Source organism: Pyxidicoccus fallax, from assembly GCF_012933655.1.
Lineage (GTDB): Bacteria > Myxococcota > Myxococcia > Myxococcales > Myxococcaceae > Myxococcus > Myxococcus fallax.
Map to the genome: position 1 here is coordinate 1 of NZ_JABBJJ010000018.1, position 57,015 is coordinate 57,015.

The window sequence follows — 57,015 nt, forward strand, 5'->3', positions numbered from 1 at the left end:
CTTCGGCTGCGACAGATGTCTATAAGAGACAGACCCGGTACAACACCGCGCCCCCACCGAGCGCGAGCACGCTCATGAGGAGCGGAGGAGAGAATCCGTGCCAGAGCTTGAGGCTGTAGGGCGGAATCTGCCCGCTCACCACAGGCAGGGACGCGGCCTCGAGGATGGGCCCGATGGATGCCGCGGGCACGATGCCCACCACCAGGCACACGAGGACCAGCACCTCGACGGGCACGCGCATCCACTTGGGTGGCTCCTCCGGGACACGCGGGGTGTTCAGCGCGCTGGCGGGCCCGAAGAACACCTTCGCCGAGAACCGCAGCGAATAGGCCACGCTCCCCATGCCCGCCAGGGTCGCCGCGATGGGCAGGCCCCACTGGACGGCGGGGCTGGCGTTGTCGAGGAAGACGGTCTCCGCGAAGAACATCTCCTTCGACAGGAAGCCATTGAGCAGGGGGACTCCCGCCATCGCCGCGGTGGCGACGAGCGCGAGCGTGCCGGTGATGGGCATCAGGCGGAAGAGCCCCGACAGCCGCCGGATGTCCCGCGTCCCCGTCTCGTGGTCGATGATTCCCACCGCCATGAACAGCGACGCCTTGAAGGCCGCGTGGTTCATGAGGTGGAACACCGCCGCCACCGCCGCGAGCGGGCTGTTGAGCCCGAGCAGCAGCACCACCAGCCCGAGATGCGAGATGGTGGAGTAGGCGAGCAGCCCCTTCAGGTCGCGCTGGAACAGCGCCGCCCACGCGCCGAGCAGCAGCGTGACGAGACCCGCGGAGCCGGTGAGCCAGAACCAGAGCTCCGTCCCCGACAGCACCGGCCACAGCCGCGCCAGCAGGAACACGCCCAGCTTCACCATGGTCGCCGAGTGCAGATACGCCGACACCGGCGTCGGGGCCGCCATCGCGTTGGGGAGCCAGAAGTGGAAGGGGAACTGGGCGCTCTTGGTGAACGCGCCGACGAGGATGAGGCAGAGCGCCACCGGGTAGAGCGGGTGGGCCTTGATGGCTTGCGCGCGCCCGAGGACGGCGTCCAGCTCGTAGCTGCCGGCCACGTGGCCGAGCACCAGCAGCCCCGCGAGGAGGCACAGGCCACCCATGCCGGTGACCGTGAGCGCCATCCGGGCCCCGCGCTGTGCGTCCTTCCGCTGGTTCCAGTAGCCGATGAGCAGGAACGAGAAGAGGGACGTCAGCTCCCAGAAGAAGGCCAGCTGCAGCAGGTTTCCCGAGAGGACCACGCCCAGCATCGCCCCCATGAAGGCCAGCAGGAAGGCGAAGAACCTCGCCACGGGGTCCGACGGCGAGAGGTAGTACCGCGCATACAGCACCACCAGCGCGCCGATGCCCAGGACGAGCACGCAGAACGTCCAGGAGAAGCCGTCGAGCCGCAGCACCACGTCGAGCCCGAGCGAGGGGACCCACGCGAAGCGCTCGGTCCACACGCCTCCGCCCCGGACGGCCGGGAAGTGGAGCGCCACGCCCACCAGGCCCCCCAGCGCGGTGAGGCCCGCGAGCCACGCCGCGCGGTTCCGGGCACTCGTGGGCAGCAGTGCCGCGACGACACTGGAGACCCAGGGAATGACCAGGAGGACGAGGAGCGACATCAGGAGCCGGGAGTGTGGCGGGACGAGCGCCTGGCCGGGCTCCTCCCGTCATGGGAATCCGCCGGAGCGTCGGGCATTCATCGCTTGCAGGCCCGGCGCCGGCCTTTCAGTCCCAGACGAACAGCCACTTCACCGCTTTGCCCAGCCCATAGAACACCCAGCCCACGGGGCCGGGGCGCACGGGCCGCTGGAACTCCAGGCTCACCGTGGCCAGGGCCACCTGATTCTCCAGCGCCTCCAGCCGGGCCTTGAGGGACTCGTACTCCGCGGTGACGCGCTCCAGCTCCTTCTCCACGCGGAGGGTGTCCTCCACCGTGACGGCCCGCTGCAGCAGCTCCAGGTAGCGCTCCCGGACGCGCTCCAGGTTCGCCAGCCGCACCTTCAGGTCCAGGTGCGACTCCGTCACGTCATCCGCGCTCACCGTCTGCCGGGCCACCTTGCCCAGCCCGGGGACGGCGCCCAGGAACCCGTCCAGCCGCTCCGCCGGCACGCGCACCGTGGCGGACTCGGACGTGACGCGCTGCGCGTACCCACCGTGGGCCTTGGCCAGGGACACGGCCTGGGCGGGGCCCCGGTCCGGGTCCTCGCGCTCCACTTCCACCCGGGCGGTGCGGATGATGGACCGGTTCGTCTCGAGCGCCCCCGGAGCCTCCCCGGGGACGGACATCATCCCATCCGGGGAACGCATCAACGGCCGACTGCGGGAGCAAGCGGCCAGGACGAACAGCGAGACGAGCAGGAAGCAGCGCACGGAGGTCCTTTCGAAGGGAGGGCGGTGTGGGATGCCCTCCAGGACGCTCGCGCGAGGCCCGCGGTTCCGTACTTCGCACGCGGGCGGGGTGAATCAGGAACGACGGGGGAGGGGAGCCCCTCAGGAAGGCCGGGCCGTGGCCACGGGCCCGGGAGGTGCGCCGTCGCCCTCGTAGTAGATGCTGGCGCTGCCCTTCCCGTAGACGACGAGTACCCGATCACTCTGCTCCAGCAGGTCGGAAGCCTTCTCCGTGGCCTTGCGGACCAGGGTGTCCAACTCTCCCGAGCGCTGTTTGCTACCCGCCCGGACTGTCACGACTGGCATGCGGTGTCCCGCTCCTTGTGTCCCGCGGCGGGTGGCTCCGGTTGGGGGACCCGGCCCCGTGCCCATCCGCAGGTAACGGGCCGTGTCATAGCCAACGGAACACTTCGTTGACAAGCGCCCCGCACCATGGCGGGAAGGGACTCCCATGAACCGCAAGCTCCCTGTTTTGCTGGTTTTTGCGCTGGGTCTCTCCTCTGTCGCCAGCGCGCAGTCGACGCGTCCGCCCGAGCACCGCTCGCCCACACCGTTCTGGCTGCCCCGGGGCGTCTTCCTGGGCGCCTCGGCGCGCGAGGGGGTCATCACGCCCCGGCTGAAGGTGCAGTGGCAGTTCACCTTTCTTCAAGAGCGCAAGGACGCCTTCGCCCTGCTCCTGGAAGGGGGGCTCGGGTGGGCCGCCGCGTTCCCGGACCCGGACGTGACGAGGCCCTACACCCTCGTCGGCTCCTACTACGAGCACACCGCCCAGGTGGGCATCGGCTACCGCAACCACCTGCCGGACCAGCTCCACTGGGGCTTCCAGGTGACGGGCGGCCCCGTCTTCTACGGCGCCCACTTCGACGGGGGCACCCCGGCCGACCACCGCTCCGCCGGCATCATCGAGGGCCGCATCCACGTGGGCTACCAGTGGGGCGCCACGGCCGTGGGCGCCGCGGTGGGCTACGCTGAGCCCTTCGGCCTCAAGCGCCGCAGCCTCGGGCGCTACTTCGTGGGCGGCCCGATGTTCGGGTTGTTCATGGATTGGCGCTAGGCATCCGCGTAGAGTGCGCGCGGCCACCCCTGGTTCCGCACTCTCCGTATGCCCGAGCTGCTCAGCGCCCATGTCTCGCGGTTCCTGCGCAACCGCGGCGAGTTCGAGCGCGGCCTGCCGCCCGCGCTGCTCGTCTTCACGCCGTCTCCGCTCGCCGGGAATTTCCGGGAAGAAGCGGAGTACCGGCTGAAGACGGTGACGAACGCGGGGGCGCCCACGCTGGGGGTGAGCGAGGCGGTGGTGTTCCCCGTGGTGAAGTCCCGGACGAATGCCTTCGGCCGGGGCATCACCGTGGGGCGCACGGGCAACAACGACGTGGTGCTGGACGACGGCAGTGTGTCCCGCTTTCACGCGTGGTTCGCCTGGGTGGAGGGGGAGGAGGGCTTTTCGCTGACGGACGCCGGCTCCAAGAATGGCTCCTGGGTGGGCGGGGCGCGGCTTACCCCTCGCCGGGCGGTGGCGGTGGAGGATGGCGCCCGCCTGCGCTTCGGTCAGGTGGAGGTCGCCTTCTACACCGCGAGCAGCTTTCTCCGGATGCTGACCGTGAGGATGGCTCCCTGAGCCTTGCCACGTCTTCGGCGGCCTGCGTAACGTGCGGAGTCGCCCTCTGTCACACACGGGAGTGTTCGCGGTGCCCTTGACCACAGAAGCCTTCGGACTGACCGACGTTGGCCGCAAGCGGCAGCACAACGAAGACTCGATGCTGGTGGACATACCGCTCGGCCTCTATGTCGTCGCCGACGGCATGGGCGGCCACGCGGCGGGCGAGGTCGCCAGCGCCCGGGCCACGGAGGTCGTCAAGCAGCACATCTCCGCCAACCGGCATCTCTTGAAGGATTTGGGGAACAACCCCACGGCGGACAGCCGCTCGGCGGCGGCGGCCCTGGTGGAGGTGGCCGTCCAGCGCGCGTGCGCGGACATCTACCGCATGGCCATGCAGGATGCGTCCAAGCGCGGCATGGGGACGACGTTCGTCTGCCTCGCGGTGGGCGGCAACAAGGGCGTCATCGGCCACGTGGGCGACAGCCGCGTGTACCTCGTGCGCCACGGCCAGTGCCACCGCCTCACCGAGGACCACACGCTGGTGGCCGCGCAGCTCAAGGCCGGCACGATTACGAAGGAGCAGGCCGCCGCGTCGCAGTACCGCAACGTGATTACGCGCGCGGTGGGCATCCAGGAGTCCGTCCAGGTCGACACGCTCATCGTGGACCTGGTGCCGGGCGACATGTTCATCCTCTGCTCGGACGGCCTGCACGGCTACATCGAGGACGAGGAAATCCTCCCGCTGGTGTCGGGCATGGCGCCGGCGGACCTGCCCAAGCGGCTCATCGACATCGCCAACGAGCGCGGCGGCAAGGACAACATCACCGCGGTGGTGGTGAAGGTGGCCGGCGAGGGCGCCACCATCAGCGAGGAGACGAGCGAGGCGCAGTCGCGCATGGAGGCGCTGCGCAAGATTCCGCTCTTCCGTCACCTCACCTACAAGGAGCAGACGGCGGTGCTGTCCATCGCCACGACGCGCACGTACCCGGCGGGCCGGGAAATCGTCGTGGAGGGCCAGCCGGGCGAGGAGCTCTTCGTCGTCATCCGCGGCCGGGTGGCCATCGAGAAGAACGGGGTGGAGATCGCCGAGCTGCGCGCCGGTGGCCACTTCGGAGAGATGGGCCTCATCGACAACGCGCCGCGCTCCGCGACGGTGCGGGCCACCGAGCCCACGCGCACCATGGTCATCTCCCGTCCGGACCTGATGGGGCTGATGAAGCGCGAGTCCATCCTCGCGGTGAAGATGCTCTGGAGCTTCGTGCAGGTGCTGAGCGACCGGCTGCGCGCCACCAACTCGGAGCTGAGCGAGGCCCGTCAGGAGCTGGCCGTCGCGCAGGCCATCCAGCCCTTCGCCGAGGAGTGAGGACCGCCCCATGAGCCCGCGCCCGCCGAAGTCACCTCGCGCATCGTCCAGTCCTCGTCAGACCGCCCGGGTACGCTCGCGGCGGACTGTTTCTGGAGGGCGCATGGCGAGGGCGGTGGGCGGGGATGTCATCGTGCGGCTGCTGGGCGAGGTGGCGGAGCTGAGGGAGGAGCTGCGCGGGACGCAGGAGGACGTGAGGGGCCTGTCATCCGAGATGTCGGCCATGAAGGCCGACATCGGAGCCATGAAGGCCGGCATGGTCGTCATGAAGGCCAACATGGAGGCCATGATCGTCACCATGGACTCCGTGTTGGACACCATGGACTCGATGACGACCACCATGGAGTCCATGACGACGCGGCTGCGCACCACGGAAGAGCGCTTCCAGCGGATGGACGCCAGCGCGGGACGCATGGCGCGGCTGTTGGGCACCCTCAAGGGCAAGCACTAGCGCCACCGGCCCGGCCGGGGAGCGTCCGGGACACGACTGGCCCGGAATTTCCATGGGGAATCGTCCGTTCCCGGCCCGGCCGCGGGCTAATGTCCGCGGTTCGTGCGCATGCGCAACTGGCTCATCATAGGGATGGTGGCGGCCCTGCTGGTGGCCGGAGCGGCCTGGCTCTGGCCGGGCTCGGCTTCTCGGACGCCGGCCGCCCCGACCGGGAAGCCCGCGGCCACGTCGCTGCCGGCGTTCTCCGCCGTGGAGGTGTCGTCCGGGACGAATGAGGGCCTCACCCTCACCGGACGGGTGCTGGACTCCGCGGGACGCCCGGTGGCGAACGCCGAGGTGTTCCTCGCCTCCAGCGCGGAGAAGACGCTCGCGGACGTGCGCTGCGACGAGTGCGGCCAGGCGCTGCTGTCCTGCCAGGCGCGCGAGACGGCGCTGCAGACGCTGGCCTACTTCGAGCACCAGCACGGCTTCCTCACCCCGCGCGCCACCGCGAGCACGGACGCGCAGGGAAACTTCCGCTTCGAGCACCTGGCGGGCGTCTCCTTCTCCATCTGGGCGAAGGCGCCCGGCCTGGGCGTGGCGCTGCGCGAGCGGGCCGCGCCCGGGGACCCGGTGGAGCTGTACCTGCCGCCGCTGCGCACCATCGGCGGGCAGGTGGTGGACGACGCCGGCCAGCCGCTCAAGGGCGCGCGCGTGCATGCCGTCTCGCGCCGCGTGCCGCTGCCCTTCGAGGCGGTGGCGGGCCCCGACGGCGTCTTCTCGCTGGAGGGCCTGGGCGAGGGCCCCTTCTACGTGGTGGCCACGGCGGAGGGCTACCTGCCCTCGGTGGAGGCCCAGGTGGAGGCGGGCCCGCAGCCGGTGCGCCTGAAGCTGACGCCCGCGCGCACGCTGGAGGTCCGCGTCACCCGCAACGGCGCTCCCGCGGCGGCCACGGTGCGGCTGCGCGCCGACCACCTGTCTCGCGAGCAGCGCACGGAAGGCGAGCCGCTGCGCTTCACCGGCCTGTACCCGGACGAGCTGGTGGTGACGGCGGAGGCGCCCGGGCTGGGCGCCGCGCCGCGCACGCTGACGCTGGACGCGCGCGTCACCCAGGTGACGCTGGAGCTGGAGGTGGCGGGCAAGCTGCTCGTCACGGTGGTGGACGAGGCGGGAGAGCCGGTGCCCAACCCGGAGCTGCTGCTGCGCACCACCGCGGGCGACCTCATCACCCGCGTGCGCGGGGCCACCGGCGCCATGGTGGAGCTGGGCCCGCTGGCCGCCGGCGACTACGTGCTGCACGGCCAGGCGGAGGGCTTCCGCGAAGCACAGCTCCCGGCGCGCATCGTGGCGGGCGAGACGACACTGGAGCTGGAGATGGAGCGTGCCACGCTCATCACCGGCCAGGTGCTGGACGAGTACGGCCGGCCCGCGCCGCGCGTGTCCGTGCTGGTGCAGCCCACGGGCGAGACGGTGCTGGCGGACGAGGACGGGCGCTTCGCGGCGCCGGTGCCCACGCCGGGCCTGTACGAGCTGCACGCGCACCACTCGGAGTGGGGTGGCGGGCAGGTGAAGGTGACGGCGCCGGCCAGCGGGGTGCAGCTGTCCCTGGAGCCCCGCGCCGCGCTGGAGGTGACGGTGTCGTCCGCCGGCCGCCGCGTGGAGGGCGCGGACGTGGTGCTGTGGGTGGAGCAGGAAGGCATCTTCCGGAGCGACCGCACGTCGGGCTCGGACGGTGTGGTGCCCATGCGCGGCATGCCCGCGGGCACGTACTGGATGGTGGCGTCGCACCCGGACTACCTGCCGTCGGACCGCAAGCAGGTGACGCTGGAGGACGGACAGACGCTGAAGCTGGAGGCGGAGCTGAAGCCCGGCGCGCCGCTGAGCGGCGAGGTGGTGGACGGGCAGGGCGCTCCGGTGGCCGGGGCCACGCTGGTGGTGGTGCCGCGCGGCGCGGAGCCGGTGCAGAGCGACGCGCGCGGCCACTTCGAGTTCCGCTCGCTGCGGCCGGACCGGGGCTACCGCCTGGAGGCGAAGCACCCGGGCTATGACCAGGTGGAGCGCGCCGAGGGCAAGGCGGGTGGGCCTCCGGTGCGGGTGGTGCTCAAGCGCCGCGACGTCTTCCGAGGCCGCGTCGTGGGAAGCGACGGCGCGCCGGTGCGCCGCTACCGCATGGACGAGCACGAGGTGGACAGCTCGGATGGCCGCTTCGAGTTGCCGCTGGCCACGGCGGGCGACCGCATCATCGCGGCGGTGGATGCGCCGGGCTACGAGCCGATGATGGTGGACCGCCCGGCGTCGCCGGACCTGGGAGACCTGGTGCTGGAGAAATTGCCCACCGTCTCGGGCCTCGTGCGGGACGAGGGCGGCGCGCCGGTGCCGGACTCGGTGGTGACGTGCGACGTGTGCGACGAGTCCGTGCTCACGGGCCCGGACGGCCGCTTCACGCTGGCCAATCCGCCCTATGTGCCGCGCTTCACGGTGTCCGCGCGCAAGGGCCGGCTGAGCGGGACGCAGTCGCTGGAGCGCGGCTCGCGCGGCCCGGTGGAGCTCGTCCTCCGGCAGGCCACGCGGCTGAGCGGCAAGGTGTACAAGGCGGACGGGAGCCCCGCGGCGGGTGTCTCGGTGGAGGCGGTGAACGGGGACCGCAGCGAGACGCTCACCCTCGTCACCGGGCCGGACGGCGGCTACAGCATCGAGGTGGCGCCGGGCAGCTACCGCTTCATGCTGGGGCCCAACGGCGAGTTCTCCGGGGAGGCGGGGCTGGTGGTGCAGGTGGGCGGCACCGACATGCGCTTGGATTTGGGGCCCGCGCCGGGCACCTCGTCGCTCACCGTGCAGCTCAAGCCCGAGCGCGGCAAGGCGCTGTGGGTGGTGGCGGGCGAGGTGGGGGCCGTGGGCAACCCGCCGGCCACGTCGCTGATGCGCTCGCGCTGGGCGCAGCTCATCTACCAGCCGCGCGGTGAGCAGGTGATCCTCCACGGGCTGCCGCCGGGCCGCTACACGCTGGTGTGGGGCCACTTCCACGTGGAGACGCCGGGCGGGCCCGAGGTCCGCATGGTGGACGTCCCCTCCCAGGCGGAGGTGGCTCTGGGGCGCTGAGGCGACCACACCGCCGAGCGTCCCGGGTTGCGAGCCCGCGGCCGTGCGCATTAGGAAGCCGCATGGACGTGACGGCACTGAAGGGCCGCAGGGTGGTGGTGGGTGTGGGCGGCGGCATCGCGGCGTACAAGGCATGCGAGCTGGTGCGCGAGCTGGGACGGGCCGGGGCCGAGGTGCGCGTGGCCATGACGGAGTCCGCGCGGCAGTTCGTCACCCCGCTGACCTTCCAGGCGCTCAGCGGGCACCCGGTGCTCACCGACTACTTCGACCCGGCGCAGGAGGGGAACTTCGGCCACCTGGACCTGGCGCGGTGGGGCGAGGCCTTCGTGGTGGCGCCCGCCACGGCGGACCTGCTGGCGCGCATCCGCGCGGGCCTGGCGAATGACGCGGTGACGACGTCGCTGCTCGCCTTCAAGGGGCCGGTGGTGCTGGCCCCGGCGATGAACGTGGCCATGTGGGACAACCCGCTGACGCAGGAGAACGTGGCGGCACTGCTGAAGCACCCGCGCTTCTCGCAGGTGGGTCCCGGCGCGGGGCTGCTGGCCTGTGGTGACGTGGGCGAGGGGCGGCTCGCGGACGTGCCGGCCATCGTCGCGGCGGTGGCGGCGCGCTTCGGAGCGGGGCCGCTGGCGGGCCGGAAGGTGCTGCTGACGGCGGGCCCCACGCGCGAGTTCCTGGACCCGGTGCGGTTCATCTCCAACCCCTCGACGGGGAAGATGGGACTGGCGCTCGCGCAGGCGGCGCGGAGCCTGGGTGCGGAGGTGACGGTGGTGCTCGGCCCGGTGGGCGCCGTGGTGCGCGACGGGCTGACGGTGGTGGACGTGGTGAGCGCGGACGACATGGCGCGCGAGGTGCTGGCGCGCGTGGAGTCCGTGGACGCCTTCATCGCCACCGCCGCGGTGAGCGACTGGCGGCCGGAGACGCGCGCGCCGCAGAAGGTGAAGAAGGGTTCATCTCCCGGCCAGGAGTCGCTGCGGCTGGTGCGCACGCCGGACGTGCTGGCGGAGGCCTCGCGCAAGGTGGCCGGCAACGCGAAGCGGCCCGTGCTGGTGGGCTTCGCGGCGGAGACGGAGAAGGTGCTGGAGCACGCGCGCGAGAAGCTGGAGCGCAAGGGCCTGGACGCCATCGTCGCCAACGACGTGACGGCCCCCGGCGCGGGCTTCGGCACGGACACCAACCGGGTGACGGTGCTGACGCGCACCGGCGTCCAGCGCGAGCTGAACGGCAGCAAGAACGAGGTGGCCCGCGCCATCCTCGAGCTGCTGCTGGTGCGCCGCCCGTAGGTGGCGGGTATCCCCAGGGCGCGCGGCACGGCATCGCGATTCAGGAATTCGGGGCGTGCGCCCCTCGGGCCATTCCGTTCCCACTGTGAGCGGCCCGCACGTGCGGGGGAGAGCGACTCCGGGAGTGACGCGGGGCTCGGCCCTGCGGTAAGCGTACTGACAGGGCCGCCGTCCGCTTCCTTGCGCCGGCCCGCTTCCTCCGCTACCGATCCATCACCGTGAGCGACGACCTACCCGATTCCTCGCAGGAACTGAGCGCCGTGCTGGACGACATGCGCCGCCACCTGCTCTGGCAGGAGGAGGCCGCCGGCCGTGTGCTGATGATTGACGCGAAGGCCGCGTCGGAGCTGCAGCGCACCGCGCCCTCGCTGCGCTCCCTGCTGACCCGCGCCAACGGAACGCCGGAGCCCGCCGCACGGCCCGCGCCCATCGCGGCCCGGGCCACGAGCGCCGCCCCCCTGGCCCGGCCGCTCCCGGGTGCCGAGGGGGCAGGGGCTCCTCCGGCCCCCGTGTCCACCGGCCGCAATGGAGTGGCGTCCCCGGCGATGAACCCTCCGGGTCGAGCCGTGGCGGCTGCACCTTCCACGTCCCATACCTCCACCGAGGCGCCGATGCGCCCGGTGCCGACAGGGCCCACCGTCTCTCCGCTGTCCGCGAAGGGACCGGCGACACGGTCTCCCGCCACGGGTGGGGCGGGTGTGCTCCTCGACGTGCCGCGGGAGGCCCCCGGCGACAAGGGACCGCTGCCCGGAATGGGCGAGGGCGACCGGCCGACGCTGGACGAAATCCGCCGCGAGCTGGGCGACTGCAAGCGCTGCAAGCTGTGCGGCACGCGCAAGAACATCGTGTTCGGCTCGGGCAACCCGCGCGCGGAGCTGGTCTTCGTGGGCGAGGGCCCGGGCGAGAACGAGGACCTGCAGGGCGTCCCCTTCGTCGGCGCGGCCGGTGAGCTGCTGACGAAGATGATTGAGGCGATGGACTTCCGCCGCGACGAGGTCTACATCTGCAACGTGGTGAAGTGCCGGCCGCCGGGCAACCGCAACCCGGAGCCGGACGAAATCGCCGCGTGCGAGCCCTTCCTGCGCGCGCAGCTCGCGGCCATCCGCCCGAAGGTGGTGGTGGCGCTGGGCAAGTTCGCGGCGCAGACGCTGCTGCGCGACAGCACGCCCATCACCCGCCTGCGCGGCAACTGGCGCACCTACGAGGGCATCCAGCTCATGCCCACCTTCCACCCGGCGTACCTGCTGCGCAGCCCGGCGGAGAAGCGCAAGGCGTGGGAGGACCTGCAGGCGGTGATGAAGGTTCTCGGAAAGCAACCCGGCTCACGCGCCTAGCGCGGCCACTCTGAGGGGGAGGCACGGATGAAGGGAGTGCTGGAAACGCGCGAGCTGCAGTCACCCGCGCTGGAGTCCAATCCGCTGGGAGACCCGGCCCGGCGCCGGCTCACCGTGTACCTGCCGCCGGGCTACGGCGAGGGAGACCGGCGCTTCCCGGTCGTCTACTTCCTGCACGCCTTCGGCAACAGCGGCGGCACGTGGACGAACGCCTCGGGCTTCGCCCCCACCGTCCCCGAGCGCATGGACGCGCTCATCGAGTCCGGAGCGATTCCGCCCGCCATCGGCGTGTTCCCGGACGGGTGGACGTCGCTGGGCGGCAGCCAGTGGGTGAACAGCGACGCCATCGGCCGCTACCGCGACTACCTGGCCAAGGACGTGGTGGGCTTCGTGGACCGCACGTACCGCACGCTGCCGAAGGCGGCCTCGCGCGCGGTGGTGGGCCACAGCTCCGGTGGCTACGGCGCGCTGGTGATGGGCCGCTACCACCCGGAGGTGTTCTCGCACCTGGGCGCGCACGCGGCGGACTCGTATTTCGAGTACTGCTACCTGCCGGACCTGCCCAAGGCGGCGGCCTCGCTGCTCAAGGCGGGCGGGGTGGAGCCCTGGCACGCGGAGTTCCGCAAGCGCGTGCGCGAGACGAAGATGCGCGGCGACGACTTCCCGGTGGTGAACACGCTGGCGATGGCGGCGGCGTACTCTCCGAAGAAGGGCGAGCCGCTCAACGTGGAGCTGCCCTTCGACGCGCAGACGGGCCGCATCAAGCTGGACGTGTGGAACCGCTGGCTGGTGCACGACCCGGTGCGCTTCGTGCCCAAGTTCCTGGACGCGTTCCGCAAGCTGAAGACGGTGTTCCTCGACTGCGGCACCCGCGACGAGTTCAACATCCGCTGGGGCACGCGCATGCTCGCCGAGGACCTCAAGGGCGCTGGCGTGGAGCTGGTGCACGAGGAGTTCGAGGACGGGCACTCCGGCGTGTCGTACCGCTTCGAGCGCTCGCTGTCGGTGCTGGTGCCGAAGCTGGCCCGCGAGTAGCGCGCGGGCTCAGCACCCGTGCGACGGGTAGTTCACGGGCCACAAGAGCAGCGTGTCCTGCCCGTCCACCAGCCGCACCCAGCCTCGCCGCCGGTACTGGTCTTCCTTCTCGTCGAAGACCAGGACCTCCGCGAAGTCGCCCACGCGCCTGCCGAGGATGACGGAGTCGTCGTGCAGGTCCAGGTCCGTGGGGCTCGCCGAGTCCTCCGGCGCCTCGCGGACGACCAGCGGCGGCTGGCCCTCGCGGCGGAGCTTGAAGAACTCGACGCCCTTGTCCTCGAAGGCCTCCAGCGGGCGGAGGCTCTCAATCGTCACCCACACCGCCGTGGGGCTGTTGTCGCCCCCTTCACGGAGCCAGGCCTTCCGGCCGCTCCGGAGGTCGAGCATGACGTGGGCGTACTGGACGGAGACGCCGTGCTCGGCGACGCGCTCGTGCGCGAAGGCGGGGTAGCAGTCCTCCTGCCAGCCGCCGGGGTCGCTCCAGCGGCTCACCGGAACGGTCCTCGCGCGCGGGACGGGGCTGGCGGGCTGGAAGCCGATGCCGCGGCGCTCGAACAGGGGTACCTCGGGCTCGGAGCCCTCGGGGAAGGTGGCGCAGACCACGTGGGTGACGCCGCGCAGGTGGGCGTCGGGAATCTCGTCCCGGCGCGCGAGCACTTCCTGCGCGGACGCGGACGTGGGCAGCGCGAGCAGCGTCACGGCGAGGGCGCTCGTGAGCGGCAGCAGGGCTCGGAAGTCGGGGTGGGTTGCCATGCCCATTCCCTTTGCACCTCGCGGGCCAGCGCGGGCCGCCTGGAGATTCCCTCGGAAGCTCGCGGCGTTGGCGGGAGGGGAGGGTCTGCGCGTGGCTGGCGGGCCACACGGTGTGGCTGACACGCCTGTCAGGAACAGAACGAAGCGGATGGGGTGACGTGGTGCTGGCCATCCCCCGGGGGGAGCGGGTAGAGGCAGCAGGGTCGCTGAGAACTTCAGGGAGACGGGAACATGGGCATCGACCTCTACGGGCTGTCCCGCGTCGTGGGAGAGCGTGGCGTGCTGCCGCAGCGCGCTCGGAAGCTGGACCCCTCGCTGCCGTGCCGCGAGGCGGAAATGCTCATCGACGTGGAGAGCCTCAACATCGACGCGGCGTCCTTCAAGCAGATCAAGGGCGAGGTGGGCGGAGACCCGGCCCGCATTGGCGCGCGCATCCAGGAAATCGTCCGCGAGCGCGGGAAGATGCAGAACCCGGTGACGGGCTCGGGCGGCATGTTGATTGGCCGCGTGAAGGAGCTGGGCTCCCAGCACCCGGCGCGCGAGCTGCTCAAGGTGGGCGACCGCATCGCCACGCTGGTGAGCCTCACGCTGACGCCGCTGGTGATTGAGGAGGTGAAGGCGGTGCACGTGGACATCGACCGCGTGGACATCCGCGGGCACGCGCTGCTGTTCGCCAGCGGCATCTACGCGAAGCTGCCCTCGGACATGCCGGACACGCTGGCGCTGGCGGCGCTGGACGTGTGCGGCGCGCCCGCGCTGGTGGCGCGCCACGTGCGGCCGGGCATGACGGTGGCGGTGCTGGGCGCCGGGAAGAGCGGGGCGCTGTGCCTCGCGCAGGCGCGGCGCAACCTGGAGAGCCGGGGCAAGCTCATCGCGCTGGACGTGTCGCAGGGCGCGCTGGACATGCTGTCGTCCATCGGCCTGTGCGACGTGGCGCTGAAGGTGGACGCCACGCAGGGCGTGGACGTGATGGAGGCGGTGAGCCGGGCGACGGACGGCCAGCTCTGCGACCTGGTGGTCAACTGCGCCAGCGTGGGCAACACGGAGATGGCGACCATCCTGTCCGTGAAGGATGGGGGCACGGCCATCTTCTTCTCCATGGCCACCAGCTTCACCGCGGCGGCGCTGGGCGCGGAGGGCGTGGGCAAGGACGTCACCATGGTGGTGGGCAACGGCTACGTGCCCGGCCACGCCGCGCTGACGCTGGACCTGCTGCGCACCGAGCCGGAGCTGCTCCAGCTCTTCGCCACCCGCTACGTCTGAGGGAGCCAACCGAGATGACCGAGCCACTCTTCAAGCGCGTGGACACCGTCTTCATCCCGGTCCGCGACCTGAAGGACGCCATCGGCTGGTACACGTGGGCGCTGGGCTTCACGCTGCGCTGGCAGTCGGGCAACTACGCGGCCCTCAACGCGGGGGAGACCGCCGTCACGCTGCACCAGCCCGAGGGGGAGCACCGGCCCTTCGGCGACCACGCGCCGCTCAACTTCTACGCGAGCGACATCGAGGCGGCGCACCGCAAGCTGAAGGAGGCGGGCGCCACCGTGGAGAGCATCCAGACGATGCCGGGCATCCGCTTCTTCGACTTCAAGGACCCGGACGGGAACCGGCTCGGCGTCTGCTGGTTCCCGGAGAAGTAGGGGCGGACTACCGCGCGGAGGCCGAGGTCTCCGCGGGCGCGGGAGCAGGGGCGACGGGCGCGCTCGGGTCCTGCGTCGCCGCCCAGTCCTGGGCACTGCGGCCGCTCGCGTCGCGCACCTCGGGCGAGGCGCCCTTCTGCCGCAGCTGCTCCACCACCTCCTTGCGGCCGAACAGCGAGGCGAACATCAGCGCCGTCTGGCCGAAGCGGTTGGTCTGGTCCACGGCGCAGGGCTGCTGGTTCAGCATCCCGACGATGTCCGCGTAGCCCTTGAAGGCCGCGCCCATCAGCGCGGTGTTGCCCCGGTTGTCGCCCGCGCAGGCATCCGCGCCCGCGGCGAGCAGCGCGCGCACCGTCTCCGTGTGGCCGTGGTACGCGGCCAGGATGAGGGGCGAGAAGCCCCGCGAGTCGCGCGCCTCCACGGGCGTGCCGGCCTTGATGAGCCCGGTGACGACCTCCGTGTCACCGGCACGGGCGGCGGCGAGCAGGTAGCGCTCCGCCTCGCTCGTGGCCAGCAGCCGGCCCTGGGGCGCGGGCTCCGCGCGCAGCGACATCCACGCGGCGGTGAGCAGCGCGCCCACCAGCACCAGCAGACCGAGCGAACCAAGAAGCAGCTTGCGAATCATGACGTCCTCCGAAGGGCAGTGGGGGGTCAACCACTCCGGTCGAGAGAGAGCCGGGATGAGCGGCGGGGGAAGACGGCGGGTTTCACCCCGACCCTCTCTCGATGAGAGCGGCGGTGCAGCGGGGCCCCGGCACACGGCGCCGGGGCCCGGTACAGCGGGAGACTTCAGCGCGAGGCCAGCGGGGCCACGGCGGCCTTGGCGTCATCCACCTTCACGCCCACGGCCTTGGCCAGCTTGGTGCCGTACTCGGGGTTGGCCATGTAGAAGTGGCCGACCATGCGCGCCTTGACGCGGGCGTCACGCACCTGGCCCAGGTCCGCGGCCAGGTTCTTCACCAGCCGCTCGCGCGCGGCGGGGTCGAGCGCGAGGTAGAAGGCGCCCGCCTGCGAGAAGTTGTCCGTCTTGTCGATGGCGCGCTGCTGCGTGGTGCCGCTCAGCGGCGCGTTGGACAGCAGGAAGGCCGCGTTGTCCTGCGTCTCACGGGTGACGCTCGGCTCGTAGTTCACTTCCGCCTTCGTGTTGCCGGAGTTCATGGCGCCGTCCTGGCTGTTGTTGTTCACCGGGGCCTTGGCGCGGTTGATGGGCAGCTGCAGGTAGTTGGTGCCGATGCGGTAGCGCTGCGTGTCCGCATACGAGAAGAGGCGGCCCTGCAGCAGCCGGTCCTCGGACGGCTCGATGCCCGGCGGCATCACGCCCGGAGAGAAGGCCGACTGCTCGGTCTCCTCGAAGAAGTTGTCAGGCATCTTGTTGAGCGTGAACTTGCCCAGCTTGATGGACGGAACCTTGTCCTCCGGCCACACCTTCGTCGCGTCCAGCGGGTCGAACGAGAACTTGTCCAGGTCCTTCGGGTCCAGAATCTGCGCCGTCAGCTCCCACGAGGGGAACTTGCCCGCGCCGATGGTGGTGTACAGGTCCGTGGTGGCGTACTGGTAGTCCTGGGCGATGGTGCGCGCGACCTCCTCGGGGGTGTTGAGGGTCTTCACGCCCTGCTGCGAGAACCAGTTGAACTTGACGTACTTGTACTCGCCCTTCGCGTTGACGAACTTGAACGCGTGCACGCCGTGCCCGTTCATCTGGCGGTAGTTCGCCGGGATGCCCAGGTCCGAGTACACCTGCGTGAGCATGTGCGTCGACTCGGGCTGGTGCGAGAAGAAGTCGAAGAAGCGGTTCGGGTCCTGCTTGTTGGTGATGGGCGACGGCTTCAGCGAGTGCACCATGTCCGGGAACTTGATGGCGTCCCGGATGAAGAACACCGGCAGGTCATTGCCCACCAGGTCCCAGTTGCCCTCGTCCGTGTAGAACTTGAGCGCGAAGCCACGAGGGTCCCGCACCGTCTCCGGCGAGCCGGCCTGCGGAATCACGGTGGAGAAGCGCACGAACATCGGCGTCTTCTTGCCCTTGGCGGAGAAGACGGACGCGCGGGTCAGGTTGGCGAAGTCGCCATAGCTCTCGAAGACGCCATGGGCGCCGGTGCCGCGCGCGTGCACGACGCGCTCGGGGATGCGCTCCCGGTCGAACCGGGCCAGCTTCTCGATGAGGTGGAAGTCCTCCAGCAGCACGCCGCCGCGGGGGCCCGCCGTCTTGGAGCTCTGGTTGTTGCCCACCGGAGCACCGGAGTCGGTGGTGAGGGGGGGCGGGGTGTTGGCCAGGACCGGGCTGGCGAAGAGCGCTGCCGTCAGGAACAGGGAGCGTGGATTCACGGGTGTCTTCCTCGTCTGCGGGGGTGAGACGCCGCGCTCCAAAGCACGCCCCGTGCCGCACGGATGACCTCTGTAATATCCAGTGTTTACAAAGAGAGGCCTCCGCACTGCACCGAAAGGTCGGTGCAGATACCGTCCTTTCGGTGATTAACAACACCGTCCGGCCGGTGCGAAGTGCCTCAAAACCGATAATGCGGTGCGCCAACGCCCCGCGGGGCTTCTTGAGGCCTTCCGGTGGGCGGTTTGGCGGGTAAGGTGCGTCCATGCCAGGCCCGTTCATCGAAGACGCGCAGATTGAGCACGCGCGCAAGCTGGCGGAGGAGATCGTCAATCCGATCTTCGACCTCATCCGCCGTAACACCACTGTTTCCACCGAGCGCACCGTGTTGCGCTTCTTCGGCATCTCCGGAGCCGGGGCACGGGGGGTTCCGCTCGCCAACCTCATGGTCGACAAGCTCAAGGCCGCCGGGGTGCTCAACAAGGGCGCCGCCTATTGGTACGGCCGCGCGCTCCAGTTGGGTGCCCGCAGCCCGCTGGAGGCCGTGGAGCGGCTGACCGCTCTGCCCACCGACAAGCTGGGCCCCCTGTCGCCCGAGCAGGAGCACACCCTGCGCGAGGAGGTGCGTGCCGAGGCCCGCGCCGCCATGGATGACCTGAAGGCCCGCATCGCCCAGCGCAACGCGCTGCGCGAGCAGTTCCCCATGTCGCCCGCGCCGCACAAGTACGTCATCGTCGCCACCGGCAACATCTACGACGACGTGGACCAGGCGCGCGCCGCGGCCCAGGCCGGCGCGGACGTCATCGCCGTCATCCGCTCCACCGCCCAGTCGCTCCTGGACTACGTGCCCCACGGCGCCACCACCGAGGGCTACGGCGGCACCTACGCCACCCAGGAGAACTTCCGCATCATGCGCGAGGCCCTGGACGACGAGAGCCGCAAGCTCAAGCGCTACATCCAGCTCACCAACTACTCGTCCGGCCTCTGCATGTCGGAAATCGCGTTCTGCGCGGCCTACGAGAAGCTGGACATGCTGCTCAACGACGCGATGTACGGAATCCTCTTCCGTGACATCAACATGCGGCGCACCTTCATCGACCAGTACTTCAGCCGCCGCATCTGCGCCCTGGCCGGCATCATCATCAACACCGGCGAGGACAACTACATCACCACCGCGGACGCGTACGACGCGGCCCACACCGTCATCGCCAGCCAGTTCATCAACGAGTGCTTCGCCAAGCGCGCGGGCCTCAAGGACTGGCAGCTGGGCATCGGCCACTCGTACGAAATCGACCCGTACCGGGACGACACGCTGCTGCTGGAGCTGTCGCAGGCCATGCTGGTGCGCCGCTGCTTCCCGGACGCGCCGCTGAAGTACATGCCGCCCACCAAGCACAAGGAGACGGACATCTTCTTCAGCCACGCGTACGACGTGATGGCGGACCTGGTGGCCATCTGGACGCGGCAGGGCATCCAGCTCTTGGGCATGATGACGGAGGCCATGCACACGCCGCTCTTGGCGGACCGGTACGTGGCGCTCAAGTCCGCGTCGTACATCCACCGCGCCGCGCGCGGCATCGACGAGGAGTTCACCGTCCGCGAGGACGGGAAGATCGCCAACCGCGCCCGCGAGGTGTTCGGCAAGGCGATGCAGCTGCTGCAGGAGTGCCGCGACGAGGGCATGGTGGCCGCCATCGGCAAGGGGCACTTCGGCGACGTGAAGCGCTCGGAGACTGGCGGCAAGGGCCTGGATGGCGTGCTGGAGAAGGCGCCCGACTACTTCAACCCGTTCCTGGAATTGCTGGAGGCAGCATGATGCTCGGGACTGTTCTCGCCGTGGTGGTGGCCGCCGGTGGCTCGGCGGATGCGCTGGCGTCGTTCCAGGTGAAGAACGTGTCGCTCCAGGTGCCCGCCGCGTGGGCGCGCAGCATGGAGGACGGGACGAACAAGTTCACAGCGCCCAGCGGTGACGCCTACTTCCTGGTGGACGTGGGCGCGGTGCAGACGGCCGGCATGAAGGGCGATACCTGCGTGGACAAGATTGTCGCCTCCATTGGCGGCGCGGGCTGGGAGCGCCTCAAGGTGGGCGGCCAGCCGGCGGCGAAGCGGCTGGACTCGGACAACGCGCCCAATGGCGGCGCGGTGGACACGGTGACGTACGTGGGGTGCGACGGGCGGACGACGTGGTCGGTCGTCTTCTACCTGGAGCAGGGCAAGAAGGAGCGGTTCGCGCCGCTGGCCCAGAAGGTGGGCACCAGCGTGAAGCTGCAGCGGGCCGGGGGGAAATGAGCCGATGGTGAAGCCGAGCAAGCAGATCATCCGCCCCTATGGCGACCGGCGCGACGACGGCGTGGTGCAGCTGTCGTTCACCCTGCCGGTGCCGCTGTCGGAGAAGGCCAAGGAGGCCGCCGCCGTCTTCACGAAGAAGATGGGCTTCACGGACGTGAAGGTGGCCGCCGCCGAGCGCGCCGCGGACAACTACACCTTCTTCGTCATCTACGCCCGCTCGGGCATGTACCTGGACTACGCCGAAATCGACGTGCCCGAGGTCATCGTCAAGAAGATGTCCTTCGACGACCTCAACGCCTTCATCAAGGAGAAGGTGGGCCGCCGCATCGTCGTGTTCGGCGCGTGCACGGGCACGGACACGCACACGGTGGGCATCGACGCCATCCTCAACATGAAGGGCTACGCGGGCGACTACGGCCTGGAGCGCTACCCCTGGTTCGAGGCGTTCAACCTGGGCAGCCAGGTGCCCAACGAGGAGCTCATCAAGAAGGCCCTGGCGAAGAACGCCGACGCCATCCTGGTGAGCCAGGTCGTCACCCAGCGCGACGTGCACAAGGACAACTCGCGGCAGTTCATCGAGGTGGCCAAGGCCGCGGGCATCCACGGCAAGGTGCAATTGCTGCTGGGCGGGCCGCGCGTGGACCACAAGCTGGCGCTGGAGCTGGGCTTCGACGCCGGCTTCGGCCCGGGCACCAAGCCGTCGGACGTCGCCAACTACATCGTCCACGCGCTCCTGAAGAAGCAGGGCAAGGAGCCGCAGGACATGCACTACCAGGGAGAGCCCAAGTGAGCACGGGGACCAAGGCCATCATCCGCCTGCGCATGAGCAGCCACGACGCGCACTACGGCGGCAACCTGGTGGACGGCGCGCGCATGCTGGGCCTCTTCGGCGACGTGGCCACCGAGCTGTGCATCCGCAGCGACGGCGACGAGGGGCTGTTCCGCGCCTACGACTCGGTGGAGTTCCTCGCGCCCGTGTACGCCGGGGACTTCATCGAGGCGGAAGGGGAAATCGTCAGCGCGGGCAACACGTCGCGGAAGATGCGCTTCGAGGCGCGCAAGGTCATCCGGCCGCGCCCGGACGTGAACGATTCGGCGGCGGACCTGTTGCAGGAGCCGGTGGTGGTGTGCCGTGCTTCCGGGACCTGCGTGGTGCCGAAGGACAAGCAGCGAGGTCAGCGATGAGCACTCCCATGGTCATCACCGCGGCGATGGTGGGCGCGGAGACGACGCGCGAGCAGAATCCGAATCTGCCCATCACCCCGGAGGAAATCGCCGAGGACGCGGCGCGCTGCCGCGAGGCCGGCGCGGCCATGGTGCACCTGCACGTGCGCACGCCGGAGGGCAAGCCGTCCCAGGACGCGGAGCTGTTCCGCGCCGCCATCCGCGCCATCCGCCAGCGCACGGACGTGCTCATCCAGACGTCCACGGGTGGCGCGGTGGGGATGAGCGTGGACGAGCGCTGCGGCCCGCTGACGCTCACCGGCGCGGACCGGCCGGACATGGCCACGCTCACCACCGGCACCGTCAACTTCGGCGAGGACGTCTTCTGGAATCCCCGCTCGCTGGTGCGCGACATCGCCAAGCGCATCCGCGCGCTCGGCCTCCGGCCGGAGCTGGAGTGCTTCGACGTGGGCATGATTGACGAGGCCCGCTACCTCGCGAAGGAAGGGCTGGTGGACCTGCCGGCGCACTTCGACTTCGTGCTCGGGGTGCCGGGGGCGCTGCAGCCCCGGCCGGAGGTGCTGGACTTCATGATTGCCTCGCTGCCGGAGGGCTCCACCTGGACGGTGGCGGGCGTGGGCCGGCACCAGCTGCCGCTGGTGGACGAGGCGGCGAAGCGGGGCGGCAACGCGCGCGTGGGCCTGGAGGACAACATCTACGTGTCCAAGGGCGTGCTCGCGAAGGGCAACTGGGAGCTGGTCGCCGAGGCCGCCAGGCGCGCCCGGGCCAACGGCCGAGAGCTGGCCACCCCGGAGCAGGCCCGGAAGCTCTTGCGCCTGGGCTGAGCGACAAGCACTTCACCCGGACCCGGGCCCGTTTCGCGAGGCCCGGGTCCACAATCACGAACGTTGTCAGGAAACGCGGTCCTGCTCCGTCAGGGGCCTCCGGACACGCCACGGGTGTGCCCGGACTCCGGCGCGACGCGGACCTGGAAGGGACGACCGAAATGGAGACGGAGCTGAAGGGCCGGGGCGTGCTCGTCACGGGCGGAGCGGGTGGCATCGGCACGGCGCTGACGCGCGCCTTCGCGGAGGAGGGTGCGAAGGTCGCGGTGCACTACCACTCCAACGCGAAGGGCGCGGAGACGCTGGCGCGCGAGGTGGGCGGCGCGGCGGTGCGGGCGGACCTCACGGTGGAGGCGGACGTGGACGCGCTGGTGCCCTCTGCGGTGTCGGCGCTGGGGCGGCTGGACGTGCTGGTGTGCAACGCGGGCGTGTGGCCGCCGCCCGACGAGCCGGTGTGGCAGATGTCGCTGGCGCGCTGGCGCCGCACGCTGGCGGAGAACCTGGACAGCGTCTTCCTCTGCTGCCGCGCCTTCCTGCGCCACGTGGCCACCACTGGCACGGGCAACATCGTCATCATCAGCTCCACGGCGGGGCTGTTCGGCGAGGCGGGGCACTCGGACTACGCGGCCGCGAAGGGCGCGCTGGCGAGCGGCTTCGTCAAGAGCCTGAAGAACGAGCTGGTCCGCATCGCCCCTCTGGGCCGCGTCAACGTGGTGTGCCCCGGGTGGACGTCCGTGCCCCGGCACGGCGACAAGCTGAACGACCCGAGCTTCGTGAAGCGGGTGACGCGCACCATGCCGCTGCGCAAGGTGGGCATGCCCGAGGATGTGGCGCGCGTCGTGGTGACGCTCGCGTCGGACCGCATCTCCAGCCACGTGACGGGTGAGGTCATCACCGTGGCTGGAGGCATGGAAGGAAGAGTGCTGCATGACAGCTGACGTGGACGTCCGTAGGTACAACCGCGACGCGTGGGACCGGCAGGTGACGAAGGGCGACCGCTGGACGATACCGGTGGGCCCGGAGGTCATCGCCGACGCACGGCGCGGTGAGTGGAGCGTGGTGCTCACCCCCAACAAGCCGGTGCCGCGCGAGTGGTTCGGGAACGTGGCCGGCAAGGACGTGCTGTGCCTCGCGGGCGCGGGCGGACAGCAGGCGCCGGTGCTGGCGGCGGCGGGGGCGCGGGTGACGGTGCTGGACAACTCGCCGGCGCAGCTCGGGCAGGACCGGATGGTGGCCGAGCGCGAGGGCCTGGAGCTGCGGCTGGTGGAGGGCGACATGCGCGACCTGTCCGCCTTCGCGGACGGCAGCTTCGACCTCGTCTTCCACCCGTGCTCCAACAGCTTCGTGGACACCATCCGCCCGGTGTGGCGCGAGGCGTACCGCGTGCTGCGCCCGGGTGGCGTGCTGCTGGCCGGCTTCAGCAACCCGGTCATCTTCCTGTTCGACCCGGACCTGCAGAACCAGGGAGTGATGCAGCTGAAGTACAAGATGCCGTACTCGGACTTCACCAGCCTCACGGACGCGGAGCGGGCCCGGTACAAGGACGAGCCCCTGTGCGTCGCGCACTCGCTGGAGGACCAGCTCGGCGGTCAGACGGACGCGGGCTTCGCGATAACGGGCCTCTTCGAGGACAAGCACGTGCCGGGAGACCTGCTGTCCGACTACTTCCCCGGCTTCATCGCCACGCGCGCCGTGAAGCTCGCGTCGCGATAGCACGTGGGGCAGGGGAGCGGGCTCCATCGCCAGGGCCCGCTCCGTGCCCAGGCGCCGGATTTAACCTTCCGCCGCGCCCGGGGTTCTTCAGGGCAGAGGCGACGACGGGACACACCGTCCCGGCGTCCTCATATCCCCAGGAGAATCCCATCATGCGTCTGACGTCCGCGCTGCGGTCCGCTGTCGTTGCGTCGTTGCTGCTCGCCACCCCGGTGCTGGCCGCGGAGACCGCGCCGGCCCCCGCGCCCGGCGCCGAGCAGGGCCGGCACCACCGCGGGCATCGCAAGTTCGAGAGGAAGTTCGAGCGGATGGAGCGCCGGCTCGACCGGGCCGTGTCCGAGGGACGCCTCACCCAGGCCGAGGCCGACCAGTTCAAGGCCGAGGGCCTGAAGCTGCGCGAGGAGCTGAAGGCGCAGCGCGAGGCGGCGGGCGGTCAGCTCACCGACGCGCAGCGAGAGGCGATGCGCGAGCGCATGCGCGCCTTCCGCGAGAAGGTGAAGAGCGCCCTCAAGGCGAAGGACGCGCAGCAGCAGAAGCTGTAGTGCCCAGGCGCTCCGTCCACGTGAAGTACGCGCCGCGCGGGTCCACGAACGGGTCGCGGAACAGCGCCTGCACCTCGGGACGGGCCACGCGGCCCTCGTCGAAGGCCTGGTACAGCTTGTCGCCCAGCAGGTAGCCCAGGGCGTGGCTGACGCCGTGGAAGAGCCGGTCCTTGCGCAGGGGCAGCAGCTTCACGGCCTCCTCGGGCCCTTGCGTCTCCGCGGCCTTGTGCGCCAGCACGAAGGCGGCGATCTGCCGCTCCACGCCCCGGCTCTCGCCGAAGCGCCGGGCCCACTCGGCCAGCCCGGGGCACGTGCGGCGCGGGTTCACCAGCTTCGAGCCGAAGAAGCCGAGCGCCTCTTCCAGGCAGCGCGCGTAGAAGGCCTCGGACGCGCGGCGCGGCGCCTCCATGGCGTCGCCCACCGCGCAGTGCCGCACGAAGTGCGCGGCCTCCTCCGCGGCGTGGTTCAGCGACATGGACGCGAGGTAGGCCGTGCGCGCGCGGGGGATGTAGCCGCTCTCGCGCGAGAGGATGTGCCGGCGCAGCTGCGTCAGCTCCGAGTGCGTGAAGCGCCCGCGCCGCTGGATGCGCGCCAGCACGTCACCGTCCGCCACCGTGGCCACCTCGACGGAGTCCAGCGCGCGCCCCACCGGCACGCCGGCCAGCCGGCCGATGAGCTCCGACATCTCGCGGAAGCGCTCCGCGGCGCTCCGGTCCACGAGCGGCGCGTCTCCGGCCTCCGCCTCCAGGTAGTCCAGGAAGCTCTGCTGGCACACGACGGGGGAGGCGTTGAGCAGGCACAGCGAGCCGTCCGCCAATTCCACCGCCTCGGCCGCGCCCACGCGGCCCTCGCGCGCCAGCCGCCACCAGACGCCCTCGGCGTTCTGGTACACCACGAGGCCCCGCCGCGCGTCCTCGCCCAGCGCCCGCTCCACCTGCGCGGGCAGGTGGCACGGCGCCACGTGGTACTGGCCCACCAGCACCATGACGAGCGGACGGTCCTCCGCGCGCGCGGTGCGGGCGATGCGCTCGGCCGCGTAGGCGTCACGCAGCGCCAGCGAGCGCTCACCCTGGGCGCGCCGGTCGATGCCCACCACCTCCAGCCGGTGCCGCCGGGCGAAGGAGAGCAGGGCGCGCGCGCCCGTCCCGGAGCCGAAGCCCGACACGCCCGAGGACAGCCCCAGCCGCGACAGCAGCGAGCGCTCCGGCAGCCGTCCCGCGCGCCACGCGTCCACGGCGGCCTGGTGACGGCCCTCCACGCACTCGAGCGCCATCACCACGCGGCGGCCCGAGGCGAGCGCGCGCTCCACCAGCGCGAGGTACGTCTCCTGCGCGAGCGGCAGCGTGTGGTAGTCGCCCACGTACACCACGTCCGCGGCCTGCACCTGCTGGTGCACGGCCGCCGGCGTCACGATGCGCCGATAGCTGGCGGTGCGGCGCCGATAGCGGCCTTCGTAGGCACGGAAGGCTTCGGTCTGTCCGTCCACCACTCGGGCGATCTGCGCCCTCTGGCGGCGGAACAGTGCGAGGTGCAAGGCCAGCGAGTCGCGCATGGGGTGCGGCGATCCCTCGCACGGCATGGAGGACCCGGCAAAAAAACGACGCCCGGAAGCGCCCGCGCGTCAAGGTGCACGGTGAAGTCCTTCCGCGCGTCCTCGAAGCGGAAGGCGCGGACACCGCCTGCAAGGGACACCGAGCGTCACTCGACTGGAGGCGGGCGTCCAAACGCGTGCCCTCGGCGAGAAGCGGGAGGAAAGGCCCCGGCCCCCTCGCGGCCCTCGGGGAGGGGCAGCGAGTCACGCTCGGGAACATGCACCGCACCCGCGCGGCCCTCCGGCGGATGAGCGCCGGGGGCCGGGCGCGGGCCCGGAAACTGCGACTACTTGGGCTCGTCCGAGGACGGAGCCGCCGCGGCAGCCACCAGGGGCTGCGCGGACGACGACGGGGCCGCCGACGAAGCCACGGGGGCCGGCGCCGGACGGGGCGGAGGGCTCAGCACGTCATTCACGGAAGGCATCTTCCGGATGTCGCCGCGAGCCACCTTCCACGCCTGCTGGACGATCCACGAGAGCGAGCGGTCCTGCCGCGTGGCTTCCCGCTGGATCTCCTCCAGCATGTCCTCGGGGAAGTAGAGACTTTGCTTGCGATGGTCGGTCGTGGCCATGCGCTCGCTACTCCTCCCGAGGATCCTGGCGCTCGTCGCCAGTCACGTCGTTGACAGCGGGGAACGACTTGATGCGCTCACGGGCGATCTTCCACGCCTGCTGCACGACCCACGACAGCGAGCGGTCCTGCCGCGTCGCCTCCTCCTGGATCTCCTTCAGCATCTCCTCGGGGAAGTACAGCGACTGCTTGCGCTTGTCAGTGCCTGCCATACCTGGGTCTCCGGGGCGGATTCGAGGTGACGACCTGAACACACCGGGGTCGTTATCCGACAGACTCCCAAGTGGGTCAACGGTTTCGGAGGACTCATTCCGCGGTCGCAGGGCACACATCCAGGCTCGTTCAGTCGCACGTGACGTGTGCAGCAGGGCGCGAAAAAGGAAACGCCCCGGACCTCCACGAGGGAAGTCCGGGGCGCTTCGGAAAGAGGGACCGCCGGGAGTGGATCTCCTGGCGGACCCGTGGACCCAGAGGGGGAGGGGGGGGACCCCTAGGTCCAACATCTCGAAAATCTGACCGTCCTCTCAACAACACCTGCGGCAGCGTCTATTTCCGCTACCGCGACCAACCCCATCCGGTGTGACGATCATAAGAACCGCCCCCCCTACCTTCAACCGCACCGCGCATCTGTAACCCGGTCAGCCGACACTCCATTCCGGCATAGGTCCGATGCCTCGTACTGGCCCCAGAACGCACCTGCTCACCCAGACGCTGGAGGCGGCGTACGCGCGCCTGGGGCTCCGAGGAGGCTCGGTGCTGCTCGCCGTCTCCGGTGGAGCGGACTCCACCGCGCTCCTCGTGGGAACCGCGCGGGTGGCGCCCCGGCTGCGCCTGCGCGTGGAGGTCGCGACACTGAACCATGGCCTGCGACTGGAGTCGCAGGCGGAGGTCCAGGCGGTTGTCCGGCTGGCCGGTGGGCTCGGGCTGCCGTGCCACGTCCGCGAGCTGCACCTGCGACCCGGCGCGGGCGTGGAGGCCAGGGCCCGCGAGGCCCGCTACGCGGCGCTGGAGGCGCTCCGGCGCGAGCGCGGGCTGATGGCGGTGGCCACGGCCCACACGGCGAGCGACCAGGCGGAGACGCTGCTGATGCGGCTCGCGCGGGGCACGGCGCTCCGGGGCGCGGGCGGCATCCAGGAGGCCCGAGAGGGGCTCGTCCGCCCGCTCCTCGAGCGCACGCGCGCCGACGTGGAGGCGTTCCTCGCGGAGGAAGGTGTCACATACTCGACAGACCCGATGAACGCGGACCCGGCGCTGTTCCGCACGCGCATCCGGCGAGACGTGCTGCCCGCCTTCTCGCGGGCCGCGGGGCACGCGGTGGAGACGCGGCTGGCGGCCTTCGCGCGGCTCGCCGCGGAGGACGACGCGCTCCTGGCGTCGCTGGCGGACGAGGCGTGGCGGCGGCTGCGACTGGAGGACGGCAGCCTGGAGGCGGTGGGCGTGCGCGCCCTGGAGGCGCCGCTGCGGCGCAGGGTGCTCGTCCGGCTGCTGGGCGAGGCGGGCGTGCCCGCGGACGAGGCCCTGCTGGCGCGCGTGCTGCGCGCGGTGGAGCGCGGAGGAGTGGCCTCGCTCGGCCGGGAGCTTCAGCTGCGCGCGGCGAGCGGGCGCGTGCGGTGCGTCCGGCGCGAGGAGCGCCCCGAGACGCGGGAGTTGCGGCTGGACGGGCCGGGAGCGGGGGGGCTGTTGGAGGGCACGGGGTGGCGCTTCTCCGTGGAGCCCGGCCCTCCACCTCTGGGCGTGCACGGGCTGGTGCTCGCGGAAGGGACGCGCTGGCCGCTCACCGTGCGGACGCGGCAGCCGGGCGACCGTCTCGGCACGGCGGCGGGACAACGGAAGCTGCAGGACGTGTTGGTGGACCTTCGGGTGCCCGCGGAGAAGCGCGCCGCGTGGCCGGTGGTGGTGGACGGCGAGGGAAGGGTGCTGTGGCTCCCCGGGTTGTGGTCCCCTCCGCCCCCCGCCGTCGCGTCCGGCCATGCCCTGTGGGCGGCACCTCCGGGTCCGAGCATTCAGCGGACCCCTTCGTTATAGAGTGGAATGAATGCAGTCCGGGGATGGCCGCGGCCCCCTAAATAGTTGAGGGCTTTTTGCTGTTGCTGATACGGTCCGACGTTGGGTGGCTCGCCTGGTGTCGGCCAAATGATGGAAAAAGCTGGGGTTCTTCCCAGCGCGGCCCTCATCCCGCCGAGTACCGAAAGGGCAGCTGACACGTGCGTTCGACCTACAAGACCATCGGGCTCTGGGTCATCCTGATCGTCCTCTTCGTCGCCTTCTACAACTTCTTCTCCCAGGGCAATGACCAGGTCCAGGAGCCTTCCTTCACCCAGCTTCTCTCGAAGGTGGAGGAGAAGAAGGTCAAGGAAGTGGCGGTCAAGGGAAACACCTATTCCGGCAAGTTCGTCGATACGAGCGAGAAGTTCCGTACGACGGGCCCCGCGCCGGACGCGGCCATGCTCAACCAGCTCCGCGCCAACGGCGTGGACGTGAAGTACGAGCGGGAGGAGCAGAACAGCCTCTGGCTGACCATCCTCGGTCAGTGGATGCCGGTCGTCTTCCTGTTCCTCTTCTTCATCTTCTTCATGCGCCAGCTCCAGGGCGGCAGCGGCAAGGCCATGACCTTCGGCAAGTCGAAGGCCAAGCTCCTGAGCGAGAGCCACAACAAGGTCACCTTCGCGGACGTGGCCGGCGTGGACGAGTGCAAGGAGGAGCTGGAGGAGATCGTCGCCTTCCTCAAGGACCCCAAGAAGTTCACCAAGCTGGGCGGCCGCATCCCCAAGGGCGTGCTGATGATGGGCCCCCCGGGTACCGGCAAGACGCTGCTGGCCCGCGCGGTGGCCGGTGAGGCCGGCGTGCCGTTCTTCTCCATCTCCGGCTCGGACTTCGTGGAGATGTTCGTGGGCGTCGGCGCCAGCCGCGTGCGCGACCTGTTCGAGCAGGGCAAGAAGAACGCCCCCTGCATCATCTTCATCGACGAAATCGACGCCGTGGGCCGCCACCGTGGCGCGGGCCTGGGCGGCGGTCACGACGAGCGCGAGCAGACGCTCAACCAGCTGCTCGTGGAGATGGACGGCTTCGAGTCCAACGACGGCGTCATCCTGATTGCCGCCACCAACCGTCCGGACGTGCTGGACCCCGCGCTGCAGCGTCCCGGCCGCTTCGACCGCCGCATCGTGGTGCCGCGTCCCGACCTGAAGGGCCGCCTGGGCGTGCTGAAGGTGCACACCCGCCGCGTGCCGCTGGCGCCCGAGGTGGACCTGGACGTCATCGCCCGCGGAACCCCCGGCATGACGGGCGCGGACCTGGAGAACCTCGTCAACGAGTCCGCCCTGATGGCCGCGCGGCAGAACAAGGAGCGCGTGGACCTCAGCGACTTCGAGGCCGCCAAGGACAAGGTGTTCATGGGTCCGGAGCGCCGGTCCATGATCATGACCGAGAAGGAGAAGCGGAACACCGCCGTCCACGAGGCGGGCCACGCGCTGCTGGCCAAGCTGCTTCCGGGCTGCGACCCCCTCCACAAGGTCACCATCATCCCGCGCGGCCAGGCCCTGGGCGTCACCTGGAGCCTGCCCACCGAGGACAAGGTCAACGGCTACAAGAAGCAGATGCTGGACCAGATCTCCATGGCCATGGGCGGCCGCATCGCCGAAGAGCTCATGTTCAACGAGATGAGCAGCGGCGCGGCGAACGACATCGAGCGCGCCACCGAGACGGCGCGCGCCATGGTGTGCCGCTGGGGCATGAGCGAGAAGATGGGCCCCCTGGCCTTCGGCAAGAGCGACGGCGAGGTGTTCCTGGGCCGCGACTTCAACTCGTCCAAGGACTACTCCGAGGACACCGCCCGGCAGATTGACGCCGAGGTGCGCGGCATCGTCGTGGGCTGCTACGAGAAGGGCAAGCAGCTGCTGACCGAGAATCTCGAGGCCCTCAAGCGCGTGTCCGACGCGCTGGTGGAGTACGAGACGCTCGACGCCGAGGACGTGAACATCCTCCTGCAGGGCGGCCAGCTCACCCGTGAGCGCCCGGCGCCGCGCATCAACGCGCCGCCGAAGGCCACCGAGAAGAAGGACAAGCGGAAGATCCTCGACGCGCTCGAGGGCCTGCCCTCGATGGAGCCGAAGAAGGCGTAAGCGGCTTCCTCGAAGCACCTGAGCTGAAATGACGAAGGCCCTCCCCGGTGCACTGGGGAGGGCCTTCTGCATTGCGGGCCGTCCTCTTCGTCGTCAGGCGAGGTCGAACAGCAGGGCCTCGATGGGCTCGGAGGCGGTGAGGACGAGCTTGGACTCGTCGGACACGGCCACGCCGTCACCGGCCTTCAGCTCCACGCCGTTGAGCGTGCCCTTGCCGCGCGCCACCTGCAGCCACGCATGGCGGCCGGGGGCGAGCGTGTACTCCGCCTTCTCGCCCGGGCTCAGCAACGTCGCGTGCAGCGACATGTCCTGATGCACGGTGAGGCTGCCCTCGCGCGCGTCGCGGCTGGCCACCACTCTCCAGCGCCCCTTTCTCTCCTCCTCGGAAAATGCCTTCTGCTCGTACCCGGGCTTCAGGCCCCGCTTCTCGGGGATGACCCAGATCTGCAGGAAGTGCAGCTCCGCGTCCGAGCCGTTCATCTCGCTGTGCATCACGCCGGTGCCGGCCGTCATCCGCTGCACCTCGCCCGCGCGCAGGAGGCCCGTGCCGCCCGTGCTGTCGCGGTGGGCAATGGCCCCGCTGAGGGGGTAGGTGATGATTTCCATGTCGCGGTGCGGGTGCGTGTCGAAGCCCTCGTCCGCGATGACACGGTCCTCGTTGATGACGCGCAGGGCGCGGAAGCCCATGAAGTCCGGGTCGTAGTAGCTGGCGAACGAGAAGGTGTGGTGGGAGTCCAACCAGCCGTGGTTCGCATGGCCGCGCGCTTCAGAGGGACGAAGGGTCATCATGGTGTGCTCCTTTTCTTTCTGGAGGGGGTGCCACCGGGCCTCCCCGCTTCCGCCAACAACATGCGTCTGTTGACCCCTCACCACCAGACGACGAAGCCGGGACGCATCGTTCCACCCATGGAACGAAACGCGCGCTTGGCGGCGGGTCCGAATCCAGAGAGGGTGCGGCCATGATTCGAGCCCGTCCGATTTCCGCCGACCGTCCGGAAGACCTGACGCTCGCCTTCCGGCGGATGGGGCTGCCCCCGGCGGCCCGGGAGTACCTGCTGGAGAAGCTCCCCCACGCCCAGGTGCTCGTCACGGGGCTGTCCCGCGAGGACGGACGCTTCCTCCAGTCGCTCCACGAGTCGGCCACCGCGCCCGGGCTGGAGGAGTACCCCGCCTGGGCTCCCGGCGACGCGAAGGCGAGGCCGGGCACGGGGCTGGTCTCCGGGCGCCGGGAGCAGTTCGACCGGCTGGTGGCCGTGGCGCGCGCACAGGCCCCGGCCCTCGCCGCCGCGCTGGAGCGGGCGCTGGAGGCGGGCAGGGCACCGGCCGCACTGGAGCTGGGCGGGCGCACCTTCGCGTGGGGCGAGCGCACCTACGTCATGGGCGTCGTCAACGTCACGCCGGACAGCTTCTCCGATGGCGGGCGCTTCTTCGGCACGGAGGCCGCCGTCGCCCACGGCGTGGCGCTGGCGGAGGCGGGCGCCGACCTGCTGGATGTAGGCGGAGAGTCCACCCGTCCCGGCTCACAGCCGGTGGGCGTGGAGGAGGAGCTGGCGCGGGTGGTGCCCGTCATCGAGGGCCTGCGCGCCCGCACCTCCGTCCCGCTGTCGGTGGACACCACGAAGGCGGCGGTGGCGCGCGAGGCGCTGAAGGCGGGCGCGCACCTCATCAACGACATCACCGGCTTCCGCTCGGACCCGGACCTGCCGCGCGTGGTGGCCGAGGCGGGCGCGGCCTGCTGCCTCATGCACATCCAGGGCACGCCGGCCACCATGCAGCAGGCGCCGCGCTACGACGACCTGGTGGACGAGGTGCTGGCCTTCCTGGAGGACGCCGTGGCGCGGGCGGAGGCCGCGGGGGTGCCTCGGAGCCGCATCCTCCTGGACCCGGGCATCGGCTTCGGGAAGACGTTCGACCACAACCTCTACCTGCTGCGCCGGCTGGGCGAGCTGCGGGTGCTGGGCCTGCCCCTCCTGGTGGGCACCAGCCGCAAGGGCTTCCTCGGCAAGCTGACGGGGGGCAAGCCGGCGGCCGAGCGGCTTGCGGCGACGCTGGGGTCCGTGGCCGCGGTGGCCGCCCTGGGAGGCGCGGAGGTGGTGCGGGTGCACGACGTGGCCGAGGCCCGGGACGCCATCGTCGTGGCGGACGCAATCCGGCAAGGATTGGAGGGTGGTGCCCTGTACGGACGGTAATTTGGTGTGGCTTTCAGTCCTCGCGGTGTGGATGGCAGGACACCGCCGGGGAGCGGGCAGGGGGGCTTTGTACGACGGCCATCCCTCTTCCATGTCCCCTGGTACAGTGCGGCGCGGCCCCCTCTCGGGGCGTTGGTACTGATTTCGCAACCTCAGTCAGAGAAGCCTGCATGCCTGGGTGGTTGCCCGGGGAGCACCGGGTTCGTAGCTTCGGGCCCGGGCTGAGGGCGGGGTATAAGCCCCGACGTCGAGCGGCCGGCGCAGGCCCGGCGTGGGAAAGGTGGAGCGGCACACATGGCGTACAGGATGAACATGCCTCCGAAGGAGGAGCGGGCGTCGCAGAAGCTGTTCGGTACGGACGGCGTGCGCGGCAAGGCGAACGTCTACCCGATGACGGCCGAGGTGGCGATGCAGCTCGGGCGCGCGCTCGCGTACCTCATCCGCAACGGACCGCATCGTCATCGCGTCATCATCGGCAAGGACACGCGGCTGTCGGGCTACATGCTCGAGCAGGCGCTGGCCGCCGGCATCATCTCCATGGGCGTGGACGTGGAGCTCGTGGGCCCACTGCCGACGCCGGGCATCTCCAACCTCACCACCTCCATGCGGGCGGACGCCGGCGCGGTCATCTCCGCGTCCCACAACCCGTACGAGGACAACGGCATCAAGTTCTTCTGGCGCGACGGCTTCAAGCTGCCGGACGAGACGGAAGGGAAGATTGAGGAGCTGGTGTCCAGCGGCTCCATCGACTCCATCCGTCCCACCGCGACGAAGATTGGCCGGGCGTTCCGCATGGAGGACGCGCGCGGCCGCTACATCGTCTACCTGAAGGCCACCTTCCCCCGCGAGCTGACGCTGGAGGGGATGACCATCGTCGTCGACTGCGCCAACGGCGCGGCCTACAAGACGGCCCCGTCCGTGCTCGAGGAGCTGGGCGCGAAGGTCATCACCCTGGGCGTGCAGCCGGACGGCAAGAACATCAACAACAAGTGCGGCGCGCTCTACCCGGAGAACCTGGCGCGCACGGTGGTGAAGCACGGCGCCCACCTGGGCATCGCGCTGGACGGTGACGCCGACCGCCTCATCGTCGTGGACGAGAAGGGCAAGGTGGTGGACGGCGACGCCATCATGGCCATCTGCACCGGCGAGCTGGTGGCCCGCAAGCAGCTCAAGAAGAAGACGCTCGTGGCCACGGTGATGAGCAACATCGGCCTGGAGCGCGCGGTGTCGCGCTGGGGCGTGAAGGTGGCCCGCACCCGCGTCGGCGACCGCTACGTCGTCGACGAGATGCGCCGCAATGGCTACAACCTCGGCGGCGAGCAGAGCGGCCACCTCCTCTTCCTGGACCACACCACGACGGGCGACGGCACCCTGGCGGCGCTGCAGCTGCTGGCCGTCATGTGCCGCGCGGGCAAGCCGCTGAGCGAGCTGGCCTCCATCTTCGAGCCGGTGCCCCAGACGCTGCTCAACGTGGTGGTGAAGCAGAAGAAGGAGCTGGGCGAGCTGCCGGAGGTGATGAAGGCCATCAAGAGCGTGGAGCAGCGGCTGGGCAACTCGGGCCGCGTGCTGGTGCGCTTCTCCGGCACGGAGCCCAAGGTGCGCGTGCTCATCGAGGGCGAGGACGCGGCCCGCAACGAGGCGTACGCGAAGGAGATCGCGAACGCCCTGTCCAAGTCGCTCAACGGCTGAAGCGGCCTCAGGACGGTTGACTTCCGGACGCCGGCCGCGAATAGAAGGGCCGGCGCGTACCGGGGCCATCGACAATCCCGGGACCGCGCGTCAAGCGAGGTGCGGTCGATGGGACAGCGACTGGGTGTCAACGTGGACCACGTGGCGACGCTGCGTCAGGCGCGGCGCACCACGTATCCGGATCCGGTGACGGCGGCGGCCATGGCCGAGCTGGCCGGCGCGCAGCAGATCACCATCCACCTGCGCGAGGACCGGCGCCACATCCAGGACCGCGACCTGCGCATCCTCCGCGAGACGGTGCAGACGCTGCTGAATCTGGAGATGGCGGCCACCGCGGAGATGGTGAAGATCGCCTACGAGCACAAGCCGGACGTGGTGACGCTGGTGCCCGAGCGCCGCGAGGAGCTCACCACCGAGGGCGGCCTGGAAGTGGCGGGCCAGCGCGAGCACGTCGCGAAGATCATCAAGAACCTCAAGGACGGGGAGATTTCCGTCTCGCTGTTCATCGACCCGGACCTGGACCAGGTGCGCGCGTCGCACAAGGTGAACGCGGACCGCATCGAGCTGCACACGGGGCGCTACTGCGAGGCGCGCAACGAGAAGGAGCGCGCGAGAGAGCTGGCGCGCATCGTGGACGCGGCGAAGGCGGCGTCGAAGCTGGGCATGGGCGTGGCGGCGGGCCACGGGCTCAACTACGACAACGTGCAGCCGATTGCCCGCATCACCGAGATCGACGAGCTGAACATCGGCCACGCCATCGTGGCGCGTGCGGTGCTGGTCGGCTTCGAGCGGGCGGTCCGGGAGATGTTGGACCTGATGCGCAACCCGGGGTAGCGCGGCATGGGAATCGTCGGGCTGGGCCTGGACATCTGCTCCGTCGAGCGCATCCAGCGCATCATGGATGGTCCGCGCGCGGAGCCGTTCCTCAACCGCGTGTACACGGAAGCCGAGCGGGCGCTGTGCGGCCAGCGGGCGGACGCGGCCAGCGCGTACGCGGCCCGGTGGGCGGCGAAGGAGGCGCTGGTGAAGGCGCTGGGCGTTCCGCCGGGCATCCGCTGGAAGGACATGGAGGTGCGCAGGGACGGCGGTGCGCCGTATTTCGCGCTCTCCGGCAGGGCTCGCGAGGTGATGGAGGAGCGGGGGCTGGAGGCCTTCCTCGCGCTGTCCCACGACGCGGGTGTGGCCGCGGCCACGGTGGTGCTCCAGAAGAAAGGGGATTGAGCCGATGCAGCGCGTTCTCACCGCCGCACAGATGCGCGAGGCCGAGCAGGACGCGGAGAAGCGGCACGGAATGCCCTCCGCGCTGCTGATGGAGAACGCGGGGCGCGGACTGGCGGAGGTGGCCCGGAGCGTGGCCGGTCCGGACGGGCGCTTCACCGTGCTGTGCGGCCCCGGGAACAACGGCGGCGACGGGCTGGTGGCGGCGCGCTTCCTCCACGAGGGCGGAGCACGTGTCGCGGTGGCCCTGGTGGGGGATGCGGCGAAGCTGACGGTGGAGTCGGCGCGGAATCTCACGGCGCTGAAGAGCTTCGGGGTGGTGCCGCGCTCGCTGGAGACGCTGCCGGAGCTGGGGCACGGGGACGTGGTGGTGGACGCGCTGTTCGGCACGGGGCTGAGCCGCGCGCCGGCGGGAGCGTTCGCGGAGGCGATTGGAGCGATTGCTCGCTGGAGGCGGACGGGAGCGAAGGTGGTGGCGGCGGATGTGCCGTCCGGGTTGCAGAGTGACTCGGGGGAGCCGTTCTCGCCGTGCGTGGAGGCGGATGTCACGGTGGCCTTCGGCTTCCTGAAGCCGGGGCAGGTGCTGGAGCCCGGGGCCTCGCTGTGCGGGCGGGTGCGGCGGGTGGACATCGGCATGGGCGGCGAGGCGTCGAAGGAGCTGTCCGGCCCGAGGCTGATGGTGGTGGAGGAGGCGGACGCGCGCGGCACGCTGCCGGCGCGCCGGGCGGACTCACACAAGGGCACGTACGGGCACGTGCTGGCGGTGGCGGGGAGCCGCGGGAAGACGGGAGCGGCGGCGCTGGTGGCGAAGTCGGCGCTGCGCTCGGGCGCGGGGCTCGTCACGGTGGCGGCGCGTGGGGATGCACTGGACCTGATTCAGTCGCACTCGGCGGAGATCATGGGCACCCCGCTGGACGGCACTGGTCCGCTGGGGATGCGTGATTTGGACGCGCTGCTGGCGGCGGCCGAGGGCAAGGACGCGCTGGTGATGGGGCCGGGGATTCCGCGCGGCCCGGAGACCGGGGCGCTGATTGGCGAATTGCTGTCGCGCGTGGAGCTGCCCGCGGTGCTGGACGCGGACGCGCTGAACGCGGTGGCCGACGACCTGTCCGTGCTGCGACGCGCGAAGGGGCCGGTGGTGCTCACGCCTCACCCGGGTGAGATGGCGCGGCTGACGGGGAAGTCGACGAAGGAGGTCCAGGCGAAGCGGCTGGAGCTGGTGAAGCAGCTCGCCGCGGGCGTGGGCGTGACGGTGGTGCTGAAGGGAGACAGGACGCTGACGGCTCATCCCGATGGGCGCGTGTTCATCAACACCACGGGCAACGCGGGCATGGCCACGGGTGGCTCGGGAGATGTGCTGTCGGGCCTGTGTGGCGCGTTCCTGGCTCAGGGGTTCCCGATGCCGGATGCGGTGTGGACAGCGGTGTATGCCCATGGGCTCGCGGGCGATCTGGCGGCGGCGAAGCGCGGGCAGCTCGGGTTGATTGCCGGGGACCTCGTGGAGCAGGGGCTCTGCGACGTCTGGGTGCGGTGGGGCCGATGAGCACCGGGACGCCGACTCGGGTGAAGACGCTGCGACTGGCGTCTCCGGAGGAGACCCATTCATTGGGTGTTCGGCTGGGGAAGCTGCTTCAGCCGGGCGACTTCGTGGGATTGATTGGCGACCTGGGCGCGGGGAAGACGCACCTGGTGCGCGGCGTGGCGGAGGGCGCGGAGGTGCCTCGCTCGGAGGTGGCCAGCCCCACGTTCGCCATCGTGTACCCGTATTCGGGACGGATTCCCCTGTACCACGCGGACCTGTACCGGCTGACGAACTACGACGACCTGTACTCCACCGGCCTCTTGGACATGGTGGAGACCGGAGACGGTGCCTCGCTGGTGGAGTGGCTGGACCGCATCCCCGAGGCCGCGCCCCGGGAGTTCCTGCGGGTGACGTTGAGGCACGCGGGTGCGGATGCGCGCGAACTCACGGCGGAGGCGTTCGGTGCGCGGCCCACGGCGCTGCTGGAGGCCTGGGCGCCGGGCGCGTGACGCTTCACTTCAACCAGGTGGCCTGGATTCGAGGCTCCACCTGCTCTCGCAGGCGTGTCAGCCAATCGTAGGCCCTTCGCGCGGAGCCTCTTGCTGGCGCCCCTGAAGATGCGAAGGAGTTCTCCCGGAGCTCGAGGGCCCATTGCAGACATGCGCGCACGTCGGTCTGGAGGGGAGTGAGAGCCAGTTCCAGCCGGGTTGGGGGAACGGGCTTCAGCCGCTCGCGAGCCCGGTTCGCGAAGTCAGGGTCCCTCAGGAGCGCCGTCACCGTGAGATGGGGGAGTGACCCATGGTCCCGGTCCAGATGCTCCCAGAGGGCCGCCAGCGTGCGCTCGCTCGCGCCGCCCAGCACCATCGCCGTAGCCGCCAACAAGTCGGAGCCCCAGCGCTTCTGCTTCCACAGCGCGCTCACCTCCGCTTCAAGGTTGGAACTGGCATCCACTCCTGCTTCCACGTGCCGGAGTGCATCCCGCCTGAGATGGGTGAGGTCGTGGACGGACACCATCATCAAGAGCGGCTCGATGAAGGACGGAAAGCCCGCTTCTCGTGCGTGCCGGGCGAAGTCCCGCTCCCCGGGTAAATACGCTCGGGGTGGGTCCCACTGGGCGCACGTCAGGAGCGCGCCTTCCAGGTCACAGAAACGCAGGCTCGTGTTCCGCAGGTCCGAATTGCGCAGGTCCGCGTTGCACAGCGAGGCACCGTCGAACCGTGCCTCGCGCAGCCGCGCGCGACGGAAGGAGCTTCGCGTCAGGTTGGAGGCCGTGAGCACCGCGCCTTCCAGGCTGGCCTCTTCCCAGCGCGTTCCCAGTGCCACGCAGGTCGTCAGGTTCGCGCGGTCCAAGCGTGCCCACGTGAGCGAGGCACCCGACAGCGTCGCCAGCTCGAGCCGCGCCTCCTGCAGGCCACAGTCATCCAGCCGCGCGCCGTCCATCCGCGCTCTCACGAGGTCCGCGCCCGTCAGCTCCTGCTGCGTCAGGTCGATACCGCGCAGGTCGCCGAGGTTGTCACCCAGCGACTCCGTGCCAGGAAAGCCGGCCAACACCTCGCGCCAGGGGCCTTGAAAGCCCATCGAGATGAGCCGCTCACGACGGCGCTGACCGTCAGCGGTGTTCCAACGTGCAACGAGTTCATCCGCGCGCATCAACGGGCGGCCTCCAGCGCGCGACGACCTGCCGCGCACTGGTGACGATAGCCCCCGGAACCGAACGGATGCTGCTCGAGCGTCAGGCCGCGTTCCGCGGCGCGCCCGGATTCACGGGAGGGAACAAGTCCCCTCCCGTCAGCTCGTGCACGCGCCAGCGGTGGAAGACGAGGCGCGCATCCACGGCGATGACGTCCTCCTCGCTCACCTGCGCCCAGTACGGCCCGCCGCACAGGGACTCGCTGGCCACGATGAGCTGCGACACCTGCGAGCCCACCGCCGGCAGCTCCGGCACCGTGTTGCGCGTCGGCCCCGTGGACACGAAGAGCGTCCGGTTCCGCCGCGAGGCCACCATCACCTCGCCATTCGTGACGAGGAAGTTCATCGCCGAACGCGGGCCCTCTCCGCCGTCCACGTCCGTGATGGCAGACACCAGCGTCATCGTCTCGGCCACCGCGCGAGCCACCGCCTCCACGGCGACCGAGTGCTCGAGCGTGTACCTAGCCGACAGCCGGGTGAGGAACAGGTAGAAGCACCGCTCGCTGTCCGTCGTCCCCTTGATGTGGGCCTTGAAGCTCGGGTGGATGAGCGCCTCCACGGCCGCACGGTGCTTCGCGAAGTCGCGCAGCGTCCCGTTGTGCCCGAAGGTCCACCGTCCATGGTGGAACGGGTGCGAGTTGCGCAGCTCCACCGCGCCCACTGACGCCTGGCGGATGTGAGCCACCACCGTGTGCGAGGACACACGGCTGCTCACCCGCTCGAAGTCAGGGTCGCTGTGAGCGGGCCCCACACCGTGAGCCACCAGCGGCACCGGCTCGGCGCCGTAGGCGGCAATTCCCCATCCATCCTTGTGCTCGCGCGACTGGATGAGCAGCGAGTTCTTCTCCGTCACCAGCGCGGGGTGGACGGCGGCAGGCATCGCGGAACGGAATCCAAAGAGTCGGCACATGGCAGCGGCAGGTATTTATAACGCCCGGCCCTGGCGAGAAGTTCTCGAACTCGCCCGGTTGGCGTCACCTGTTACTGCGACGCCAGTTCACGCGCAGGAATTCATCTGCTGCCGGACGACGACACGTCCAGCTTTTACCACCACACGCGCGTGGCCTACTCCTAGATGGTAAGGCAGATGCCTGTAGGAAGCACAGCCGAAGACCACAAGGTCGCCCGCATCTCCAACGGCCAGCCGTCCATGTGATTGCAGCCCCAAGGATTGCGCGGCCCCACGAGTGGCCGCCCAGTACGCTTCGGCTGCACTCAAACCATTTTCGAGACACGCCAATCCCAGCACCAAGGCCACGTTTTCACTCATGGCCGAGCCAGGATTCACGTTTGAACCCAAAGCAATATTGAGCCCCGCGTCACGCAACCTGCGCCCGGGGGCATAGGGGCGCATGCGCAGGAACAGGGTGGAGGTGGGCACCAGCACCGCGGTGACATTCGCCTCCGCGAGTGCGCGCAGGCCCGACTCCGTCACCTGCTCCAGGTGGTCAGCCGTTGCGGCTCCAAGTTCCGCCGCGAGTTCCGAGGCTCCACAGGCGGTGAGCTGGTCCGCGTGGAGGCGGGGCACCATGCCGTGCGCGCGGGCGGCGGTGAGGATGCGGCGGCCCTCGTCCACGGTGAAGGCGCTGTCCTCCACGAAGACGTCGCAGAAGCGGGCGAGGCCCTCGCGCGCCACGGCGGGGATGATTTCGTCGATGCACAGCCGCACGTAGTCCTCGCGCCGGCCGCGGTACTCCTCGGGCACCGCGTGCGCGCACAGCAGCGTGGGCACCAGCTCCATGGGCGTCAGCGCGCCCAGCCGGCGCACCACGCGCAGCATCTTCAGCTCGTTCTCCAGGTCGAGCCCGTAGCCGCTCTTCACCTCCGCCACCGTCACGCCGTGCGCCAGCAGCCGGTGGATGCGGGGCAGGGCGAGCCGCACCAGCTCGTCCTCGCTGGCCGCGCGCGTGGCGCGCACGGTGCTGACGATGCCGCCACCCGCCTTGGCGATTTCGAGATACGTGGCGCCCTGGTTGCGCAGGTCGAACTCCGCGGAGCGCTCGCCCGCGAAGACGAGGTGCGTGTGCGGGTCCACGAAGCCGGGGCCCACGAAGCCGCCCTCCGCGTCCACCACCTCGGTGCTGGGGCCCACCGCGCCCGCGGGCAGCTCCTTCTCCGGGCCCACGTACGCCACGCGGCCTCCGCGCACGCCCACGCAGGCGCCGGGGCGCGGGGTGAGGGCGACTTCCGCCTTCTCGCGGTGGGTGCCCTCCAGCGTGAGCACCTCGGAGGTGTTGCGGACCAGCAAGTCCAGCGCGTCCATGTGTCAGCGACCTCCCCGCACGCCCACGATGGGGACGTTCCAGCTTGCTCCGTTGTCCATCGTCACCCGGCCGAAGCCGCCGGACAGCTCCACGTTGTCCAGCCAGCCCCAGGAGAACCGGGCCGCCAGCGCGCCGCCGTAGTACACCGACGAGTCACTCATCCCCGACGAGCCGACGGTGTGCCACGCGAAGAAGGGGATGAAGCCCAGCGACACGTCCTTCTCCGGCTGGAAGGTGAAGGCGCAGGACGCTTCCGCGCCGAACATGTTGCCAGGCCCGCCTCGCGGGTTGCCGATGCCGAAGTCCGACGCCCCGCGCAGCGCCAGCGCGGGGGCCAGGCCCAGCCGCTCCGAGCCCACGTAGTACGACGTGCCCGCGTACAGCCCGTAGCCGGGAATGGGCAGCGGCAGGAAGAACTCGCCCTGCAGGCCGGTGTGCAGGTGCAGCCGCTCGGTGAGCGGCCACGTCATGGCCGCGTCGAACGCCATGCCCCACTGCTGCGTGGAGAAGCTGGCGTCGTCCCCCCGGAACCGGTCCCCCGGGGAGAGGTTGGGCTGCGAGCCGGCGATGGGCGCGGAGAGCCGCGGCCCCGTGCGCACGCCCAGCTGCCCGAGCCGCTTGCTCGGGTCCCCTGGCCCCAGGCGCATCACCATGGGGCCCATGGCCGTGGGGGCGCACCCCGCCAGCACCGCGAGCGCGGTGGCCACGACGAACAAGGACCTCGGACAGCAGCGGTGCATGGCGGTCTCCAGGGCTCGGGGCTCGGGCTCAGGCGGTGATGCCGGGAATCTTCACGCCGCGCTCTTTCGCCACCTCGATGGCCTCGGGGTAGCCCGCGTCCGCGTGACGAATCACGCCCATGCCGGGGTCGCTCGTCAGCACGCGCTCGATGCGGCGCGCGGCCTCCGGCGTGCCGTCCGCGACGATGACCTGGCCGGCGTGCAGCGAGTAGCCCATGCCCACGCCGCCGCCGTGGTGGAAGGACACCCACGACGCGCCGTTCACCGCGTTCACCAGCGCGTTGAGGATGGGCCAGTCCGCCACCGCGTCCGTGCCGTCCTTCATCGCCTCCGTCTCGCGGTTGGGCGACGCCACCGAGCCGCAGTCCAGGTGATCGCGGCCGATGACGATGGGCGCCTTCACCTCGCCCTTGCGCACCAGCTCGTTGAAGGCGAGGCCCGCCTTCGCGCGCTCGCCGTAGCCCAGCCAGCAGATGCGCGCCGGCAGGCCCTGGAACGCGATGCGGTCGCCCGCCATGTTCAGCCAGCGCTGCAGCGACGCCTTCTGGGGGAACAGCTCGCGCACCACCTGGTCCGTGCGGCGGATGTCCGCCGGGTCTCCCGACAGCGCCACCCAGCGGAACGGGCCCATACCCTCGCAGAACAGCGGGCGGATGTACGCGGGCACGAAGCCGGGGAACTCGAAGGCGTTCTCCATGCCGCCCAGCTGCGCCTGGCCGCGCAGGTTGTTGCCGTAGTCGAACACGTGGCTGCCGGCGCGCTGGAAGTCGTTCATCGCCTCCACGTGCATGATCATCGACTCGCGCGCGCGGCGGACGTAGCCCTCCGGGTCTCGCCGGCGCAGCTCGGCGGCGGCCTCCAGCGACAGGTCCGTGGGGATGTAGCCGTTGAGCGGGTCATGCGCGCTCGTCTGGTCCGTGACGAGGTCCGGCTTGATTCCGCGGCGGTACAGCTCGCGGAACACCGAGGCCGCGTTGCCGATGATGGCGATGGAGCGGCCCACGCGCTTCTGCTGGGCCTCCTTCGCCATCGCGAGCGCCTCATCGATGTCCTTGGCGATGACGTCCAGGTAGCGCGTCTCCACGCGGCGCTGCGCGCGGGCGCGGTCGATTTCGACGCCGAGGAACACGGCGTTGTTCATGGTCGCGGCCAGCGGCTGCGCGCCGCCCATGCCGCCCAGACCGCCGGAGAGCACGAGGCGGCCGGCCAGGTCCTCGCTGCCGAAGTGGAAGCGGCCGGCGGCGGCGAACGTCTCGTAGGTGCCCTGGAGGATGCCCTGCGTGCCGATGTAGATCCACGAGCCCGCGGTCATCTGGCCGTACATCATCAGGCCCTTCTTCTCCAGCTCGTGGAAGTGCTCCCAGTTGGCCCACCGGCCCACGAGGTTGGAGTTGGCGATGAGCACGCGGGGCGCGTCCGGGTGCGTGCGGAAGATGCCCACCGGCTTGCCGGACTGGACGAGCAGCGTCTCCTCGTCGGTGAGGCTCTGGAGGCTGGAGACGATGCGGTCGAAGGACGGCCAGTCACGGGCGGCCTTGCCGGTGCCGCCGTAGACGACGAGGTCCTGGGGCGCCTCGGCGACGTCCGGGTCGAGGTTGTTCATCAACATCCGGAGCGCGGCTTCCTGGACCCAGCCCTTGCAGGAGAGGGTGGTACCACGGGCGGCGCGGATGACGCGGGACATGAACAGACTCCTGGAAACAGGCTGACGGAAAGGCCCGGCACACTACCCGAACCCGTGCGGCGGCGGCACAGCGCGATGAGGCCTGCCACGCCGCGTCGTCCACCCGACGTCCCGTCCCAGGAGCCCCCCGGCCCCGGGGTGGCCCGGGACCGGGTGGGGCGCCGCTGCTCAGGAGTGCAGCGGGCGCTGGGTGTCGCCCTCGGAGACGCGCACCCGGTTGAACACGTCGTGTACACCACGCACCGCCACGACGAGGTCCTCGATATTGCGCCGCTCCTGGCGGCTCTTCACGGTGCCGGTCAGCGTCACCTCGCCGTCCTTCACCTGGACGTCCACGTCGCTGGCGTCATAGGGGCTGTCCATGAGCCGCTCGCACACGTCCTCGCGGATGCGCTCGTCCGAGCGCACGTACCCGCGCGGCGCCTTGCCCAGCCCGCGAGGCCGGTCCAGGCCGAGCCCCCGGGCGCCCGTGTCCAGGCCCTCGCCGCGCTCGACGTCTCCGCTCGCGTCGAGCAACCGGTCATAGCTGCGGTGCTGGTAGCCCTCCTCGTAGCTGGAAGGCCCCCAGCCGCCCTGGTTGTAGCCGCGCTGGGCGCCGCCCAGCCCGTAGCCGCCACCGGGCCGCGGGCCTCGCACGCTTCGCGCGTCGCGGTCGCTGGGGCCGCGCCAGGAGTGCCCGTCCCGGGCCTGGTCGTTCCAGTTCCAGGTCCCGGGTTCATCTTCATGTCGATGGTTCGCCATGGTCGTGTCCTCCGCTCCGTCACGAGTGCAGCGTGCGGTCATCCCCGGTGTCGGCCCCGGGCTGCGACACCGGCTCCTGGCTGCTGGGTCGGTGCTGGGCGGCCTCGGCGCGGTTGATGCGGATGTTGTTGGTGACGTTCTTCACCCCGAGCACCTCCTCGGCGAGGTCCTCGATGGCGCGCTTCTCGTCGCGGCCGCGCACCGTGCCGGACAGCGTCACGTCGCCGTCCTTCACCATCACCTCCACGTCCTCCGCGTTCATCCAGCCCTGCATCAGCCGGTCGCAGATGTCCGCGCGGATGCGGTCGTCCCCGCGCTGGTAGCTCCTGGGGCCACGCCCCGGCGACACGGGCCGCGTGGGAGTCTCCAGCCGCGTCGGCGTGGCGGAGCGGTACGTGCCGCCCAGGTAGCCGCCGTGGCCCATCTCGTGGTCGTCACGGCGCGACGGGCTGGTGCCGTAGCCCACGCGGGGCGGCGCCATGTTCTCCACACCCGGGCCATGGCCTCCGGGCACACTGCCGCCGAAGCGCGTGTCGTCCTCGGCGGTGCGGCCGGCCCCGCGCACGTCGCGGCCCCCGCGGTAGCCCGTGTCCTCGTCGGGCACCCGGCCGGTGCCGCCGCGCACGCCGCGCTCGCTGAAGCTGAAGTCACGGCCCACGGGGCGCCGCGGGTCCCCCCGCGTCTCCGTGCTGGGGCCACGGGTGCCGAAGCCGTAGCGTCCACGGTCCTGGCCGCCCCGGCCCGCGTCGCCGCCGTAGCGTTGAGAGTCGCGGCCGCCGCCCTGCTGGTAGTCCGCGCCCTCTCCCAGCGCGTACTGGCCATGGCCCCACCGGTCCGTGTCGTACGGGAGGCTCGAGGGCCGGGACCGGTCGCCATAGCGGCGCGGACGCTCACGCTCCTCGCGAATCTCCTCCTGGAAGGAACGGAACGAGCCGCTCGGGCTGTAGCCGGGCTGGCGCGAGATTCGCTCCGGGTCCAGGTCGCGAGCGCGGCGGTCGAGCTCGCGGTCGCGGTTGAAGTCGCGGCCGGGCTCGCGCGCGCGGTCCATGTCCCTGGCCGCGCGGCCGAAGTCCCGGTCCATCTCGTAGTCTCGCGGGTCGCGGTCGCTTCCGAGTGTGCGGTAGCTCCGGTCGCGATCGAAGTCGCGCGAGGGGCGCTCGTAGTCGATGTCCTCGTCCCAGTCCCCCTGGGCCGCGGTCCGGTCCTCTCCCCGTCCATAGTTCGGCAGCTCCCGGCCGCGCTGGTTCTTGCGCAGGTTCTCGTCCGCGCCTCGCGCGTCGCGGTCCCCCCACGCCAGCCGCTCGGGGCCGCGCTCGTAGCCGTGCTCGTCCCAGTCGCGGCCCGTGTCGCCACGCCTGCCCGCCTGGTACTCCGCCTGCTCGCCCCTGCGCAGCTCGTCGTGTCCGGACCGCCAACCGCGGTCGTCATCGCGCCTGCCGTTCATCGCGTCCCTCCTTGCGTGTCTCGTTCGCCTTGGCTTCGACTCCAGAGGTTTTTGACCCTGAGTGGTCCCGGCAACGCGCCCCTGCCACGCCCGCCGCCCCGACAGGCTCGGCGCGGCCTGGAATGAAGAGGGCGGGACCGACTGAACCCGGGGAGGGGGGCTTCCTCACCGACAGTCTCGATGCAGCGCGTCGTCCGACCCGACAAGCGCGTCCAGCGCTCGCGAGCCGCCCGGAAAGGTAGAGTTCCGCTCGCGCGGCCAGGCATCCGGCCGCATGCCTCCTGGAGGGCGGGACATGGCTGACGGACACGCGGACGAACAGCAGGCACGGGACGCACTGGCGACGGTGCGCGCTTCCGTACCGCCGAGCGCCCAGCCGCCCGAGGAGCCGCATCCACCGCGCGTGGGCCCGCCCGCCGAGGTGGCCGGTGGCATCCCCGCCGTGGTGTCCTCGATGAAGCACGCCTGGGGCGAGATGGGGCCGGTGCGCGGTACCCAGCTGCTCCTCAAGGTGAACCAGCAGCAGGGCTTCGACTGCCCGGGCTGCGCGTGGCCGGACCCGGGGCACCGCTCGGTGGCCGAGTTCTGTGAGAACGGCGCCAAGGCCGTGGCGGAGGAGGGGACGACGGCGCGCGTGACGCCGGACTTCTTCCGGCAGTGGAGCGTGGCCGACCTGTCCCTCCAGACGGACCACTGGCTGGGCAAGCAGGGCCGCCTCACGCACCCCATGGTGCTGCGCGAGGGCGCCACGCACTACGCGCCCATCTCCTGGGACGAGGCCTTCGCGCTCGTGGCCGAGGAGCTGAACGCGCTCGGCTCACCGGACGACGCGTGCTTCTACACGTCCGGGCGCACGAGCAACGAGGCCGCGTTCCTCTACCAGCTCTTCGTGCGGCAGTTCGGCACCAACAACCTGCCGGACTGCTCCAACATGTGCCACGAGTCCAGCGGCACCGGGCTCTCCGAGACGATTGGCATCGGCAAGGGCACCGTCACGCTGGAGGACTTCAACAAGGCCGACGCCATCTTCGTCATCGGGCAGAACCCGGGCACCAACCACCCGCGCATGCTCTCGTCGCTCCAGGCCGCCGCGCGCCGGGGCTGCGAAATCGTCAGCATCAACCCGCTGCCGGAGACGGGGCTCAACCGCTTCAAGCATCCGCAGGAGGTGCTGCGGCTCATCGGCCCCGGCACCGCGCTCAACACCCTGTTCCTCCAGGTCCGCATCAACGGCGACGTCGCCCTGCTGCAGGGGCTGGCCAAGGCGCTGCTGGAGCTGGAGGACGCGCGGCCGGGCACGGTGGTGGCGCGGGCGTTCATCGAGGAGAAGACGCTCGGGTTCGACGCGTGGGCGGCCCACATCCGCGCGGTACGGTGGGAGGACGTGGTGGAGGGCGCCGGCGTTCCGCGCGAGCAGATTGTCGCGGGCGCTGAGATTCTCGCGCGCTCCGAGCGCACCATCTTCTGCTGGGCCATGGGACTCACCCAGCACCGGAACGCGGTGTCCAACATCCAGGAGATCGTCAATCTCGCGCTGCTGCGCGGGAGCGTGGGCAAGCCGGGCGCGGGCCTGTGCCCGGTGCGCGGGCACAGCAACGTGCAGGGCGACCGCACCATGGGCATCTGGGAGCGGCCGAAGCCCGAGTTCCTCGACGCGCTGTCCCGCGAGTTCGGCTTCGAGCCGCCGCGCCACCACGGCATGGACACCGTGGACACCCTTCGCGCCATGCACGACGGGCGCGTGAAGGTGTTCTTCGCGCTCGGGGGCAACTTCCTTTCCGCCACGCCGGACACGGAGTTCACCGCCGAGGCCCTGCGCCGCACGCGGCTCACCGTGCACGTGTCCACCAAGCTCAACCGCGCGCACCTGGTCCACGGGCGCCGGGCGCTCATCCTCCCGTGCCTGGGCCGCACCGAGCGGGACGTGCAGGCCGGTGGGGCGCAGTTCGTCACGGTGGAGAACTCGATGGGCGTCGTCAGCGCGTCACGCGGCGCGGTGAATCCCGCGTCGGAGCACCTGCTCAGCGAGCCGGTCATCGTGGCTCGGCTGGCGGCGGCGGTGCTGGGGGCGCGTTCGAAGGTGCCGTGGACGTGGCTCGTGGAGGACTACGACCGCGTCCGCGACCTCATCTCCCGCGTCATCCCCGGCTTCCAAGACTTCAACCGGCGCGTGCGCGAGCCCGGCGGCTTCTACCTGCCCAACGGTCCTCGCGAGGGCCGGTTCACCACGAAGAGCGGCAAGGCGCACTTCACGGTGCATTCGCTGCCCCGGCTGGAGCTCGGGCCCGGGCAGCTGCTGATGATGACCATTCGCACCCATGACCAGTTCAACACCACCGTGTACGGTCTGGATGATCGCTACCGGGGCATCCGGAACGGGCGGCGGGTGGTGCTGCTGCACCCGGGGGACGTGAAGGAGCTGGGGCTCTCGGAGGGACAGCTGGTGGACCTGACGAGCCACTTCCAGGGTGAGACGCGCGTGGCCCGGCGGTTCCGGGTGGTGCCGTACAACATCCCACGCCGGTGCGCGGCCACGTACTTCCCGGAGGCCAACGTCCTGGTCCCCGTGGACAGCTTCGCGGAGAAGAGCCGTACACCCGCGTCCAAGTCCGTGGTCATTACCGTGTCACCGTCCGTGGATACGCCGGCGCTGACTCCGGGGGCTGTTTCGTGAGAGACCATGCCCCCCATGGGTGAAGTTGGCTGGCCGGAGTCGCTCCGGCCGCTCTACGAAGGCATTTCCGAGACTCCGGCAACGGAGGCGTTGGCCGCGTCCGCGCGGTGGCGTGAGGCGTTCGCGCAGTGGGTGAAGGGCGCGTCGCTGGAAGAGCGCATCCAGGCGGAGCTCGCCGCGTGGGACCGGCTGGACTCCGGCGAGCGGACCGCCGGGGAGCTGCTGTTCCTGCTGTCCTCGTGCGTCGAGCTGCTGTGGCCGTACGCGTCTCCGCCCACCGGGCTGCTGCGGCGGCTGCTGGCGCGGCGGGAGTCCATGCTGGGCGCGCTGGAGGCGACGGGGGACTCGGAGGGCGTGAAGCGGGTGCGGCGTGAGACGGAGGCGGTCATCTCCACCGTGCTCGCGCGCTACCTGAAGCGGCATCCGGAGTCGCTGCTGGCGATGGTGGAGGACACGCCGTGCACGTTCGACGGGCGGGCGCTGCGGTTCGAGGGCGCGGTGGAGGTGGACCTCAAGCAGGCGCTCGGCGCGGGCGCGAAGTCCATCGGCCTGCTGGAGCAGCTCCGGGCGTTGCTGCCCAGGACGCCCGTGGACGGGCGGGACAAGCTGGCGGACTTCATCCGCTCGCAGGCGGCGCGGATTCCGTGGCGTGAGGCGTCGGAGGCGCTGGCGGAGCGGCTGTTCGCGCTCGCGACGTCTCCCGAGGGCCGGAGTGGGATGAGCGGGTTCCTCGCGTGCTACCCGAGTGGTCGGCGAGAACCGGAGTGGTGCGCACGAGCGGGCCTGTTGCTGTCGCGGACGCTGGAGGCGGGTGGCCCGCCCGAGGTGGTGGAGAACCTGTGCGAGCTGCTGGCGCGCTTCGATGCGCCGCCGGTGGATGGACTGCGCGGGGCGCTGGGCGCGCTGGTCGCTGGCGACTTCGAGACCATGGCGGATGTCGGGCCGGTGCGCTTCGTGCTGAACCACTGCCAGGCCACGCTGCGAAAGGGTGAGCCCGGACTGGTGCTGACGCTGCTGTGGCTGGAGGAACGGCTCTTCCGCGCGTCGGTGAAGAAGGGCCTGCCGGACGCGTTCGAGCGGCGCGTGCGGGTGCGCACGAAGCTGCAGCCGTGGGCGTCGGAGTTCCGTTCGCTGTGCTGGCTGGCGGAGGAATGCTCGGAGCTGTGGCCGCGCATCACGGCGAGCACGCGGCCGGGGATGGACGAGCTGGCGGCATGGCGGCAGGAGGTGGCGGCGCGAGTGGGGCGCAAGCCCGTGCTGCGCAAGGCGGCCATCGAGTTCTTCCTGTGGTGCGCGCCGGATGCGGCGGCGTCCGAGGCGGAGCTCACAGTGCTGTCGTTGGTGCGCACGGCGACGGACCGGCGGCAGGTGCGACGGTTGAAGGAGCACCCGTCCTCGCGAGTGCGTTTCCGCGTGCGGACGTTGCAGGCGTGGCTGCAGGGGAGCGGGAAGAGTGGGGCGGCACCCGCGGTGGAGCCGACGGGGAGTTCGGGGCCGGCCACGGTGACGGAGGCGCTGCGGCACCTGCACGTGACGCGGGCCGTGCCGCTGGGCGGACGGACGTGGCTGCGGGACCGTGACTTGGAGGAACTGCTGCTCGGGGCCGTGGGGCGCGTGGAGGCGGAGTTCGCCACGCGCTACCCGGAGCGATTCCGCGAGGACACGGCGGAGCTGGTCGCGGGGCTGCTGGACGGGCTGCGCGTCGAGTTGGAGCGCGTGCAGTCGGACATGTCCGCGCTGCTGGCGCCGGGACAGTCGGCGCCGCTGGAGATTGGCTTCACGGTGCGGCGGGTCCCGCCAGGGAGCGAAGAGGAGGGCGAGCCCGAGCCGCAGGGGGAGCTGTTCGCGCCCGAGGCGGTGACGGTGGAGAAGGAGACCGGGATTGCTGCTTCCGACATCCGCCCGGCGTCTTCCTCCGTCGATGCTTCCAACATCGACCTCGCGGCGGCCTCCATTCCCTCGGACGCCCCGGTCGATTCGGCAGGCGCGGACGCGGCGGTCGTGGAGCCCGAGACCGTGGCCTTGGACTTCGGCCAGGAGTCGTCCGAGTCGAGAGATGCCGCGCGCCCACAGTCCACGTCGGGTGCGGTGCTCACCGAGGTTGAGACGGGTGTCATTGATTCAGACACCGTCGAGCCGTCCGCAGGGGGTGCTGCGGCTGTGGCGCCTGAATCCGATGCCGCTGCTTCGGTTGTCGGTCCGACCACCTCCGAACCCTTGGAGGCCGCTGCGGTTGCTGTAGCGCCTGGGACCGACGCCGCTGGTGCGGACCTCGGCCCGACTTCCTCCGGACCATTGAACGTCGCTGTCGAGCCATCTGACGCGGGCACGCTGGCTGGAGCCCCTGAGCCCCAGGCCGCGGCTTCGGTCACAGACTCGACTTCCTCCGAGACCCTGAACGTCTCTGTCGAACCGTCTAGCTCGGACGCGGTGGCTGTAGCGCCTGAGACCGAGGCCACCGCTTCGGCCTTCGGCCCGGCGCCCTCTGAACCCCAGAGCACCTCTGTCGAGCCGTCCACTGCGGACGCGGCGGCCATCGCGCCTGAGACCGAGGTCGCGGCTTTGGCCATCGACCCGACCTCCTCGGAGCGGGTAACGGGCTCTGTCGAACCGGCTGATTTGGGTGCGATGGCCGGAGAGCCTGAGACCGAGGTTGCTGCTTCGGCCATCGACCCGCCTTCCTCCGCGCTGGTGGACGCCGTGGTCGCGTCGCCCTCCTCGGGAGTGGCCGACGTGGCGCCTGAGGCTGACGACACTGCTTCGCACATCGCCCTGGATTCCTCCGAGCCGATGGCCGACGCGGTCGAGCCGGCCGCCTCGGACACCGTGGTCCCCGACTCTCAGCCGACGGAAGTCGTCGCTCCGGAACCCGGCCCGGTGTCCGCCGTGCCGTTGGAAGTCACCGTCATGGCCAGTGCCGATCCGGCGATGGCTCCGCCACTGCCCGACGACCTGACAGCATCCGACTCAGGGGAGCTGAAGGTGCGCCCCCCATCCGCGCCCATGGAAGTGCGCGCCACGTCGGATGCGGCGCGCCCTGCCTCGACACGACCGCTCGGCGTGGAAGTGGCCTTCGTCCTCACGGTGGACGTGGACGGCTTCATGCGCACGGAGCGTGCCGCGCTCGCGCGGGTGGTGAAGCTGGAGCAGCGTGGGGAAGGGCAGTGGATGCCGACGTTCCGGCTCGCGCGCGAGCCCCTGGATGCACTGCTGCTGCGCAGCGAGGCCGCGTTCTGCCTCTTCCTCGCGCCGCCCATTCCCAGACCCGAGTGCTGGATGGTACCGGCCCGCGTGGCCCGCGGCCTCATGGAGACGCAGCGCTCGTTGTCCGGAGTGCCTCGCGAGGGCGTGCAGCGCGTGGCCCGCTCCCTGTCCCAGTGGCTCGTGGGCGAGCTGGTGGGACTGTGGACGGGCGACGAGCGGCCCGAGCTCCTGGAGCAACTGCGAGCAGGGAAGGGCGGCCCCGAGTTCATCGTGGAGCTTCGCCTCGTCGGACGAACGTCCCGGCACTGACCGCCGAGAGGAGCACCATGGAGAACGCGTTCCGGGGTGTCGTGCACAGCGGCTGCTTCATCGACGAGCGCAACCTGGCCCTCGTCGTCAGCCACCCGCACCCCGACAATGACCACGGGGGCGGCCCCGGTCCCGTCGAGGACTGGCGCGAGCCCTACGACTTCGACGCGTACGCCGCCCTCGTCGACCCCGACTTCGACCCTGACGATGCCCGCTTCGAGGTCGATGAGTTCCGCCACGTGGCGCTGTGCACGGCGGGCAAATGGACGCTGGAGGAGCTTCCCGGCTCGGGGACCCTCGAGGCGTTGCGCCGCCTGGAGTCGAATCAATACGGCGCGCTGCTCTCGTACGGAGGCTCGGCCTTCTTCGCGGCTTTTCGCGCGAGCGACAGCGGACGCTGGGATGCCCTCGAACACGTAGGCCTGCCCGCGAGCCTCATCGAGAAGCGCGCGTGCTTCAGCGACGCGGACGTCGTGCTGGCGGGAAGTCGGGCGTATGACCTCGACTCGCCGTCCGAGGTGGGCCTGCTCGTGCGAGGCGATGGCGTCATGACCTGGACGCAGTCCTTCGGACAGGTCCCGGGTCGGGTGCTCGCGCTGGACAGCTGCCTCGCGGAGGACGGGACGCGGGTCCTCTACGCGGGAGGCCGCGGCCTCTGGATGTACTCAGCGGGCCAATGGCATGACATCCATCCGTCCCTGAGCGGCGAGGTGGCGTTCCTCCGCTGCTTCCCGACGGGCGAGGTCGTCGCCGGCACGACGCGGGGGGACGTCATCGCGGGAACGGGAGCGGCCTGCCGCGTCGTCGCGCGCGTCGGCCCCATCCACTCCGCCGAGCGGTGGGGCGGTCATCTCTACGTCGCGGATTCGGAGCGGGTCTACCGGCTGGGAGAATCCGGCTTCGAGCGTTGCGCCATTCCCGCGATGGACTCCGTCGGCAACCTGCCCTCGGTGGGCAGGCTGTCCGTGGGGGCGGGCCGCCTCTGGCTGGCCGGCAGTCACGTTCTCGCGTCGAGCGCGGACGGGCGCGCCTGGACGACGCACCCGGTGCGCTGACGCGGGTCAGCCTCTCAGGGCCGGAACTCCCAGTGCCACGGCTCGGACGGCACGGTGCGCGCGAAGCCGTAGTTCTTCGCATTCGCCGCGAGCCACCGGTACGTCGACGTGCCCGTGCCACCCACGTTGATGTCCACCGCGATGCCGCCCTGGTGGTTGGAGTAGCCCGGCTTCGCCGCGAGGTTGCCCGTGCCGTTCTGGTACGCGCGGTACAGCGCCTGCTGCTCCGCCATGGAGCGGAAGCCGCTGTTCACCTTCAGGTTGATGCCCGCGGCCCTCGCCGCCGCGTGCATGCGGTTGAAGGCCGCCGCCGCGTCCGAGCGCATCTCCTTCCCGTTCGGAATGGGCGACAGCGAAATCTGCCGGGGCGAGCCATTCACGTAGCCGGTGACGACCCGTCCACCGCCCGACGGACCGCCGGTGGTCACGTTCCCCGACACCTTGATGCCGAGCTTGTCCCACGTCTTCGGCCCGACGATGCCATCGGCCGTCAGGCCCCGCGACTTCTGGAAGGCCTTCACCGCCGCTTCCGTCTTCGGACCGAACGAGCCATCCGCCGTCCCGGAGTTGAAGCCCAGGGTGTTGAGCCGCTGCTGCAGCGCGCGCACCGGCTCGCCCTTGGCACCCGGACGCAGCGTGGGGCCCGAGCCACCGGAAGAGCCCGCGGAGTTGAGCGCCGCCCACGTCTTCGGCCCCACGATGCCGTCGGCCGTCAGCCCACGGGCCCGCTGGAAGGCCTTCACCGCGGCCTCGGTCTTCGGACCGAACGCACCGTCCGACGCACCCGGATTGAAGCCCGCGGCCTTCAGCTTGTTCTGCAGCGTCACCACGGAGGCACCCTTCGAGCCTTCACGCAGCGTGGGGGAAGACGCGGCGGCCGGCTGACGGAGGGCAGAGGGGGCGGTTCGAGCGATGGCGACCATGGGGGGGATGGTCCTTTCCTTGAAAGTGAGAATCGCCCCCAATTTTCCGACGCGCCGCGAGAAAGTTTCCTCACGGCGCGTCGTTTTCGCGTTTTCAGGCCCGCTCCACCCGCAGCCGCGCCGGCAGTCCGTTGAGGCTGAATTCCTCCTCCTTGCCGGTGAGGCCCTCGGGGCCGACGTGGATTTCGGAGGCCAGCGTCTCGCGGGAGATGAGCTCGCGGGACTCCTCCGTCACGCGCTTCACGCGGGGGTCGCCGTCCACCCAGACTCGGATGCGGTCCGTGTACCCCAGCTCCATGTCCTTGCGAGCCCCCTGCACGCGGGCCAGCAGCTCGCGCACGAGGCCCTCGTCGATGAGCGCCTCCGTGAGGTTCGTGTTCAGCACCACCACGCCCACGCCCGCGCCGGCCGCCGCGTAGCCGGGAGTGGCCTCCACCAGCGTCTCCAGCTCCTCGGCGGGGAAGACCATGTCCTCACCGGCCACGTTCATGGCCACCCGGCCCGTGCGCAGCAGCTCGCCGTGCAGCGCGCGGCCATCCGCCGAGTCGAACGCCTTGCGCACCGGCGCCAGCTTGGGCCCGAGCCGGCTGCCCACCGCGCGCAGATTCGGACGCACGCGGTAGCGCACCACCTCGGCCTCCTTGCTGCCCGGCTCCACGAAGTGCACCTCGTGCACGTTCAGCTCGTCCACGATGAGGTCGCGGTACACCGCCACGCGCTCCGTCAGCTCCTTGCGCGCGAGGATGACGTCCGCGCGCGACAGCGGCTGGCGCACCTTGAGCTTGTTGTCCGTGCGCACCTTCTGGCCCAGCGACACCAGCTCGCGCACCGCGCCCATCTCCGCGGCCAGCCCCTCGTCCATGAGGCTCTCGTCCACCTCCGGGAAGCGCGCCAGGTGCACGCTCTCCGGCTGCGACGTGGGCCACGGCTTGCGCACGAGGTTGCTCCACAGCTCCTCGGCGAAGAAGGGGATGAAGGGCGCGGACAGCGCGGCGATGGTGGTGAGCGCCTCGTACAGCGTGAAGTACGCGTCCTGCTTGTCCTGGTCGAAGCCGGGCGCCCAGTAGCGCGGGCGGCTGCGGCGCACGTACCAGTTGGACAGCGCGTCCACGAGCGCCACCAGCCGCTGGGCCGCGTCGTACACCTGATAGGTGTCCAGCGACTTCGACACCTCGCGCAGCGCGAACTGCACCTCGGAGAGCATCCACCGGTCGAGGACGGAGCGCTCCTTCACCGGGCGCCAGCCCTGGCTGTTGCGCACGGCGAGCCACGGCGCCTCGGAGGCCTCCGGGTTGCCCGCGGCCGGGTTGAAGCCGTCGATGTTCGCGTAGATGGTGAAGAACGAATAGACGTTGCGCAGCTTGATGTGGAAGTCCTTCTGCAGCAGCCGCACGTTCGCCAGCGAGTGACGCGTGTTGGACCACGACGGGCTCGCCGCGAAGAAGAACCAGCGGAACGCATCCGCGCCGGGCGCGCGGGTGGACGGGTCCCTCACCACCACGCGCTCGGAGGGCGCCAGCCGGGGCACCTCCACCGGCATCACGTCCGCGCCGCGCGCCGAGGGCGCCACGCCGAGCGCCTGCAATTCGGCGGGGGCGAGGAGCACGACGCGGCGCTTGAGCTTCTTGTGCACCTTCAGCGTGACGGAGACGACGGTGTCCGGCCGGTCCGGGCGGAAAAGCTGAACCTTCGCGCCCTCCAGCAGGTCCAGGCCTTCCAGGTCCTCGCGGGCGATGAGCGCCACGCCGGGCTCACCGGGCGCACCGGCCTCCGCGGCGGTCAGCACCGCGAAGTCCATGCGCACTTCGTCGAGGATGATCTCCGGCGGGGTGTAGTTGCCCTTGGACTTGGACTCCTTCTTGCCGTCCTTGTCCGAGACGTGGCCGAGCACGATGCAGTTCTTGTACGGCCTCGGCCAGCCACGCGTGGGCGTCAGGCCCATGCGCTGCTGCGTCTCCTCGTCGAAGACGAGCGTGCTGACCATCAGCAGCGAGTAGAACCAGCCGCGCGTCTGGTCGATGGCCTCGGAGATGAAGTCCGCGGGGAAGGTGCGGTTGAAGATCTCCTTCGAGCCCGGCGCGTGCGGGAAGCCCCACTGCGCGAAGGGCATGCAGCCCGAGTCGAACCACACGTCCACCACTTCGGGCACGCGCTGGAAGCGGCCGGAGGAACCGGGCTTCTGGTACGTCACCTTGTCGATCCACGGTTTGTGGACGATGAGGTGCTCGGCGTTGGCCTCGTGCGGCTTGCCGGCGAGGAAGGCCTTCAGCTCGGCCTCCACGGCGGCGAGGTTGTTGCCCGGCTTCTCGCGCAGGGCCTGGAGCGAGGGGACGGCCTCGACCTCGCCCGTCTCGGAGTGCACCCACAGGGGCAGCGGCGTGCCCCAGTAGCGCTCGCGGGACAGGGCCCAGTCCACGTTGTTGGCGAGGAAGTCGCCGAAGCGGCCCTCCTTGATGTGCTCGGGCACCCAGTTGACGGCGCGGTTGTTGGCGATGGCCTGGTCCTTCACCGACGTGGTGCGGATGTACCAGGCGGGCCGGGCGAACTGGATGAGCGGGTCGTTGTCCGCGCGCCAGCAGAAGGGGTACTCGTGCTTGTACTGCTCGGTGATGAGCAGCAGCCCGCGCTCCTTGAGGTTGCGCTGGATGTCCTTGTCCGCGTCCTTCACGAAGCGGCCGGCGACCAGCGGGACTTCCTCCACGAAGGTGCCGTCCGGCTTCACCGCGCAGAAGATTTCCAGCGCGTCCGGGTTGGCGAAGCGCGTGCGGTCCTTGCGGAACGTCTCGTAGTCGTCCTCGCCGAAGGCCGGCGCGGTGTGGACGATGCCGGTGCCGCTGTCGAGCGTGACGAAGTCCGCGCCCACCACGCGCCACGCCATGGCGTCCTGTCCACCGTCCTTGAGCGGCAGCGTCGTGTCACCGGCGCGGCGGAAGTAGACGTCGAAGGGCGGGGTGTAGCGGCGGCCCACCAGCTCGCTGCCCTTCTGCGTGGCCAGGACGGGCAGGTCCTTCTTGAGCTTCTTGGCCAGCTCCTCGCGCAGCGCGGCGGCGAGGATGAGCTTGCGGTCTCCCGCGTCCACCGTGACGTAGTCCACGTTCGGGTTGACGGCCGCGTACATGTTGGACGGCAGCGTCCAGGGCGTCGTGGTCCAGATGAGGAGCGCGGTGTCCGGGGCGTCGCGCAGCGGGAAGGCGACGTAGACGCTCGGGTCGTCCACCGTCTTGTAGCCGAGGCCCACCTCGGCGGCGCTGAGCGCGGTGCCGCCCTGCGGCCACCACCACACCACCTTGTGGCCCTGGTACAGCAGGCCCTTGCGGTACAGCTCGGCCAGGGCCCACCAGACGCTCTCCACGAAGCTGCGGTGGTAGGTGACGTAGGCCGTCTTCAGGTCCACCCAGAAGCCGATGCGCTCGGTGAGGCGCTCCCACTCGGTGGTGTAGCGGAAGACGGACTCGATGCAGCGCTCGGTGAAGGGCTCCACGCCGTAGCGCTCGATTTCGGCCTTGCCGTGGATGCGCAGTTCCTTCTCGACCTCCACTTCCACGGGCAGGCCGTGGGTGTCCCAGCCGGCCTTGCGGGGGACGTAGTGGCCGCGCATCGTCTGG

The 57,015-nt window shown here is 70.6% G+C and carries 48 protein-coding genes (1 of these 48 only partly in view); 29 read left to right on the forward strand and 19 right to left on the reverse strand.

The window, feature by feature from the left end:
* Positions 1-19 precede the first annotated feature (19 nt).
* From HG543_RS05825 to HG543_RS05835, 3 genes are all read right to left on the reverse strand, one after another.
* Positions 20-1,603 (reverse strand): proton-conducting transporter transmembrane domain-containing protein, encoded by a 1,584-nt coding sequence (locus HG543_RS05825; RefSeq protein WP_246356794.1) that lies wholly within the window; start codon positions 1,601-1,603, stop codon positions 20-22.
* A 106-nt stretch (positions 1,604-1,709) separates the two neighbouring features.
* On the reverse strand, positions 1,710-2,273 hold the full coding sequence (locus HG543_RS05830; RefSeq protein WP_169343677.1) for a DUF4349 domain-containing protein: 564 nt from the start codon (positions 2,271-2,273) through the stop codon (positions 1,710-1,712).
* Between the two features lie 201 nt (positions 2,274-2,474).
* Positions 2,475-2,678, reverse strand: coding sequence for a hypothetical protein (locus tag HG543_RS05835; protein WP_169343678.1), 204 nt, complete (start codon positions 2,676-2,678; stop codon positions 2,475-2,477).
* Positions 2,679-2,823: 145 nt separating this feature from the next.
* Here HG543_RS05835 and HG543_RS05840 point away from each other — a divergent pair, with 145 nt between their 5' ends.
* From HG543_RS05840 to HG543_RS05875, 8 genes are all read left to right on the forward strand, one after another.
* The gene (locus HG543_RS05840) at positions 2,824-3,426 is read left to right on the forward strand and encodes a hypothetical protein (RefSeq protein WP_169343679.1); all 603 of its coding nucleotides are present in this window, start codon (positions 2,824-2,826) and stop codon (positions 3,424-3,426) included.
* Between the two features lie 48 nt (positions 3,427-3,474).
* Positions 3,475-3,987, forward strand: coding sequence for an FHA domain-containing protein (locus HG543_RS05845; protein ID WP_169343680.1), 513 nt, complete (start codon positions 3,475-3,477; stop codon positions 3,985-3,987).
* A 61-nt stretch (positions 3,988-4,048) separates the two neighbouring features.
* A complete protein-coding gene (locus HG543_RS05850) occupies positions 4,049-5,332 on the forward strand; it encodes a Stp1/IreP family PP2C-type Ser/Thr phosphatase (RefSeq protein ID WP_169343731.1) in 1,284 nt (427 codons plus the stop codon).
* 103 nt (positions 5,333-5,435) lie between these two features.
* Positions 5,436-5,783 carry a hypothetical protein gene (locus tag HG543_RS05855; RefSeq protein ID WP_169343681.1) on the forward strand — a complete coding sequence of 116 codons (348 nt, stop codon included), beginning with the start codon at positions 5,436-5,438 and terminating at the stop codon, positions 5,781-5,783.
* A 108-nt stretch (positions 5,784-5,891) separates the two neighbouring features.
* Positions 5,892-8,861 carry a carboxypeptidase-like regulatory domain-containing protein gene (locus HG543_RS05860; protein WP_169343682.1) on the forward strand — a complete coding sequence of 990 codons (2,970 nt, stop codon included), beginning with the start codon at positions 5,892-5,894 and terminating at the stop codon, positions 8,859-8,861.
* A 62-nt stretch (positions 8,862-8,923) separates the two neighbouring features.
* On the forward strand, positions 8,924-10,144 hold the full coding sequence (gene coaBC, locus HG543_RS05865; RefSeq protein ID WP_169343683.1) for a bifunctional phosphopantothenoylcysteine decarboxylase/phosphopantothenate--cysteine ligase CoaBC: 1,221 nt from the start codon (positions 8,924-8,926) through the stop codon (positions 10,142-10,144).
* A 218-nt stretch (positions 10,145-10,362) separates the two neighbouring features.
* Positions 10,363-11,478 (forward strand): uracil-DNA glycosylase family protein, encoded by a 1,116-nt coding sequence (locus HG543_RS55030; protein WP_171817876.1) that lies wholly within the window; start codon positions 10,363-10,365, stop codon positions 11,476-11,478.
* 27 nt (positions 11,479-11,505) lie between these two features.
* Positions 11,506-12,513: an alpha/beta hydrolase gene (locus HG543_RS05875; RefSeq protein ID WP_169343684.1), complete on the forward strand. Its 1,008-nt coding sequence runs from the start codon at positions 11,506-11,508 to the stop codon at positions 12,511-12,513.
* Between the two features lie 9 nt (positions 12,514-12,522).
* Here the strand turns inward: HG543_RS05875 and HG543_RS05880 are convergent, their stop codons facing one another.
* Positions 12,523-13,266: a hypothetical protein gene (locus tag HG543_RS05880; RefSeq protein ID WP_169343685.1), complete on the reverse strand. Its 744-nt coding sequence runs from the start codon at positions 13,264-13,266 to the stop codon at positions 12,523-12,525.
* Positions 13,267-13,497: 231 nt separating this feature from the next.
* On the opposite strand from HG543_RS05880, the gene kdd reads away from it, so the two are divergent.
* Positions 13,498-14,529 (forward strand): L-erythro-3,5-diaminohexanoate dehydrogenase, encoded by a 1,032-nt coding sequence (gene kdd, locus HG543_RS05885; RefSeq protein ID WP_169343686.1) that lies wholly within the window; start codon positions 13,498-13,500, stop codon positions 14,527-14,529.
* Between the two features lie 14 nt (positions 14,530-14,543).
* On the forward strand, positions 14,544-14,906 hold the full coding sequence (locus HG543_RS05890; RefSeq protein WP_169343687.1) for a VOC family protein: 363 nt from the start codon (positions 14,544-14,546) through the stop codon (positions 14,904-14,906).
* A 7-nt stretch (positions 14,907-14,913) separates the two neighbouring features.
* Here the strand turns inward: HG543_RS05890 and HG543_RS05895 are convergent, their stop codons facing one another.
* Together HG543_RS05895 and HG543_RS05900 are read right to left on the reverse strand one after the other, a co-directional pair.
* Positions 14,914-15,531, reverse strand: coding sequence for an ankyrin repeat domain-containing protein (locus tag HG543_RS05895; RefSeq protein WP_169343688.1), 618 nt, complete (start codon positions 15,529-15,531; stop codon positions 14,914-14,916).
* Positions 15,532-15,695: 164 nt separating this feature from the next.
* Positions 15,696-17,231 (reverse strand): catalase, encoded by a 1,536-nt coding sequence (locus tag HG543_RS05900; protein ID WP_169343689.1) that lies wholly within the window; start codon positions 17,229-17,231, stop codon positions 15,696-15,698.
* Positions 17,232-17,494: 263 nt separating this feature from the next.
* Between HG543_RS05900 and kamD the strand changes: the two genes are divergently transcribed.
* From kamD to HG543_RS05940, 8 genes are all read left to right on the forward strand, one after another.
* Positions 17,495-19,045: a lysine 5,6-aminomutase subunit alpha gene (gene kamD, locus HG543_RS05905; RefSeq protein ID WP_169343690.1), complete on the forward strand. Its 1,551-nt coding sequence runs from the start codon at positions 17,495-17,497 to the stop codon at positions 19,043-19,045.
* Positions 19,042-19,518 (forward strand): hypothetical protein, encoded by a 477-nt coding sequence (locus HG543_RS05910; protein WP_169343691.1) that lies wholly within the window; start codon positions 19,042-19,044, stop codon positions 19,516-19,518. The genes kamD and HG543_RS05910 overlap by 4 nt, the downstream gene beginning before the upstream one ends.
* Before the next feature lie 4 nt (positions 19,519-19,522).
* Positions 19,523-20,308 (forward strand): lysine 5,6-aminomutase subunit beta, encoded by a 786-nt coding sequence (kamE, locus tag HG543_RS05915; protein WP_169343692.1) that lies wholly within the window; start codon positions 19,523-19,525, stop codon positions 20,306-20,308.
* Complete coding sequence (kal, locus tag HG543_RS05920; RefSeq protein WP_253979786.1) at positions 20,305-20,703, forward strand: 3-aminobutyryl-CoA ammonia lyase; 399 nt, start codon at positions 20,305-20,307, stop codon at positions 20,701-20,703. Before kamE ends, kal begins: the two co-directional genes overlap by 4 nt.
* Positions 20,700-21,527, forward strand: coding sequence for a 3-keto-5-aminohexanoate cleavage enzyme (gene kce, locus HG543_RS05925; RefSeq protein WP_169343693.1), 828 nt, complete (start codon positions 20,700-20,702; stop codon positions 21,525-21,527). The genes kal and kce overlap by 4 nt, the downstream gene beginning before the upstream one ends.
* A gap of 161 nt (positions 21,528-21,688) precedes the next feature.
* A complete protein-coding gene (locus HG543_RS05930; RefSeq protein ID WP_169343694.1) occupies positions 21,689-22,465 on the forward strand; it encodes an SDR family NAD(P)-dependent oxidoreductase in 777 nt (258 codons plus the stop codon).
* Positions 22,455-23,240, forward strand: coding sequence for a class I SAM-dependent methyltransferase (locus HG543_RS05935; RefSeq protein WP_169343695.1), 786 nt, complete (start codon positions 22,455-22,457; stop codon positions 23,238-23,240). The genes HG543_RS05930 and HG543_RS05935 overlap by 11 nt, the downstream gene beginning before the upstream one ends.
* A 152-nt stretch (positions 23,241-23,392) precedes the next feature.
* Complete coding sequence (locus tag HG543_RS05940) at positions 23,393-23,782, forward strand: hypothetical protein (RefSeq protein ID WP_169343696.1); 390 nt, start codon at positions 23,393-23,395, stop codon at positions 23,780-23,782.
* On the opposite strand, the gene HG543_RS05945 is transcribed toward HG543_RS05940, so the two are convergent.
* The 3 genes from HG543_RS05945 to HG543_RS05955 form a co-directional block, all read right to left on the reverse strand.
* The gene (locus tag HG543_RS05945) at positions 23,748-25,334 is read right to left on the reverse strand and encodes a ChaN family lipoprotein (RefSeq protein ID WP_171817875.1); all 1,587 of its coding nucleotides are present in this window, start codon (positions 25,332-25,334) and stop codon (positions 23,748-23,750) included. The two genes, HG543_RS05940 and HG543_RS05945, sit on opposite strands and share 35 nt — an antisense overlap.
* Positions 25,335-25,660: 326 nt before the next feature.
* Complete coding sequence (locus HG543_RS05950) at positions 25,661-25,945, reverse strand: TIGR04563 family protein (RefSeq protein WP_169343698.1); 285 nt, start codon at positions 25,943-25,945, stop codon at positions 25,661-25,663.
* Positions 25,946-25,952: 7 nt separating this feature from the next.
* Positions 25,953-26,156, reverse strand: a complete 204-nt coding sequence (locus HG543_RS05955; RefSeq protein ID WP_002638649.1) for a TIGR04563 family protein — start codon at positions 26,154-26,156, stop codon at positions 25,953-25,955.
* Positions 26,157-26,613: 457 nt separating this feature from the next.
* Between HG543_RS05955 and tilS the strand changes: the two genes are divergently transcribed.
* Together tilS and ftsH are read left to right on the forward strand one after the other, a co-directional pair.
* Entirely contained in the window at positions 26,614-27,969 is a 1,356-nt protein-coding gene (tilS, locus tag HG543_RS05960; RefSeq protein ID WP_169343699.1) for a tRNA lysidine(34) synthetase TilS, read from the forward strand.
* A 179-nt stretch (positions 27,970-28,148) separates the two neighbouring features.
* Positions 28,149-30,065 carry an ATP-dependent zinc metalloprotease FtsH gene (ftsH, locus tag HG543_RS05965; protein ID WP_169343700.1) on the forward strand — a complete coding sequence of 639 codons (1,917 nt, stop codon included), beginning with the start codon at positions 28,149-28,151 and terminating at the stop codon, positions 30,063-30,065.
* 93 nt (positions 30,066-30,158) lie between these two features.
* Here the strand turns inward: ftsH and HG543_RS05970 are convergent, their stop codons facing one another.
* A complete protein-coding gene (locus HG543_RS05970) occupies positions 30,159-30,854 on the reverse strand; it encodes a pirin family protein (protein ID WP_169343701.1) in 696 nt (231 codons plus the stop codon).
* A gap of 170 nt (positions 30,855-31,024) precedes the next feature.
* Between HG543_RS05970 and folP the strand changes: the two genes are divergently transcribed.
* The 6 genes from folP to tsaE all read left to right on the forward strand — a co-directional run bounded on the left by folP (position 31,025) and on the right by tsaE (position 37,192).
* Positions 31,025-32,254, forward strand: a complete 1,230-nt coding sequence (gene folP, locus HG543_RS05975; protein ID WP_169343702.1) for a dihydropteroate synthase — start codon at positions 31,025-31,027, stop codon at positions 32,252-32,254.
* Between the two features lie 294 nt (positions 32,255-32,548).
* On the forward strand, positions 32,549-33,943 hold the full coding sequence (glmM, locus tag HG543_RS05980; protein ID WP_169343703.1) for a phosphoglucosamine mutase: 1,395 nt from the start codon (positions 32,549-32,551) through the stop codon (positions 33,941-33,943).
* Between the two features lie 108 nt (positions 33,944-34,051).
* A complete protein-coding gene (locus HG543_RS05985; RefSeq protein WP_169343704.1) occupies positions 34,052-34,777 on the forward strand; it encodes a pyridoxine 5'-phosphate synthase in 726 nt (241 codons plus the stop codon).
* Positions 34,778-34,783: 6 nt separating this feature from the next.
* On the forward strand, positions 34,784-35,164 hold the full coding sequence (gene acpS, locus HG543_RS05990; protein ID WP_169343705.1) for a holo-ACP synthase: 381 nt from the start codon (positions 34,784-34,786) through the stop codon (positions 35,162-35,164).
* 4 nt (positions 35,165-35,168) lie between these two features.
* Complete coding sequence (locus tag HG543_RS05995) at positions 35,169-36,704, forward strand: NAD(P)H-hydrate dehydratase (protein ID WP_169343706.1); 1,536 nt, start codon at positions 35,169-35,171, stop codon at positions 36,702-36,704.
* Positions 36,701-37,192 (forward strand): tRNA (adenosine(37)-N6)-threonylcarbamoyltransferase complex ATPase subunit type 1 TsaE, encoded by a 492-nt coding sequence (gene tsaE, locus HG543_RS06000; protein ID WP_169343707.1) that lies wholly within the window; start codon positions 36,701-36,703, stop codon positions 37,190-37,192. The genes HG543_RS05995 and tsaE overlap by 4 nt, the downstream gene beginning before the upstream one ends.
* Positions 37,193-37,196: 4 nt before the next feature.
* Here the strand turns inward: tsaE and HG543_RS06005 are convergent, their stop codons facing one another.
* The 7 genes from HG543_RS06005 to HG543_RS06035 form a co-directional block, all read right to left on the reverse strand.
* Positions 37,197-38,333 carry a pentapeptide repeat-containing protein gene (locus HG543_RS06005; protein ID WP_169343708.1) on the reverse strand — a complete coding sequence of 379 codons (1,137 nt, stop codon included), beginning with the start codon at positions 38,331-38,333 and terminating at the stop codon, positions 37,197-37,199.
* A gap of 82 nt (positions 38,334-38,415) precedes the next feature.
* Positions 38,416-39,282, reverse strand: coding sequence for a class II glutamine amidotransferase (locus HG543_RS06010; RefSeq protein ID WP_169343709.1), 867 nt, complete (start codon positions 39,280-39,282; stop codon positions 38,416-38,418).
* An 87-nt stretch (positions 39,283-39,369) separates the two neighbouring features.
* A complete protein-coding gene (gene hutI, locus HG543_RS06015) occupies positions 39,370-40,635 on the reverse strand; it encodes an imidazolonepropionase (protein ID WP_169343710.1) in 1,266 nt (421 codons plus the stop codon).
* Between the two features lie 3 nt (positions 40,636-40,638).
* A complete protein-coding gene (locus HG543_RS06020) occupies positions 40,639-41,376 on the reverse strand; it encodes a hypothetical protein (RefSeq protein ID WP_169343711.1) in 738 nt (245 codons plus the stop codon).
* A gap of 28 nt (positions 41,377-41,404) precedes the next feature.
* Positions 41,405-43,060, reverse strand: a complete 1,656-nt coding sequence (gene hutU, locus HG543_RS06025; protein ID WP_169343712.1) for a urocanate hydratase — start codon at positions 43,058-43,060, stop codon at positions 41,405-41,407.
* A gap of 168 nt (positions 43,061-43,228) precedes the next feature.
* Positions 43,229-43,801, reverse strand: a complete 573-nt coding sequence (locus HG543_RS06030; RefSeq protein ID WP_211193755.1) for a BON domain-containing protein — start codon at positions 43,799-43,801, stop codon at positions 43,229-43,231.
* 19 nt (positions 43,802-43,820) lie between these two features.
* Positions 43,821-45,245 carry a BON domain-containing protein gene (locus tag HG543_RS06035; RefSeq protein WP_169343714.1) on the reverse strand — a complete coding sequence of 475 codons (1,425 nt, stop codon included), beginning with the start codon at positions 45,243-45,245 and terminating at the stop codon, positions 43,821-43,823.
* A 295-nt stretch (positions 45,246-45,540) separates the two neighbouring features.
* On the opposite strand from HG543_RS06035, the gene HG543_RS06040 reads away from it, so the two are divergent.
* Genes HG543_RS06040 through HG543_RS06050 form a run of 3 tightly spaced genes read left to right on the forward strand, consistent with a single transcriptional unit; the run spans position 45,541 to position 52,487 of the window.
* Complete coding sequence (locus tag HG543_RS06040) at positions 45,541-47,919, forward strand: FdhF/YdeP family oxidoreductase (protein WP_169343715.1); 2,379 nt, start codon at positions 45,541-45,543, stop codon at positions 47,917-47,919.
* 6 nt (positions 47,920-47,925) lie between these two features.
* Positions 47,926-51,432 (forward strand): hypothetical protein, encoded by a 3,507-nt coding sequence (locus HG543_RS55035; RefSeq protein ID WP_246356795.1) that lies wholly within the window; start codon positions 47,926-47,928, stop codon positions 51,430-51,432.
* Between the two features lie 17 nt (positions 51,433-51,449).
* Entirely contained in the window at positions 51,450-52,487 is a 1,038-nt protein-coding gene (locus HG543_RS06050) for a hypothetical protein (protein WP_169343716.1), read from the forward strand.
* A gap of 14 nt (positions 52,488-52,501) precedes the next feature.
* On the opposite strand, the gene HG543_RS56190 is transcribed toward HG543_RS06050, so the two are convergent.
* A complete protein-coding gene (locus HG543_RS56190) occupies positions 52,502-53,410 on the reverse strand; it encodes a peptidoglycan-binding protein (RefSeq protein ID WP_169343717.1) in 909 nt (302 codons plus the stop codon).
* A gap of 94 nt (positions 53,411-53,504) precedes the next feature.
* Positions 53,505-57,015, reverse strand: the 3' portion of a protein-coding gene (ileS, locus tag HG543_RS06060) for an isoleucine--tRNA ligase (protein ID WP_169343718.1). The gene runs 224 nt beyond the window's last position; only the last 3,511 of its 3,735 coding nucleotides appear in the window; its start codon lies off the right edge, out of view — the gene reads right to left on this strand; it ends in the stop codon at positions 53,505-53,507.

Bases quoted from the DNA above. Each gene is read 5' to 3' on its own strand.
- HG543_RS05825 (WP_246356794.1), bottom strand. From the start codon at position 1,603: ATGTCGCTCCTCGTCCTCCTGGTCATTCCCTGGGTCTCCAGTGTCGTC.
- HG543_RS05830 (WP_169343677.1), bottom strand. From the start codon at position 2,273: ATGATGTCCGTCCCCGGGGAGGCTCCGGGGGCGCTCGAGACGAACCGG.
- HG543_RS05835 (WP_169343678.1), bottom strand. From the start codon at position 2,678: ATGCCAGTCGTGACAGTCCGGGCGGGTAGCAAACAGCGCTCGGGAGAG.
- HG543_RS05840 (WP_169343679.1), top strand. From the start codon at position 2,824: ATGAACCGCAAGCTCCCTGTTTTGCTGGTTTTTGCGCTGGGTCTCTCC.
- HG543_RS05845 (WP_169343680.1), top strand. From the start codon at position 3,475: ATGCCCGAGCTGCTCAGCGCCCATGTCTCGCGGTTCCTGCGCAACCGC.
- HG543_RS05855 (WP_169343681.1), top strand. From the start codon at position 5,436: ATGGCGAGGGCGGTGGGCGGGGATGTCATCGTGCGGCTGCTGGGCGAG.
- HG543_RS05860 (WP_169343682.1), top strand. From the start codon at position 5,892: ATGCGCAACTGGCTCATCATAGGGATGGTGGCGGCCCTGCTGGTGGCC.
- coaBC (WP_169343683.1), top strand. From the start codon at position 8,924: ATGGACGTGACGGCACTGAAGGGCCGCAGGGTGGTGGTGGGTGTGGGC.
- HG543_RS05875 (WP_169343684.1), top strand. From the start codon at position 11,506: ATGAAGGGAGTGCTGGAAACGCGCGAGCTGCAGTCACCCGCGCTGGAG.
- HG543_RS05880 (WP_169343685.1), bottom strand. From the start codon at position 13,266: ATGGCAACCCACCCCGACTTCCGAGCCCTGCTGCCGCTCACGAGCGCC.
- kdd (WP_169343686.1), top strand. From the start codon at position 13,498: ATGGGCATCGACCTCTACGGGCTGTCCCGCGTCGTGGGAGAGCGTGGC.
- HG543_RS05890 (WP_169343687.1), top strand. From the start codon at position 14,544: ATGACCGAGCCACTCTTCAAGCGCGTGGACACCGTCTTCATCCCGGTC.
- HG543_RS05895 (WP_169343688.1), bottom strand. From the start codon at position 15,531: ATGATTCGCAAGCTGCTTCTTGGTTCGCTCGGTCTGCTGGTGCTGGTG.
- kamD (WP_169343690.1), top strand. From the start codon at position 17,495: ATGCCAGGCCCGTTCATCGAAGACGCGCAGATTGAGCACGCGCGCAAG.
- HG543_RS05910 (WP_169343691.1), top strand. From the start codon at position 19,042: ATGATGCTCGGGACTGTTCTCGCCGTGGTGGTGGCCGCCGGTGGCTCG.
- kamE (WP_169343692.1), top strand. From the start codon at position 19,523: ATGGTGAAGCCGAGCAAGCAGATCATCCGCCCCTATGGCGACCGGCGC.
- kce (WP_169343693.1), top strand. From the start codon at position 20,700: ATGAGCACTCCCATGGTCATCACCGCGGCGATGGTGGGCGCGGAGACG.
- HG543_RS05930 (WP_169343694.1), top strand. From the start codon at position 21,689: ATGGAGACGGAGCTGAAGGGCCGGGGCGTGCTCGTCACGGGCGGAGCG.
- HG543_RS05935 (WP_169343695.1), top strand. From the start codon at position 22,455: ATGACAGCTGACGTGGACGTCCGTAGGTACAACCGCGACGCGTGGGAC.
- HG543_RS05940 (WP_169343696.1), top strand. From the start codon at position 23,393: ATGCGTCTGACGTCCGCGCTGCGGTCCGCTGTCGTTGCGTCGTTGCTG.
- HG543_RS05945 (WP_171817875.1), bottom strand. From the start codon at position 25,334: ATGCGCGACTCGCTGGCCTTGCACCTCGCACTGTTCCGCCGCCAGAGG.
- HG543_RS05950 (WP_169343698.1), bottom strand. From the start codon at position 25,945: ATGGCCACGACCGACCATCGCAAGCAAAGTCTCTACTTCCCCGAGGAC.
- HG543_RS05955 (WP_002638649.1), bottom strand. From the start codon at position 26,156: ATGGCAGGCACTGACAAGCGCAAGCAGTCGCTGTACTTCCCCGAGGAG.
- tilS (WP_169343699.1), top strand. From the start codon at position 26,614: ATGCCTCGTACTGGCCCCAGAACGCACCTGCTCACCCAGACGCTGGAG.
- HG543_RS05970 (WP_169343701.1), bottom strand. From the start codon at position 30,854: ATGATGACCCTTCGTCCCTCTGAAGCGCGCGGCCATGCGAACCACGGC.
- folP (WP_169343702.1), top strand. From the start codon at position 31,025: ATGATTCGAGCCCGTCCGATTTCCGCCGACCGTCCGGAAGACCTGACG.
- glmM (WP_169343703.1), top strand. From the start codon at position 32,549: ATGGCGTACAGGATGAACATGCCTCCGAAGGAGGAGCGGGCGTCGCAG.
- HG543_RS05985 (WP_169343704.1), top strand. From the start codon at position 34,052: ATGGGACAGCGACTGGGTGTCAACGTGGACCACGTGGCGACGCTGCGT.
- acpS (WP_169343705.1), top strand. From the start codon at position 34,784: ATGGGAATCGTCGGGCTGGGCCTGGACATCTGCTCCGTCGAGCGCATC.
- HG543_RS05995 (WP_169343706.1), top strand. From the start codon at position 35,169: ATGCAGCGCGTTCTCACCGCCGCACAGATGCGCGAGGCCGAGCAGGAC.
- tsaE (WP_169343707.1), top strand. From the start codon at position 36,701: ATGAGCACCGGGACGCCGACTCGGGTGAAGACGCTGCGACTGGCGTCT.
- HG543_RS06005 (WP_169343708.1), bottom strand. From the start codon at position 38,333: ATGCGCGCGGATGAACTCGTTGCACGTTGGAACACCGCTGACGGTCAG.
- HG543_RS06010 (WP_169343709.1), bottom strand. From the start codon at position 39,282: ATGTGCCGACTCTTTGGATTCCGTTCCGCGATGCCTGCCGCCGTCCAC.
- hutI (WP_169343710.1), bottom strand. From the start codon at position 40,635: ATGGACGCGCTGGACTTGCTGGTCCGCAACACCTCCGAGGTGCTCACG.
- HG543_RS06020 (WP_169343711.1), bottom strand. From the start codon at position 41,376: ATGCACCGCTGCTGTCCGAGGTCCTTGTTCGTCGTGGCCACCGCGCTC.
- hutU (WP_169343712.1), bottom strand. From the start codon at position 43,060: ATGTCCCGCGTCATCCGCGCCGCCCGTGGTACCACCCTCTCCTGCAAG.
- HG543_RS06030 (WP_211193755.1), bottom strand. From the start codon at position 43,801: ATGGCGAACCATCGACATGAAGATGAACCCGGGACCTGGAACTGGAAC.
- HG543_RS06035 (WP_169343714.1), bottom strand. From the start codon at position 45,245: ATGAACGGCAGGCGCGATGACGACCGCGGTTGGCGGTCCGGACACGAC.
- HG543_RS06040 (WP_169343715.1), top strand. From the start codon at position 45,541: ATGGCTGACGGACACGCGGACGAACAGCAGGCACGGGACGCACTGGCG.
- HG543_RS55035 (WP_246356795.1), top strand. From the start codon at position 47,926: ATGCCCCCCATGGGTGAAGTTGGCTGGCCGGAGTCGCTCCGGCCGCTC.
- HG543_RS06050 (WP_169343716.1), top strand. From the start codon at position 51,450: ATGGAGAACGCGTTCCGGGGTGTCGTGCACAGCGGCTGCTTCATCGAC.
- HG543_RS56190 (WP_169343717.1), bottom strand. From the start codon at position 53,410: ATGGTCGCCATCGCTCGAACCGCCCCCTCTGCCCTCCGTCAGCCGGCC.